Source organism: Thermosynechococcus sp. (genome assembly GCF_025999095.1).
GTDB lineage: Bacteria > Cyanobacteriota > Cyanobacteriia > Thermosynechococcales > Thermosynechococcaceae > Thermosynechococcus.
In genome coordinates, this window is sequence record NZ_AP024678.1 from 967,089 (window position 1) to 1,024,759 (window position 57,671).

At 53.4% G+C, this 57,671-nt stretch carries 45 protein-coding genes and 1 tRNA gene (2 of these 46 cut by a window edge); 24 read left to right on the forward strand and 22 right to left on the reverse strand.

The window, feature by feature from the left end; translation table 11 throughout:
- The 3 genes from psaA to Q0W94_RS04785 all read left to right on the forward strand — a co-directional run.
- A protein-coding gene (psaA, locus tag Q0W94_RS04775; RefSeq protein ID WP_399372387.1) for a photosystem I core protein PsaA crosses the window boundary here: on the forward strand, window positions 1–1,860 show its 3' portion. It extends 348 nt beyond the left edge of the window; the window shows 1,860 of its 2,208 coding nt (coding positions 349–2,208); its start codon lies beyond the left edge, outside the window; the stop codon is at window positions 1,858–1,860.
- A gap of 23 nt (window positions 1,861–1,883) precedes the next feature.
- The gene (psaB, locus tag Q0W94_RS04780) at window positions 1,884–4,109 is read left to right on the forward strand and encodes a photosystem I core protein PsaB (protein WP_297761867.1); all 2,226 of its coding nucleotides are present in this window, start codon (window positions 1,884–1,886) and stop codon (window positions 4,107–4,109) included.
- 427 nt (window positions 4,110–4,536) lie between these two features.
- A complete protein-coding gene (locus tag Q0W94_RS04785; protein ID WP_297761868.1) occupies window positions 4,537–6,198 on the forward strand; it encodes a mechanosensitive ion channel in 1,662 nt (553 codons plus the stop codon).
- A gap of 99 nt (window positions 6,199–6,297) precedes the next feature.
- Here the strand turns inward: Q0W94_RS04785 and ftsH2 are convergent, their stop codons facing one another.
- The 3 genes from ftsH2 to Q0W94_RS04800 all read right to left on the reverse strand — a co-directional run bounded on the left by ftsH2 (window position 6,298) and on the right by Q0W94_RS04800 (window position 11,533).
- On the reverse strand, window positions 6,298–8,193 hold the full coding sequence (gene ftsH2, locus Q0W94_RS04790; RefSeq protein ID WP_297761869.1) for an ATP-dependent zinc metalloprotease FtsH2: 1,896 nt from the start codon (window positions 8,191–8,193) through the stop codon (window positions 6,298–6,300).
- 61 nt (window positions 8,194–8,254) lie between these two features.
- A complete protein-coding gene (gene recG / locus Q0W94_RS04795; protein WP_297761870.1) occupies window positions 8,255–10,669 on the reverse strand; it encodes an ATP-dependent DNA helicase RecG in 2,415 nt (804 codons plus the stop codon).
- Between the two features lie 15 nt (window positions 10,670–10,684).
- A complete protein-coding gene (locus Q0W94_RS04800; protein WP_297761871.1) occupies window positions 10,685–11,533 on the reverse strand; it encodes a hypothetical protein in 849 nt (282 codons plus the stop codon).
- Between the two features lie 143 nt (window positions 11,534–11,676).
- On the opposite strand from Q0W94_RS04800, the gene Q0W94_RS04805 reads away from it, so the two are divergent.
- The 4 genes from Q0W94_RS04805 (at window position 11,677) to Q0W94_RS04820 (ending at window position 16,233) form a co-directional block, all read left to right on the forward strand.
- Window positions 11,677–12,498 (forward strand): undecaprenyl-diphosphate phosphatase, encoded by an 822-nt coding sequence (locus Q0W94_RS04805; RefSeq protein WP_297761872.1) that lies wholly within the window; start codon window positions 11,677–11,679, stop codon window positions 12,496–12,498.
- A 205-nt stretch (window positions 12,499–12,703) separates the two neighbouring features.
- A complete protein-coding gene (locus Q0W94_RS04810) occupies window positions 12,704–13,489 on the forward strand; it encodes an RNA polymerase sigma factor SigF (RefSeq protein WP_297761873.1) in 786 nt (261 codons plus the stop codon).
- Window positions 13,490–13,508: 19 nt separating this feature from the next.
- Complete coding sequence (ldpA, locus tag Q0W94_RS04815; protein ID WP_297761874.1) at window positions 13,509–14,537, forward strand: circadian clock protein LdpA; 1,029 nt, start codon at window positions 13,509–13,511, stop codon at window positions 14,535–14,537.
- Window positions 14,530–16,233 (forward strand): R3H domain-containing nucleic acid-binding protein, encoded by a 1,704-nt coding sequence (locus Q0W94_RS04820; RefSeq protein WP_297761875.1) that lies wholly within the window; start codon window positions 14,530–14,532, stop codon window positions 16,231–16,233. The genes ldpA and Q0W94_RS04820 overlap by 8 nt, the downstream gene beginning before the upstream one ends.
- On the opposite strand, the gene cheB is transcribed toward Q0W94_RS04820, so the two are convergent.
- The 7 genes from cheB to Q0W94_RS04855 all read right to left on the reverse strand — a co-directional run bounded on the left by cheB (window position 16,204) and on the right by Q0W94_RS04855 (window position 25,670).
- Entirely contained in the window at window positions 16,204–17,268 is a 1,065-nt protein-coding gene (gene cheB, locus Q0W94_RS04825) for a chemotaxis-specific protein-glutamate methyltransferase CheB (protein WP_297761876.1), read from the reverse strand. The two genes, Q0W94_RS04820 and cheB, sit on opposite strands and share 30 nt — an antisense overlap.
- A gap of 490 nt (window positions 17,269–17,758) precedes the next feature.
- Window positions 17,759–18,172, reverse strand: a complete 414-nt coding sequence (locus Q0W94_RS04830; protein ID WP_297761877.1) for a response regulator — start codon at window positions 18,170–18,172, stop codon at window positions 17,759–17,761.
- Window positions 18,159–20,444: a response regulator gene (locus Q0W94_RS04835; protein ID WP_297761878.1), complete on the reverse strand. Its 2,286-nt coding sequence runs from the start codon at window positions 20,442–20,444 to the stop codon at window positions 18,159–18,161. Before Q0W94_RS04835 ends, Q0W94_RS04830 begins: the two co-directional genes overlap by 14 nt.
- Window positions 20,445–20,459: 15 nt before the next feature.
- Entirely contained in the window at window positions 20,460–21,746 is a 1,287-nt protein-coding gene (locus Q0W94_RS04840) for a methyl-accepting chemotaxis protein (protein ID WP_297761879.1), read from the reverse strand.
- A gap of 118 nt (window positions 21,747–21,864) precedes the next feature.
- Window positions 21,865–22,890, reverse strand: coding sequence for a chemotaxis protein CheW (locus Q0W94_RS04845; protein WP_297761880.1), 1,026 nt, complete (start codon window positions 22,888–22,890; stop codon window positions 21,865–21,867).
- A 10-nt stretch (window positions 22,891–22,900) separates the two neighbouring features.
- Window positions 22,901–24,037 carry a response regulator gene (locus tag Q0W94_RS04850; protein ID WP_297761881.1) on the reverse strand — a complete coding sequence of 379 codons (1,137 nt, stop codon included), beginning with the start codon at window positions 24,035–24,037 and terminating at the stop codon, window positions 22,901–22,903.
- Window positions 24,038–24,272: 235 nt separating this feature from the next.
- Window positions 24,273–25,670 carry a CheR family methyltransferase gene (locus tag Q0W94_RS04855; protein WP_297761883.1) on the reverse strand — a complete coding sequence of 466 codons (1,398 nt, stop codon included), beginning with the start codon at window positions 25,668–25,670 and terminating at the stop codon, window positions 24,273–24,275.
- Window positions 25,671–25,834: 164 nt separating this feature from the next.
- On the opposite strand from Q0W94_RS04855, the gene hemE reads away from it, so the two are divergent.
- The 3 genes from hemE to Q0W94_RS04870 are packed head-to-tail and all read left to right on the forward strand — an operon-like array spanning window position 25,835 to window position 28,303.
- Window positions 25,835–26,866 carry a uroporphyrinogen decarboxylase gene (hemE, locus tag Q0W94_RS04860; RefSeq protein WP_297761885.1) on the forward strand — a complete coding sequence of 344 codons (1,032 nt, stop codon included), beginning with the start codon at window positions 25,835–25,837 and terminating at the stop codon, window positions 26,864–26,866.
- Window positions 26,866–27,825, forward strand: coding sequence for an NAD(P)-dependent oxidoreductase (locus tag Q0W94_RS04865; RefSeq protein ID WP_297761888.1), 960 nt, complete (start codon window positions 26,866–26,868; stop codon window positions 27,823–27,825). Before hemE ends, Q0W94_RS04865 begins: the two co-directional genes overlap by 1 nt.
- A gap of 10 nt (window positions 27,826–27,835) precedes the next feature.
- Window positions 27,836–28,303, forward strand: coding sequence for an EVE domain-containing protein (locus Q0W94_RS04870; protein WP_297761890.1), 468 nt, complete (start codon window positions 27,836–27,838; stop codon window positions 28,301–28,303).
- Here Q0W94_RS04870 and Q0W94_RS04875 read toward each other — a convergent pair.
- Genes Q0W94_RS04875 through folB form a run of 4 tightly spaced genes read right to left on the reverse strand, consistent with a single transcriptional unit; the run spans window position 28,300 to window position 32,386 of the window.
- On the reverse strand, window positions 28,300–28,842 hold the full coding sequence (locus tag Q0W94_RS04875) for a hypothetical protein (protein ID WP_297761892.1): 543 nt from the start codon (window positions 28,840–28,842) through the stop codon (window positions 28,300–28,302). The two genes, Q0W94_RS04870 and Q0W94_RS04875, sit on opposite strands and share 4 nt — an antisense overlap.
- Window positions 28,843–28,877: 35 nt before the next feature.
- Window positions 28,878–29,969, reverse strand: a complete 1,092-nt coding sequence (gcvT, locus tag Q0W94_RS04880; protein ID WP_297761894.1) for a glycine cleavage system aminomethyltransferase GcvT — start codon at window positions 29,967–29,969, stop codon at window positions 28,878–28,880.
- Window positions 29,962–32,013, reverse strand: coding sequence for a thioredoxin domain-containing protein (locus Q0W94_RS04885; protein WP_297761896.1), 2,052 nt, complete (start codon window positions 32,011–32,013; stop codon window positions 29,962–29,964). Before Q0W94_RS04885 ends, gcvT begins: the two co-directional genes overlap by 8 nt.
- Window positions 31,997–32,386, reverse strand: coding sequence for a dihydroneopterin aldolase (gene folB, locus Q0W94_RS04890; RefSeq protein ID WP_297761898.1), 390 nt, complete (start codon window positions 32,384–32,386; stop codon window positions 31,997–31,999). The genes Q0W94_RS04885 and folB overlap by 17 nt, the downstream gene beginning before the upstream one ends.
- A gap of 46 nt (window positions 32,387–32,432) precedes the next feature.
- Here folB and Q0W94_RS04895 point away from each other — a divergent pair, with 46 nt between their 5' ends.
- Window positions 32,433–32,555 (forward strand): hypothetical protein, encoded by a 123-nt coding sequence (locus Q0W94_RS04895; protein ID WP_297761900.1) that lies wholly within the window; start codon window positions 32,433–32,435, stop codon window positions 32,553–32,555.
- Between the two features lie 23 nt (window positions 32,556–32,578).
- On the opposite strand, the gene Q0W94_RS04900 is transcribed toward Q0W94_RS04895, so the two are convergent.
- Window positions 32,579–32,659: transfer RNA gene (locus tag Q0W94_RS04900), tRNA-Leu, on the reverse strand.
- A gap of 182 nt (window positions 32,660–32,841) precedes the next feature.
- Here Q0W94_RS04900 and Q0W94_RS04905 point away from each other — a divergent pair.
- A complete protein-coding gene (locus Q0W94_RS04905) occupies window positions 32,842–33,090 on the forward strand; it encodes a hypothetical protein (RefSeq protein ID WP_297761902.1) in 249 nt (82 codons plus the stop codon).
- A 44-nt stretch (window positions 33,091–33,134) separates the two neighbouring features.
- Here Q0W94_RS04905 and pxcA read toward each other — a convergent pair whose 3' ends face one another.
- Window positions 33,135–34,520, reverse strand: coding sequence for a proton extrusion protein PcxA (gene pxcA / locus Q0W94_RS04910; RefSeq protein WP_297761904.1), 1,386 nt, complete (start codon window positions 34,518–34,520; stop codon window positions 33,135–33,137).
- Between the two features lie 71 nt (window positions 34,521–34,591).
- Here pxcA and Q0W94_RS04915 point away from each other — a divergent pair, with 71 nt between their 5' ends.
- The 8 genes from Q0W94_RS04915 to Q0W94_RS04950 all read left to right on the forward strand — a co-directional run bounded on the left by Q0W94_RS04915 (window position 34,592) and on the right by Q0W94_RS04950 (window position 44,174).
- Window positions 34,592–36,619, forward strand: a complete 2,028-nt coding sequence (locus Q0W94_RS04915; RefSeq protein ID WP_297761906.1) for a hypothetical protein — start codon at window positions 34,592–34,594, stop codon at window positions 36,617–36,619.
- Between the two features lie 64 nt (window positions 36,620–36,683).
- A complete protein-coding gene (gene metG / locus Q0W94_RS04920) occupies window positions 36,684–38,273 on the forward strand; it encodes a methionine--tRNA ligase (protein ID WP_297761907.1) in 1,590 nt (529 codons plus the stop codon).
- Window positions 38,274–38,338: 65 nt separating this feature from the next.
- A complete protein-coding gene (locus Q0W94_RS04925) occupies window positions 38,339–39,034 on the forward strand; it encodes an NYN domain-containing protein (RefSeq protein ID WP_297761908.1) in 696 nt (231 codons plus the stop codon).
- Window positions 39,021–40,247, forward strand: a complete 1,227-nt coding sequence (lptC, locus tag Q0W94_RS04930) for an LPS export ABC transporter periplasmic protein LptC (RefSeq protein ID WP_297761909.1) — start codon at window positions 39,021–39,023, stop codon at window positions 40,245–40,247. The genes Q0W94_RS04925 and lptC overlap by 14 nt, the downstream gene beginning before the upstream one ends.
- A 27-nt stretch (window positions 40,248–40,274) precedes the next feature.
- Complete coding sequence (locus Q0W94_RS04935) at window positions 40,275–40,868, forward strand: 2OG-Fe(II) oxygenase (protein ID WP_297761910.1); 594 nt, start codon at window positions 40,275–40,277, stop codon at window positions 40,866–40,868.
- A 42-nt stretch (window positions 40,869–40,910) separates the two neighbouring features.
- Window positions 40,911–41,441, forward strand: coding sequence for a hypothetical protein (locus tag Q0W94_RS04940; RefSeq protein WP_297761911.1), 531 nt, complete (start codon window positions 40,911–40,913; stop codon window positions 41,439–41,441).
- Window positions 41,442–41,467: 26 nt separating this feature from the next.
- Entirely contained in the window at window positions 41,468–41,926 is a 459-nt protein-coding gene (locus Q0W94_RS04945) for a hypothetical protein (RefSeq protein ID WP_297761912.1), read from the forward strand.
- A gap of 232 nt (window positions 41,927–42,158) precedes the next feature.
- The gene (locus Q0W94_RS04950; RefSeq protein WP_297761913.1) at window positions 42,159–44,174 is read left to right on the forward strand and encodes an IMS domain-containing protein; all 2,016 of its coding nucleotides are present in this window, start codon (window positions 42,159–42,161) and stop codon (window positions 44,172–44,174) included.
- Here the strand turns inward: Q0W94_RS04950 and Q0W94_RS04955 are convergent.
- The 5 genes from Q0W94_RS04955 to glgA all read right to left on the reverse strand — a co-directional run bounded on the left by Q0W94_RS04955 (window position 44,167) and on the right by glgA (window position 50,407).
- Complete coding sequence (locus Q0W94_RS04955; RefSeq protein WP_297761915.1) at window positions 44,167–45,045, reverse strand: carbohydrate ABC transporter permease; 879 nt, start codon at window positions 45,043–45,045, stop codon at window positions 44,167–44,169. The genes Q0W94_RS04950 and Q0W94_RS04955 overlap by 8 nt on opposite strands.
- Entirely contained in the window at window positions 45,042–46,190 is a 1,149-nt protein-coding gene (carA, locus tag Q0W94_RS04960) for a glutamine-hydrolyzing carbamoyl-phosphate synthase small subunit (protein ID WP_297761917.1), read from the reverse strand. The genes Q0W94_RS04955 and carA overlap by 4 nt, the downstream gene beginning before the upstream one ends.
- Before the next feature lie 267 nt (window positions 46,191–46,457).
- On the reverse strand, window positions 46,458–47,516 hold the full coding sequence (gene hrcA / locus Q0W94_RS04965; RefSeq protein WP_297761918.1) for a heat-inducible transcriptional repressor HrcA: 1,059 nt from the start codon (window positions 47,514–47,516) through the stop codon (window positions 46,458–46,460).
- A gap of 136 nt (window positions 47,517–47,652) precedes the next feature.
- Window positions 47,653–48,945 (reverse strand): recombinase family protein, encoded by a 1,293-nt coding sequence (locus tag Q0W94_RS04970; protein WP_297761919.1) that lies wholly within the window; start codon window positions 48,943–48,945, stop codon window positions 47,653–47,655.
- Between the two features lie 37 nt (window positions 48,946–48,982).
- Window positions 48,983–50,407, reverse strand: a complete 1,425-nt coding sequence (gene glgA, locus Q0W94_RS04975) for a glycogen synthase GlgA (protein WP_297761920.1) — start codon at window positions 50,405–50,407, stop codon at window positions 48,983–48,985.
- A 134-nt stretch (window positions 50,408–50,541) separates the two neighbouring features.
- Here glgA and Q0W94_RS04980 point away from each other — a divergent pair, with 134 nt between their 5' ends.
- The 4 genes from Q0W94_RS04980 to cbiD all read left to right on the forward strand — a co-directional run bounded on the left by Q0W94_RS04980 (window position 50,542) and on the right by cbiD (window position 56,515).
- Complete coding sequence (locus tag Q0W94_RS04980; protein WP_297761922.1) at window positions 50,542–51,837, forward strand: glutamate-5-semialdehyde dehydrogenase; 1,296 nt, start codon at window positions 50,542–50,544, stop codon at window positions 51,835–51,837.
- Between the two features lie 349 nt (window positions 51,838–52,186).
- Window positions 52,187–54,625 (forward strand): phosphoenolpyruvate synthase, encoded by a 2,439-nt coding sequence (ppsA, locus tag Q0W94_RS04985; RefSeq protein ID WP_297761924.1) that lies wholly within the window; start codon window positions 52,187–52,189, stop codon window positions 54,623–54,625.
- 103 nt (window positions 54,626–54,728) lie between these two features.
- Window positions 54,729–55,409, forward strand: a complete 681-nt coding sequence (locus tag Q0W94_RS04990; protein ID WP_297761926.1) for a HEAT repeat domain-containing protein — start codon at window positions 54,729–54,731, stop codon at window positions 55,407–55,409.
- 5 nt (window positions 55,410–55,414) lie between these two features.
- Window positions 55,415–56,515, forward strand: coding sequence for a cobalt-precorrin-5B (C(1))-methyltransferase CbiD (cbiD, locus tag Q0W94_RS04995; protein WP_297761928.1), 1,101 nt, complete (start codon window positions 55,415–55,417; stop codon window positions 56,513–56,515).
- Between the two features lie 675 nt (window positions 56,516–57,190).
- On the opposite strand, the gene Q0W94_RS05000 is transcribed toward cbiD, so the two are convergent.
- On the reverse strand, window positions 57,191–57,671 hold the 3' portion of the coding sequence (locus Q0W94_RS05000; RefSeq protein ID WP_297761929.1) for a CTP synthase. Its footprint extends 1,151 nt past the window's final position; only the last 481 of its 1,632 coding nucleotides appear in the window; the start codon falls outside the window, past its right edge — the gene reads right to left on this strand; the stop codon is at window positions 57,191–57,193.

Consider the following 57,671-nt stretch of genomic DNA (forward strand, 5'->3'; position numbering starts at 1 on the left):
ATCCAAATCACTTCGGGGCTATTCCAACTGTGGCGTGCCTCTGGGATCACCAATGAGTTCCAGCTTTACTGCACCGCAATCGGTGGCTTGGTCATGGCTGGCTTAATGCTCTTTGCAGGCTGGTTCCACTATCACAAGCGCGCTCCTAAGCTGGAGTGGTTCCAAAACGTGGAATCCATGCTCAACCACCACCTTGCCGGGTTACTGGGCTTGGGCTCTTTGGCTTGGGCAGGTCACCAGATCCACGTCTCACTACCCATCAACAAACTCTTGGATGCAGGGGTCGCTGCTAAGGATATTCCCTTGCCCCATGAGTTTATCCTCAACCCCAGCTTGATGGCCGAGCTGTATCCCAAAGTGGATTGGGGCTTCTTTAGTGGTGTTATTCCCTTTTTCACCTTTAATTGGGCTGCCTATTCGGATTTCCTTACCTTTAACGGTGGCTTGAACCCCGTTACCGGTGGCCTGTGGCTGTCGGATACGGCTCACCATCATCTGGCGATCGCCGTTCTCTTCATCATTGCCGGTCACATGTACCGCACAAACTGGGGAATCGGCCACAGCCTGAAGGAGATCCTCGAAGCCCACAAAGGCCCCTTCACAGGTGCTGGGCACAAAGGCCTATACGAAGTGCTGACCACCTCTTGGCATGCCCAACTGGCCATCAACCTTGCCATGATGGGCTCCCTGAGCATCATTGTGGCGCAGCACATGTATGCAATGCCCCCCTATCCCTACTTAGCCACCGACTATCCCACTCAACTGTCTCTGTTTACCCACCACATGTGGATTGGCGGCTTTCTGATTGTTGGGGGTGCTGCCCACGGGGCTATCTTTATGGTGCGTGACTACGATCCAGCCATGAATCAAAACAATGTTTTGGATCGAGTCCTGCGCCATCGCGATGCCATCATTTCCCACCTGAACTGGGTGTGCATCTTCTTGGGCTTCCACAGCTTCGGCCTGTATGTCCACAACGACACGATGCGCGCCTTTGGTCGTCCCCAGGACATGTTCTCCGATACGGGAATTCAATTGCAGCCAGTATTCGCCCAATGGGTGCAAAATTTACATACCCTAGCCCCCGGCGGTACGGCTCCCAATGCAGCAGCCACGGCTAGTGTCGCCTTTGGTGGTGATCTGGTTGCTGTCGGTGGCAAAGTGGCCATGATGCCCATTGTCTTGGGAACTGCCGACTTCATGGTGCATCATATTCACGCTTTCACCATTCATGTGACAGTGCTGATTCTGCTGAAGGGCCTACTCTTTGCCCGCAGCTCTCGCCTGATTCCCGATAAAGCCAACTTGGGCTTCCGCTTCCCCTGCGATGGTCCCGGTCGTGGCGGCACCTGCCAAGTTTCCGGTTGGGATCACGTCTTCTTGGGTCTGTTCTGGATGTACAACTGCATCTCCGTTGTGATTTTCCACTTTAGTTGGAAGATGCAGTCAGATGTCTGGGGTACTGTTGCCCCCGATGGTACGGTATCTCACATCACGGGCGGTAACTTTGCCCAAAGTGCCATCACCATCAATGGCTGGCTACGGGATTTCCTGTGGGCACAAGCTTCTCAGGTGATTGGCTCCTATGGTTCAGCCCTATCCGCCTATGGTTTGTTGTTCTTGGGTGCTCACTTCATTTGGGCCTTCAGTCTCATGTTCCTCTTCAGTGGCCGCGGCTACTGGCAAGAGCTGATTGAGTCCATTGTTTGGGCCCACAACAAACTGAAAGTTGCACCGGCCATTCAGCCCCGTGCCCTGAGCATCATTCAAGGCCGTGCCGTCGGTGTAGCCCATTACCTCCTAGGGGGGATTGCCACCACTTGGGCATTCTTCCTAGCTCGAATTATTTCTGTAGGATAGGGGCGAGGAGGAGATAACCAACTATGGCAACTAAATTTCCGAAGTTTAGCCAAGACCTCGCACAGGATCCGACCACACGCCGGATTTGGTATGCCATCGCCACGGCTCACGACTTTGAAAGCCACGATGGCATGACGGAGGAGAATCTTTACCAAAAGATTTTTGCCTCCCACTTTGGACATCTGGCCATCATCTTCCTGTGGGTGTCTGGTAGCTTATTCCACGTTGCATGGCAGGGGAACTTTGAGCAATGGGTTCAAGACCCTGTTAACACCCGTCCCATCGCCCATGCGATTTGGGATCCCCAATTTGGTAAAGCCGCAGTGGACGCTTTCACCCAAGCTGGGGCTTCTAACCCTGTGGACATTGCCTACTCTGGTGTCTACCACTGGTGGTACACCATCGGTATGCGCACCAACGGCGACCTGTATCAAGGAGCCATCTTCCTGCTGATTCTGGCTTCGCTGGCTCTCTTTGCTGGCTGGCTGCACTTGCAACCCAAATTCCGTCCTAGCCTCTCTTGGTTCAAAAATGCTGAATCGCGGTTGAACCATCACTTGGCAGGTCTATTTGGGGTTAGCTCCCTAGCTTGGGCAGGCCACCTGATTCACGTAGCCATTCCTGAGTCCCGTGGTCAGCACGTGGGCTGGGATAACTTCCTGAGCACCATGCCCCACCCCGCTGGTCTAGCCCCCTTCTTTACGGGGAACTGGGGCGTCTATGCCCAAAACCCTGACACAGCTGGCCACGTCTTTGGCACGGCACAGGGTGCTGGAACCGCGATTCTCACCTTTTTAGGTGGCTTCCACCCCCAAACCGAGTCCCTTTGGCTCACGGATATCGCACACCACCACCTTGCCATTGCGGTGCTCTTTATTGTGGCGGGTCACATGTACCGCACCCAATTTGGGATTGGCCACAGTATTAAAGAAATGATGGATGCCAAAGACTTCTTTGGCACTAAGGTGGAAGGTCCCTTCAATATGCCTCACCAAGGCATCTATGAAACCTACAACAACTCGCTGCACTTCCAGTTGGGTTGGCACTTAGCCTGCTTGGGCGTGATCACCTCCTTAGTGGCACAACACATGTACTCACTGCCACCCTATGCCTTCATTGCCCAAGATCACACAACAATGGCTGCCCTTTACACCCATCACCAGTACATTGCTGGCTTCTTGATGGTGGGTGCCTTTGCCCATGGTGCTATCTTCTTGGTGCGTGACTACGATCCAGCCCAAAACAAAGGCAATGTGTTGGATCGGGTGCTGCAACACAAAGAGGCGATTATTTCCCACCTGAGCTGGGTGTCCCTCTTCTTGGGCTTCCACACCTTGGGTCTCTATGTCCACAACGATGTGGTAGTGGCCTTTGGTACCCCTGAGAAGCAGATCTTGATTGAGCCGGTGTTTGCCCAGTTCATTCAAGCAGCTCATGGAAAACTACTCTATGGGTTTGATACCTTGCTGTCGAATCCCGATAGCATTGCCAGCACTGCTTGGCCGAACTATGGTAACGTCTGGCTACCTGGCTGGCTCGAGGCCATCAACAGTGGTACCAACTCTTTGTTCCTCACCATTGGCCCTGGGGACTTCTTGGTGCACCACGCCATTGCCCTCGGTCTGCACACCACCACTTTGATCTTGGTCAAGGGTGCATTGGATGCCCGTGGCTCCAAACTAATGCCAGATAAAAAAGACTTTGGCTATGCCTTTCCCTGCGATGGCCCAGGTCGTGGCGGTACCTGCGATATTTCTGCGTGGGATGCCTTCTATCTGGCGATGTTCTGGATGCTGAACACTATTGGCTGGGTGACTTTCTACTGGCACTGGAAACACCTTGGTGTTTGGGAAGGTAACGTGGCCCAGTTCAATGAAAACTCTACCTACCTCATGGGTTGGTTGCGGGACTACCTGTGGTTGAACTCGTCCCAGCTCATCAATGGCTACAATCCCTTCGGCACCAATAACCTGTCGGTGTGGGCGTGGATGTTCCTGTTTGGCCACTTGGTGTGGGCCACTGGCTTCATGTTCCTGATTAGCTGGCGTGGTTATTGGCAAGAGCTCATTGAGACCTTGGTGTGGGCCCATGAGCGCACTCCCTTGGCCAATCTTGTGCGTTGGAAAGATAAGCCCGTGGCGCTGTCGATTGTTCAAGCCCGTTTGGTGGGTCTGGCACACTTCAGCGTTGGCTATGTCTTGACCTATGCTGCCTTCTTGATTGCCTCAACCGCAGCCAAGTTCGGCTAATCCACTGGAGTTAACTTCTGTTTAGTCCCCCGCCCCTGTGGTGGGGGATTTTTTTGTCTGCTATGGAGAATGTAACCGAGTGACTGGGGGTCTAGATCTCTGTGGAGCTTTAAGCCAGGGGTAAAAGACACGGTTTAATCAGTTATCAAAGGCCCAATATCAAAGGCCCAAGGCAACTGTTTGGGAGCAATTCAATAGGCCGCCACGTTGGAAATATCAACACGGTTGACTGTAGCTGAGTTTTAGTTTTATATCTTTTTGTATCTCCTTTTATAAAAAACAGCCTCACTGCGACAAAGATTAGTAATTTGTAATGGGCTTCCGGCTTCTAAAAACTGAGAGCCTATTTTCAATACTTCTGCGTCATTGCTATCATGGAACTGAATTTTTCAGTTGGTTTTTGCTGCTCTGGCTGGAGATAGGAGTAATGCAGGGTAGATTCACATTCTCTATTGTTTCTACATTTCCGTACAAAGACTATGTTGAACGGTTATTGGCACAGGTAAATATCGAAGAACCTTCCCAAATTGTGGGCGAAAATTCAGCTAGCCTTACCTTGGGCCTCGATAATTTGGCGGCGCTTTTAGTGCAGATAATCATTGCACTTGCGTTGTTATTCATTGGCTGGATCGTTGCAACGATTCTGGCAAGGGTAACACGATCGATTTTGAAACGGCTGCGCCTTGATGAATGGTTGAGCCAGTTTTTGGGTGGAAATGAAGCACTACGAAGCCTATCACCGACAGCAATTTTGTCAGGAGTTGTTTTTTGGATCATCTTTTTGCTGGGAGTGGTGGCCTTCCTGGATGCTCTGCGACTCACAACAGTTTCCCAGCCCCTCAATGCTTTTCTGAATCAAATTTTTAGTTTCCTGCCAAAATTAGGGGTCGCTATTCTGCTTTTGGATCTGGCCTGGGTTGTGGCGACTATATCGAAAATGCTCGTGACTCAGTCTGCCCGTTCTCTCAACTGGGATCGCTCACTGCCGCTAGAGTCGGGAAAAGAGGGCACCCAAGAGGAGACTCCCACGATGTCTGTAGCTGAGATGCTGGGAAATACCCTCTACTGGTTTGTGTTTCTCTTCTTTCTGCCCTTGATTTTAGGGGTGCTTAACTTAGAGGGCTCTCTGCAGCCTGTGCAGAATCTTTTGAACGATATTTTAGGGACACTGCCCTTTATATTTAAGGCGGTAATCATTGCTATTGTTGGCTGGTTTATTGCGCGAATTGTGCGCAGCTTGGTCATTAACTTAATGACAGCTATGGGGATTCAACGCATTGGCCAGCGTTTGGGCCTAGGGCAGGCTAGTCTGGGTGAATCCCTGGCAACGGTCATCGGTACAATCATCTATGTCCTAATTTTGATCCCGACGGCGATCGCCAGCCTGGAGGCGCTGCAAATTCAAGCCATTACAGCACCGGCAACGGCGATGCTAAATGAAGTGCTGACGGCCTTGCCAAGAATTTTTACAGCCACAATTATTCTCATTTTGGCCTATGTTATCGGTCGTTTTGTGGCTGAGATTGTGCAAAACTTCCTGCAAACGATTGGGTTTGATCAGGTTCTTGTCTGGTTGGGCATTGAATCTCTGCCTGCAACGGCTGTAGAACCCGTGGAGCGTCCTGCTCATTGGCGCCGGCCCTCTGAAGTGGTTGGCATTGTTACTTTAGTGGGAACAATCCTTTTTGGGGCGATCGCGGCTGTGGAGGTGCTGGATATCCCTGCCCTGACTGCCTTTGTGAGTGCTTTGATGGTTATCCTCGGTCGGGTACTGGTGGGTATCCTGATCTTGGCCGTGGGCCTATACTTCGCCAATTTGGCGTTTCGGATGCTCACCGCTTCGGGAACCTCCCAGGCCCGTTTTCTAGGCCAAGCAGCTCGGATTGCCATCATGACGTTTGTGGGGGCCATGGCACTCCAACACATGGGCGTTGCTACCAGTATTGTGAACCTTGCCTTTGGTCTCCTCTTTGGTTCAATTGCGGTAGCAATTGCCCTGGCCTTTGGGTTGGGATGTCGCGGGATTGCCGCAGCCCAAGTGGAAGAGTGGATTGCCTTACTCAAGGGTAGAAATTCAGATCTAGAGTGAGACTGGTCCGTGGGTGCTTCCCTGAGGTTAGGTTCAGCCGCCACAGTCAATAAAAAATCCCCCAGGGTAAACTGGGGGAGCAGAGACAGGGACAATGTCCTACAGTTGGGGCACAAATTGCTCTTTGTCGGGAACTACGGTGTACTCAGCAACGATCTGACGGAACTCTTCACCATCAATGGTTTCTTTTTCCACCAGTAGATCCACCAAGCGGTCAATGACAACGCGGTTTTCGCGAATGATCTTAATGGCCAGTTCGTAGCTGTGCTGCACCAATTCCCGCACTTGGGCATCAATGCGAGCAGCAATTTCCTCGGAGTATTCTGTGCGAGACACCAAATCGCGCCCCAGAAATACTTCGCCGTTTTGGGTTTCCAAAGAGAGTGGCCCTAGATCTGACATGCCAAAGCGGGTCACCATTTGCCGCGCCATTGCCGTTACCTGCTGCAGGTCATTGCCGGCGCCGGTGGTAACCTCGGCATCCCCAAAAACCACGTATTCAGCGGCGCGACCGCCCAGGGCGCCAGCCATCCGCGCCATGAGTTGCGATCGCGAAATCAGCCCTGAATCCTCTGAGGGCATGAACCAAGTAAGACCACGGGCTTGACCGCGGGGCACCAGGGTTACTTTTTGCACTGGATCGTGATCCTTGAGCAGGGTACCGACAATGGCATGGCCCACTTCATGGTAGGCAATGAGGCGTTTGCTCTTGCCATCAATCAGTGGTGTGCCCTCCATACCAGCAACAACCCGATCCACGGCATCGTCAATTTCCAGCATCGTGATCGCCGGCTTGCGACGACGGGCTGTGAGAATTGCTGCTTCATTGAGCAGATTGGCCAAATCGGCCCCGGTAAAGCCGGGCGTACGGCGAGCAATGGCTTCTAAGGACACTTCGGGCGCTAGTTTTTTGTTGCGGGCGTGTACCTTTAGAATTGCCAAGCGGCCCTTGATATCTGGCGCATCCACAACTACTTGGCGGTCAAAGCGCCCCGGCCGCAGCAGCGCTGCATCAAGGACATCAGGACGGTTTGTGGCGGCAATAACAATAATGCCCGTGTTGCCCTCAAAGCCATCCATTTCTGTGAGGAGTTGGTTGAGGGTTTGCTCCCGCTCATCGTTGCCACCGCCAATCCCCGCACCCCGCTGGCGACCCACGGCATCAATTTCATCAATAAAGATCAAGCAGGGGGCATTTTCTTTCGCTTTGCGGAAGAGATCCCGGACGCGGGAAGCACCGACGCCAACAAACATCTCGACAAATTCTGAACCCGAGATGGAGAAGAAGGGAACACCGGCTTCACCCGCGATCGCCTTGGCCAGCATCGTTTTGCCAGTGCCCGGAGGCCCCACCAGCAGGACCCCTTTGGGAATGCGGGCCCCGACTGCTGTAAATTTCTCCGGCTTCTTCAGGAAGGTGACTACCTCTTGCAGTTCTTCCTTGGCTTCATCGACGCCAGCGACATCATCAAACATCACGCCGGTTTTGGCCTCCATTTGGAAGCGGGCGCGAGACTTGCCGAAGTTCATCGCTTGGCCCGGTCCTCCTGGCACATTGCTGGAGCGGCGGAAGAGGAAAAAGAGTCCCCCCAAAAGTAAGATGGGGAAGAGTAAATTACCCAACAGACCCCACAGGGCACTATCATTGCGAGCTGGATGCACATCAATTTCTACGTGCTGCTCGCGCAGTTTACTAATGACTTCGGGCGCTGTTCCTGGCATATCTACCCGTACCCGCAGGGGGCGACCGTTAATCAATTCCGGATCAGAGACATCCACAATGGCGGTGCGGCCATTGTCGAAAATGTCGACTTTACTAATGCGACCCGCATCTAAATAGCTGAGGAATCGCCCATAGCTCATGCGCGTACTGGCAGTATTCAGGGGAGGCTGACTTTGATTGAGCATAAGGTTGCTCACCCCTTGCCATAGGAGAATCCCAATGAGCAGTAGGGGTATTGACCAAAGGAGAACAGTTTTCCAAGAGACTTTCATTGGCGGCGCTTTTTATCAGGTTCTTAACTAAATTTAACATATCCCTCCTGAAGGCGGGAGTTTAGTTCATCATAGTCTCGAGGAGGCGATCGCGCCGTTGCTGGAGAATTGCTTGCAGCAGGGGATAGTTCCGTAACTCAGGATCCTGTGCGATCAGTTCAGTCGCCGCCGATCGTGCCGCTTCTAGGCAATCTTGATCCTCAACAAGGCTAGCTAGAGCAAAGTCCGGTAATCCCGATTGCCGCGTCCCTAACACCTCCCCTGGACCGCGCAGCCGCAGATCCATCTCCGCAATAAAGAATCCATCCTGAGACTGAGCCAGCACATTCAGCCGTTGCTTGGCAGCATCATTGCGAGCACTATTGAGCAGCAGAAGACAGTAGGACTGTTGGGCACCCCGCCCCACCCGCCCCCGCAGTTGATGGAGTTGTGATAGGCCAAAGCGTTCAGCATGTTCAATGAGCATCACTGTAGCATTGGGGACATCCACCCCCACCTCAACCACCGTGGTAGCCACAAGAATATCCAGTTTCCCCTGGGCAAAGGCTTGAATCGTTGCATCCTTCTCACTAGATGCCATGCGACCGTGGAGGAGTCCCACCCGAAAATTGGGAAAAATCTCCGTTTGTAATCGCTTGTGCTCGGCAATGGCGGATTTCAAATCCAGTTTTTCCGATTCCTCAACCAAAGGCAGGACAATGTAGGCCTGACGCCCTTGGGCGACTTCACGGCGGATTAAATCGTAGGCACAGGGGCGATCGCCCCGTCCCAAGATGGTTGTTTGAATTGGCTGCCGACCGGGGGGCAATTCATCAATTTGACTAACATCTAAATCTCCATGGAGAGTCAACGCCAGAGTGCGGGGAATCGGTGTTGCCGTCATGGTCAGCACATGGGGCAGGACTCCCTTGGCTTGTAGCTTTGCCCGTTGCGCTACCCCAAAGCGGTGCTGTTCATCAATCACCACTAGACCGAGCCGCTGAAACCTCACCCCCTCTTGGATAAGAGCATGGGTACCCACCAGCACCGGCAATTCCCCCGTTGCCAATTGATCGAGAATCTGGCGTCGCTTGGTCGTGCGTACGGAGCCCGTGAGCAGTTCCACCGGCACATGGAGGGGGGTGAGCCACTCAAAGAGCTTGCGATAGTGCTGCTCTGCCAGAACTTCCGTGGGCGCCATCAGTGCCCCTTGGTAGCCGGACTGCACTGCCGCCAATAGGGCAATCACGGCAACAACGGTTTTCCCTGACCCCACATCCCCTTGGAGAAGGCGATTCATGGGAATCGGCCGCTCTAAATCCGCCAAAATTTCCGCCACCACCCGCTGCTGTGCCCCTGTGAGTTGAAAGGGCAACCGTTGGTAAAACTGCTCAATGAGTTCCCCTTGGGGCTTGAGGGGGGCACTGGCCTGCTGTTGTTGCTGTCGCCGCCGTTGGAGTAACCCCAATTGCAGGTAAAAGAATTCATCAAAAATCAGCCGCCGCCGGGCCAGACTCAGTTGGGTTTGATCTGGCGGAAAGTGAATGTGACGCAGCGCCGTGTCTAGGGGAATGAGTTGGTGACGTTGGCGTAGCCCCTGCGGTAGGGGATCAGGATAGTCTTGCACCAAGGGCAGAACACGAGCGACCGCACGGCGAATCACCTCGGAAGATACCCCCGCCGTCAGTGGATAGATGGGCACAATCCGGCCAATGGTGAGGGAGTCTATTTCTGCCCTCGCCTGATCCAGCACTTCCAACTCTGGATCCTCAAGGGTGAGGCCGTACTTCGTCCGCTTCACGAGGCCAGAGGCGGCCACAAGGGTCTGGGGGGCATAGAGGCGCTTTTGCTGCTCTTGCCATCCCCGTTGGGCATAGCGGGCACCGGCATAGAAACGACTCAGGCGAATTTGCCCGGTGCGATCTTGAAGCATAATTTCTAGGATGGTCAGCTTGGCATTGCGCGGACTGGTAAAGCAGTTGCAGTGGCGGACTTTACCCACAAGGGTGACGGTCTCCCCAGCTTGGAGTTGCCGAATCGGGACTTGGCGGGCATAGTCGATGTGATCGCGGGGGAAGTAGTAAATGAGATCCGCAACCGTATAAAGCCCGAGTTTTGCCAATTGTGCCGCAGCGCGATCGCCGACGACGCAGCGGAGCTGTTCGCCAATCCCATGCCCTGTTTTGAGCGGTTGATCGAGGGGACGGGGTCTCGGGGGTGAACTGGCCAGTTGTTTGTGGACATCGTGGAGCAGTTGGCGGGTTTTCACCACGAGGTGTTGTCGTTGGCTGGGGGACAGATCGTTGTAGTGGGCATAGGCTGCCGCTGTTTCCTGCCAGCGATCGCGCACCTGAGGAGGCAGTTGTTGCAGAGGGGCTTGCGTTAACGCTTCGTGTAGATACTCATTGAACCGATAGGTATTGCCCTGAAGGTTACAAAAACCCCGCGCCGTTTCAATGGCAAGGGCGCGTTGTAGGCGTGGCCAGTCAAGGGACACAGGAGGCCTCCTTACCTAAGGTTCACCATCCATGGCATTGGGAACACGCGCGGTCGCATCTGCGGCGTCATTGGCTTTCCACGTTTGCCACCATGCGCGACTGGCCTTGAGAACCAAATATTGCCGCTGTTTTTTATGGAGTTGTTTTTGCAGGGTGGCCAGACGCGCTTCCAGTTGGCGAATTTGACTGCGCTGATTGGCGAGGGGGGGGTGCTGAAACTCCAGTTCCTCAAGTTGCAGGTAAATAGCTGCTATGGGGTGATGGTTCGAGGATTCCCTGGGGGACTCACTTGCCTCTTGCTTCGCTTCACCCTCCTCTTGCGGCTTCTGCTCATCCAGCATCATGGTCAACAGATGGGGAATCCGCCCTAGGGGACGATTTTCTGCCTGACTGGCAATCTCTAAAATCACCGCGATTGGGGCAGGCGGTAAGATGGCTGCCCGCTGCAGCAGATGGTTAATCTTGAGCGAACTTTGATAAAGGACTTGGCTCAATTGCTGCGGTAGGGAGGTAGGGTCCTGTGAGCTTGTTGAGTCTTCCTCCCCATTCGTCGCCTCTTGGGCTGGAGTTTGGTCTTCTTGGCCGCGGGGCTGTAGGCCTAAAATAGTACTCTCCAAGGCGATCGCCAGTTCAGCAATCTGACGCTGCAGTTCCTGCCGCTCGGCATCCTCAAGGCTCAAAAATTGCTCTGGAAAGACTTGGGTGCACACCTGATAACTCACGGTGATCAACTGCTGACGGGCAATGGGGGCGAGCATCTCCAAATAAACATCATAAAGCTGACGCATTTCCGCCAACGCGGTCAATAGCATCCCCTGCAACCCTAAAATTTCCTGCTCAACGGCTTCTAAGTTACCGGACATACAGGCCTAAACTGGCATAACGGCAAAACAGTGCTGCTGCGTTTAAGAAGACTGTTTCTACAATCTATTACAAAATCTTGGCGACCATAGCCTATTCACCGACTCATGGCAAGATAGTGGGGTTGCAAAGGTGAGGCAGAAACGTGGATATTATTCTTTGTCTACAAGCAGTTATCCTCGGCTTGGTGCAAGGCATTACAGAGTTTTTACCCATTAGCAGTACCGCTCACCTGATTCTCTTTAGTGATCTGTTGGGGTGGAAAAGTGTCTGGCACAAAACGGCCCTAGATGCGATGCAGTTTGGAAGTGTGATCGCTGTTTTTCGGTACTTTTGGCAGGATATTCGTCAAATTGTCCAAGGGGCTTGGCAGGCATGGCAGCGGCGGGATTGGCAGCGAGAGGAATGGAAATTATTGGTTGGTATTGCGGTAGGCACTATCCCTGCATTAGCGGCAGGACTGCTTCTGAAATTGGCCAAAGTGGAGTTGGATAGGCCTCAGATCATTGCCACGATGGCGATCGCCATGGCGATTCTTTTAGGACTTGCAGAAAAATGGGGTTCCCGTAAACGCACGTATCAGGACATTGGCATTTTGGATGGCTTTCTGGTAGGGGGCGGCCAGATGATTGCCCTGTTACCGGGGGCTTCACGTTCAGGCTCCACGTTAACTGCAGCTTTAGCCTTGGGACTAGAGCGGCAGATAGCGGCGCGCTTTTCCTTTCTGTTGGGCATTCCCACTCTGACGATCGCCACACTGGTGCAAGCCAAAGATGTTTTTGATCAAGGCACCCTCTTCATTCCCCTTGTGATTGCTATGCTATCGAGTATGGTGTTTTCCTATCTGGCGATCGCTTGGCTGCTACGGTTCCTGCAACGCCATTCCACTTGGATCTTTATCTGGTATCGGATTGGCTTGGGAGCTGCGTTGTGGGGCGCGATCGCCCTCGGTAGTCTGCCAGCCTAAGGAACAAATTTAGCAAAATTTAACTTTATCTGTGGTTGAGATCACAGGGAAATGAGGGATATCTGAGCATACTAGATGTGGGATAGTGAAATCAAGGAAGCTGTACAGGGGCGCGATTGCTATCCAACCCAATCAAGCCAGGAAGGCACACCTGGATCTGCTTATTTTGTTTTGACCACAGTAGGGAAACCCAAGCGCGTGTTCTATGTTCAGCACGACAGGCAACACGGACCTAAAGCATTCCACCCTTTCGCTGTTGCAGGCCTACCAAGATAACCCTGCACCGGAATTGCGGAATCGCCTTGTTGAGTTGAACATAGGATTGGTGCGCAAGGAAGCCCATCGCTGGGTACAGTGCACCCAAGAAAGCTTTGACGATCTCATGCAAGTGGGCACCCTTGGTCTTATTCACGCCATTGAACGCTTTGACCCAACTAAGGGGGTGGCCTTTAGTTCCTTCGCGATTCCCTATATTCGCGGTGAAATTCAACACTACCTGCGGGACAAAAGTCCCCAAATTCGCGTACCCCGACGTTGGCAAACATTGCAAAGCCAAGGAAAGCGAGTCATGCGGGAATTACGCCAACAGCTGGAGCGCCCCCCCACCGATAGCGAAATTGCCCAGGCCCTCGATGTCCCCCTTGAGGAATGGCAAGCGGCAAAATTTGCCAGCTACTACACCACCCCTGTTAGCCTCGATGCCCCTACCTTTGAGGGTGAGGAAGAGGCCGTTGCCCTCGGTGACGTCGTGCCCGATCAACGGTACCAAAGTTTTCAACTGGCCGAGGAAGATCGCATTCGTTTGCAGCAGTGTCTGCGCAAACTGGAAGCCCGTACCTGTCAAATTCTGGAATTTGTCTTTTTGCATGATTTGAGTCAAAAAGAAACCGCTGAACTTTTGGGCCTCAGTGCGGTCACAGTCTCTCGGCAGATTAAAAAAGGCCTCCAAGCCCTACAACAGATGATGCGTCACGACGACGCTGAATCTTGAAAAGGCATAAAATATATTCATGGTTGATTTTGCTGCCCCCCTAGCGGCTTTAGCGGCGCATCGTTGGTTCAAACTCATTAACGGTGCCAGTTTCCAAGATGTTGCCCAAATTTATAACCTGACGTTGGCCTATGCACTTGCAGGGGCTGATTGTATTGATGTGGCCGCCGACCCTGCCGTGATTTACGCAGCCAATGAGGCCTTGGCCGTTGCCGCCAGCCTTGGTGCAACCCGCCCCCTACTGATGGTGAGTATTAACGATGGGACTGACCCCCATTTTCGAAAGGCCACATTTGATCCAAGTCGCTGTCCGCCAGGGTGCGATCGCCCCTGTGAACGCATTTGTCCTGCCGAGGCGATTCGTTTTAATGAACAGGTGCAAGGGGTGGTGCGCGATCGCTGCTATGGATGTGGTCGCTGTTTACCCCTGTGCCCGTTGGGCCTAATTACCACCGATGAGCAGCCCGCAGTCTTTGAGGACATCACGTCCCTGATTAGGGCTGGCACAATCCAAGCCCTCGAAATCCACACCCAACCCCAACGTTACAGTGCCTTTAGCGAGCTTTGGCAGCAAGTGCGCCCATGGGTACGGTATGTGCAGGTGCTGGCCATCAGTTGTCCCCAAGGGGAGGGGATAATTGACTATTTGCGTTGGATCAATAGGCAGATTCAACCTTTGGAGTGTGCTCTCATTTGGCAAGCAGATGGCCGCCCTATGAGTGGCGATATTGGCGATGGCGCAACGCGAGCCACCATTCAATTGGGTCAGGCGATTTTAGGGGCAAATTTACCCGGATTTGTGCAGTTGGCGGGCGGCACAAATGGCCATACGGTTGCTAAACTCAGGGCAATGGGACTATTAGCCCCAGGGGGAATTGCTGGTGTGGCCTATGGTAGTTATGCCCGCAAACGCCTAGCCCCTTTCCACGCGATCGCCGACCAACCCTGGCAAACGGTTCCTGACGTCCTTGCAGCGGCTGTTGCTGAAGCAGCCACCCTTGTCTCTCCGTTGAAATCTGTCCCGTCACCCTCTGTACCCTATGGTTGAATTGACTGCTGGACAACGCCAAGTCACTGACGATCTCGATCAATTATTAGCCATCCTACCGCCGCCCCTTGGACAGTCCCTCACCCATCATCCGCAGCGGGAAGAACTCTTAGAAATTGTTCTAGATTTGGGGCGATTGCCAGAAGCGCGGTTTATCCACAGCACCCAATACCTTGCCGAGACCCCCGTCAGCCGTGAGATGTTGCAATATGCCGTGGATCGGGTGGGCGAATTTAGTGGTGACAATCGCGCTGGGATTGAGCGCACACTGCACCGTATTAGTGCCCTGCGCAATCGCCAAGGAACAATTATTGGCTTGACCTGCCGGGTGGGGCGAGCCGTCTTTGGCACGATTGGCATGATTCGCGACTTGGTTGAAAGTGGCCAGTCCATTTTGCTGCTGGGGCGTCCAGGGGTTGGTAAAACCACGGCACTGCGGGAAATTGCTCGCGTCTTGGCGGATGAGTTGCACAAGCGGGTGGTGATTATTGACACCTCCAATGAAATTGCTGGCGACGGCGATATTCCCCATCCGGCCATTGGCAAGGCACGGCGGATGCAGGTGGCACGCCCAGAACTGCAGCATCAGGTGATGATTGAGGCGGTGGAAAACCACATGCCAGAAGTAATCGTCATTGATGAGATTGGCACAGAATTAGAGGCCCTGGCCGCCCGCACGATCGCCGAGCGGGGAGTCCAACTCATTGGTACAGCCCATGGCAACCAAATTGAGAACCTGATGAAAAACCCCACCCTTGCTGATTTGGTGGGGGGGATTCAATCGGTCACCCTAGGGGATGAGGAAGCCCGCCGGCGGGGCACCCAAAAAAGTGTCCTTGAACGTAAAGCCCCGCCCACCTTTCAAATGGCCGTGGAAATGCTAGAGCGCGATCGCTGGGCCATTCATCTCGATGTGGCTGCCAGTGTGGATCTCCTGTTGCGGGGTCGCCAACCAGTTCCCGAAATTCGCAGCGTTGCTGCCGATGGCTCAGTGGTGATTAGTCGCCCTGAACCTGCCCCTCAGCGATCGGAGGTCAAATCTGCGCCCCGGCGCCCCTCCTGGCGAGATAGTGGCCAGATGCTACCCGTCGTTGATGCCAACAAAGAACCCCTGCGGGCGAATTTTGCCCAACTGCTTGAAGCGACACTGGATGCCCCCACCGTTGGTCCAAATGGTGAAGAGCTCCCCCTCCACGTTTTTCCCTACGCCGTCAGCCGCCACCATTTAGAGCAGGCAATTCACACCCTAAACCTGCCCATTGTGGTCACGAAGGACATTGATCAGGCGGATGTCATTTTGACGCTGCGCTCCCACCTCAAGGGCGAAAGCAAGCTGCGGCACTTGGCCCATATCCATCATCTGCCGGTGCATGCGATTAAAACCAATAGTATGGCACAGATTGTGCGGGGTCTGCGGCATCTGCTTGGCATTGAGGACCCCACCCCTGCGGAGTCAACCGATCTCTCCCTCTTTAGTCCCACTGGGAGCGATGATGAGCTAGAGGCTCTGGAGGAGGCGCGCTTAGCTGTTGAGCAAATTGTGATTCCCAAAGGCCAGGTGGTTGAATTATTGCCGCGATCAGCGAATATTCGGCGGATGCAGCATGAGCTGGTTGAGCACTACCAGTTGACTTCCTGTAGCTTTGGTGAGGAGCCAAACCGACGACTACGGATTTATCCTAACCTCTTGCGCTAATTTGGGATTGACCAGCGCTTGTAAAAAGGTGCCTATGCGGTCAATGGGCAAAACATGCTGCACACTCCCAAGGGCAATAGCCTCCTTGGGCATGCCAAAAATCACACTGGTGGCTTCATCTTGGGCAATGGTGATTCCGCCAACCTTGGCGATCGCTTGCATCCCTGCTGCGCCATCATCTCCCATTCCCGTGAGCAATACCCCCACGACGGCATTGCCATAGTAGGCTGCTAGGGAGCGAAACATCGCATTGACCGAGGGACAATATCGTTCATGGGCAGCGGCGGGTATCAGACAAAACTTACCTCGGCGATCAATTTCTAGATTTAAATGATCTGGTGCAAAATAGACGGCTCCAGGTTGGGGCGTCTCACCCGCGGTTGCCACAGTAACCCGCAGTTTGGTTTCTTGGGATAGCCAACCTATCAGACCGCCGAGAAAGCCGGAACTAATATGCTGGGTACAGACAATGGGTAAAGGGAAGGTTGCAGGCAACGACTGCAAGACTTTGGCAATAGCTTGAGGGCCACCGGTGGAAGCGCCAATGCCAACAATAGCTAGGTTTGATGAGGAGTGTTTCTTTGGGAGGTGTGGCGCTGCAACACTTGTGGAACTAGGGGCAGGACGTAGGGGACGGGTAAACACTTTCACCCCCGCGAGCACTCGAATCTTACTAAGCAGTTGGGCGCGATCGTAATCGGCTAGCAGACCGCTACTCGGCTTGGGAAACACATCAATTGCACCTGCTTGCAGCAGCTCAAAGGCTGTTTGGCCTTCTGCCGCAGCGACACTGATCACTAGAACAGGACATGGGTAACGCGCCATAAGTTGACGGGTTAGCTCCAACCCATCTATTTCCTTCATGTACAGATCCGTACAGACAACATCCGGTTGGCAGGATGGAATTGCAATGAGGGCCTCTTTGCCGTTGGTCGCTACCCCAACAACCTGAATGTCCGATGCAGATTGCAATAGTTGCTTGAGGATGTTCAGGGCAATTGGCGAGTCTTCAACTAGAAACACCCGAATAGTCATTGAGGTAGACTTTACACATTACTCATGGGATCAAAATCTTGGGAGCTTTGCTGCCGGTGAGCATCTGAGTCTCTCCAGTCTAGGAAGAAATCCAGAACAGTTGGAGAACTGCTAACACCGATCGTAAGAATTGGGTGGGAAAACCACTATTGGATTATTGGATGGCCTCAATTTAAAGCCCTGTCTTCCTGTCATTCCTAAATCCACAAAAGTGATATTGGGTTGACTTCGCCCAATTTGAAGACAATAGGAGAGTTCTCACTAGGAAGAACAGTGGCTCTAGCCATTCCACGGTACCCTACTTTTGAGCGAGTCATCCTCACCCTTCTGGCGGTAATCAAGAAATAATGGGAAGGCAAGGCTATGCAGTAGGTCTTTTAATCTGGTTTGCGTGTCTATTGTTAGCTCCACTACTTCTGAACAACTAAGTCAGACTTAATTTTAACACAGTTTAATAGCTAGCATGGCTACTCTTAAAACTCCTCTTGGATTAGCCTACTTTTTTGCTGGCGAGAACCCGAATCTTGGTAATTAAAGTACTCTTGAGGCGCTCATAATCTGCTGCTGAACCAGCAGTGGGCTTGGGAAAGAAATCAAGGGCACCGGCCTGCATCAGGTTATAGATATTATCCACATCCGTGGGTTGTACGGCGTTACTAATCACTAGTACGGGACGGGGAAATCGCTTCATGACTTCCTTGGTAAATTCTAAGCCGTCCATGCCCGGCATTTGCAGATCAGTACAGATGACATCGGGCTGGGTACGCTGGATAACTTGGAGGCCTGAAGCGCCATCCATCGCAGTTCCCACGACCTCCACTTCCTCCGAGGAGTTAATGAGTCGTTGCAAAATCTCGAGGGCAACTGCCGAGTCTTCAATCAGAACTACTTTAATTTTGCTCATGAATCAGCTCCTTAAGGGTATCAAGTAGTAGAGTTTGGTCAAAGTTACCTTTGGTCAGGTAAGCATTGGCACCAGCGGCAAGGGCGCGCTGACGATCGCTCGCTCCTGCTAAGGTGGTAACAAGGATAATCGGCAGGGTTTTATACTCAGGGAGTTGGCGAATTCGCCGGGTCATTTCAATACCGTTTTGCTGCGGCATTTCCACATCTGAGACCACTGCCTGAAAGTGACCTGTGCGCAATTGTTGGAAACCATCGGCACCATCAACAGCGGTGGTGACCTCATAGCCCGCCCGCTCCAAAATGCGCCGCAGTTGGGTACGAATGGGCAAGGAGTCTTCAACCAAGAGGATGCGAGGCTTGGCAACCGGCTGGAAAACCCGACTCATCTGGGCATCATCGAGGGTGCGCATCAAGGCACTGGGGCGCAATAGGTGACACGGTTCACCGTTATCAAGAAGGGTGACGCCCAAGAGGTAGGGGAGCTGTTGCAGCAGAGGATGGGGGGGTTTAAGCTGCACATTTTGAAAATCCACAATTTCGTCAACAATGAGGCCACGATAGCGATTGCCCTGCCGCAAAATCACACAGGGATAGGGGGGAGGTTGGGGTGGTGTCTGTTGTCCCAAGAGAACTGCTAACCAAGCAATGGGCACAGGATGGTTGTTCCACAGCAGGGTAGGCTCACTGACCTCTAAGAGGAACTCCTCCTGTCGTAAGAGTAAGCTGGTGGCGATCGCGTCAATAGGCAAGCCATAGAAATACTCCTGCAACCGCACCACCAGGATGGCCATTGTCCCCCGATTGGCTTGCAGTGTTATTTGGAAACGGCAACCTTGTCCCGGTGTCGATTGAACTTGAAGACTCCCATTGAGTTCCTCCACATTGGTGCGCACTACATCTAAACCGACCCCACGTCCCGACAGAGTGCTAACCTGCTGGCGGGTGGAAAAGCCCGGAGTAAAAATCAGTGCCTCAATCTCACTGGGGCCCATAGCTGCCAATTCTGCTTCCGTATAAAGTCCCCGTTTTAGCACTGCCTCCCGAATAGCCGATCGATCAAGGCCACGACCATCATCAATAACTTCAATGACCACTTCATTGCCCTGGCTACGGCCACGAACTGTTAGGGTTCCTTCGGCAGGCTTCCCCTGTTGCTGCCGTTCGGCGGGAGACTCAATTCCGTGATCAAGAGCATTGCGCACCAAGTGGATCAAGGGGTCTTTCACCCCCTCAAGAATCCGCCGATCTACCGTGACTTCGGCACCCTCAATAATTAACCGCACCTGCTTGTTTTGTTCCTTGGCAATATCCCGCACAGCACGGGGCAGTAGGTTAAAAATTGTGGCCAAGGGCAAAAATTGGAGGTTTTGAATCTCATGTTTGAGGCCACCCACCACAGCAGTGAGGTAAGCCTCATCAACGCTAGCACGGGCCTGCAATTGTTGCAGAGATCTGCCTAGGGTATCTAGTTGTTGCCGCAAGTGATCGTAATGCTGCCGCAAGGCAAAGAGCTCGGGATAGGGCTGCAGCAGGCGTTGACTGGCAAGGGTATGTGCTTGAAGCTGCTCCCAGTAATTGAGGGTTTCAGTAATGAGTTCCTGTTGGCGAGCAAGCCGCTGCTGGGTGAGACTCAAGTCGCCAATAGTCGTCATTAGGGCATCTAGCTTGTGACTGGCTACCCGCACGCTTTCAATCTGATAGCGATCGTCAGGGGTAGCAAGAGTTTTGGGGTCAACAGCTTCTTCCTCGAAAGTAGGAGGAGCTGGAATCTCCTGGAACGTTTCATGGGGGGCAATCAGGGAATCGAGACCGAGATCAAGATCGTCGTCAGTTGCCGAGGGGGTTACTGAGGAAGCACTGGGATTTGGGGGCACCTGGGTAGTGCCACTATGTAAAACTTGTATTAGCTCAGCCGCAATATGAAAAGTACTGATGTTGGCTGGTTCTCCAGTTACTGCTTCATGGACAATTTTTTTGACTGCATCCAGACCACGGTAGAGAACTTCAAACAGATCTGGGCTAGGTTCTAAATTGCCCTGCCGCCACTGGCTAAAAATCTCCTCTAGGTGGTGAACCAGAGTTTCGGCGTCGGTTACCCCTAGCATCCGTGAGTCACCCTTGAGGGAGTGGGCTTCCCGCATGAGGGTTTCAAGGGGAGAGCGATCGTAGGGATGGGTTTCAAGGGCAAGAAGTCCAGATTCAATGGCTTGCAGATGCTCGGCACTAGCGATCTGGTAGAGCGATCGCAACTCACCATCTTCAATGTACATGGATGCACACAACCCCTAGACCGAGTTTTGCAAAGTTTCTGCAGCTTCCAACAGTTGCTGGGTTGCTGTCCTAATTTGGGAAATGCTTGCAGAGGTTTCCTGGGCACTTAGATTGATGGCGTTCATCGCTGAAATCACCTGTTGCACTCCCACAGCCTGCTGTTTGGAACTGAGGGCAATTTGTTGAGTGTTCAAGTGCACTGCCTCAACGGCACTGGTAATTGTCGTGAAGGTTTCCGAAGTGCTCTGTGCCAATTTAGCACACTCATTACTGGCTTTCATGCCTTCATCAGTGACCATGACCGTACCGTTCATGGCTGCTTGCACCTCACGAATCAGGTTGGTAATTTTCTCGGCTGATTTTTTACTTTGATCCGCCAGTTTGCGAACTTCCTGAGCTACCACAGAAAACCCCTTGCCCTGTTCACCCGCTCGTGCTGCTTCCACTGCTGCATTCAAAGCCAGAATATTAGTCTGGTTGGCAAGGTCGCCAACCAATTCAGAAATGGCAGTGACTTGAGTCATCTGCTCGCTCAATTGCATGATCTTCTCGGCGATCATCATGACATTATCCCTAAGAGTATTGATCCCATTGACTGTTTGTTGAACCGTTTCTTTACCATAGTTAGCCAGCTCCATTGCCTGCTTGGCGCCTGCTGCTGAGGCCTGAGCTTGCTCTGCCGATTGACGGGAGGAAGCGCCCAACTCTTCCATCGTGGTGGTAGTCTGATTCACCGAGGCAGCCTGTTGGGCAATTACCTTTTCCTGTTCTTCAACTGCCGTAGCAGTCTCATTGGCAGAGGTCGCGATTTGGGTGGATATCCGTGAAAGCAGAGCAAGGGTACCCTTGACAGTGAAAATAACAATAACAACCAACAGAATTTGCACAATAAAAAAAATGATTTCAACAACTTGAACGAAATCACTTGATCTTTTAGCGGCAATTTCAGCAGCCTTAACAGTGTCATCGCTCAGCTTAAAGAAATCCTCACTGTCTTGAACTAAGCGAGCAACATTCACTTTGGACTGCTGGAGCTGCTCTTTGAGCTTTTGCCACTGCGATTGCAATTGTAGCATTAAGGTGCGGAATTCTTGATCCTTGGCAGGGGGAATTCCCATTTCCACATCACCATTGATCAGAGCATTAATTCGGCGATTGTTGGAAGCAATAAGTTCGTCGATATTACCCCCTCCAAGGCGCAGTTTCACAATTCGCTGAGTACCACCACGTACGCGACCTACCTCGTTAATAACCAAGAAATCATCCTTAGCCTGGTTAAAGGTAGAGACATAGAGGCCCAAGGAGGATAAGCTCAACAGGGAAATGCCACCAATCAGAAAATAGAACCGATAGCGAATACGCATGATTAATCCTCACAAAAACTAGGAAAGAAATATAACTGTAGGCTCATTTTACCTCCTAAGCAGCCCTAGTTGGGACAATTAATTTGTTTACTAACTGATTGATGTTGAGCAATTTGATAACTCGCCCTTCTTCAATGATAGAACCAACATAACCGCTGTCATGAACTGCCAAAAAAGAGCTTAACTTCAGCTTGTCAGAGCGATAGGTGATGATTCCCCGTACATCATTAATTAAAATCCCTAGTAACATGGAATCCACTTTGAGAACCACTGCCTTCTTGAGGGGGGCGGGTGATTGGGGTAGGTGCAGTACTTCTCGTAGATCGAGTAGGGAGATAACTTCGTTCTGGAGAGAGGCATGGCCGGCAATGAGACTTGGTGCTTTTGGGGCCGGAACAAGACGGTTAACTTGAATAAATTGCTGAATTTCCCTCAGTGGAATGGCAAACTCTTCTCCCTCTAGGTCAAAGGCTACCGCTGTGAGTGTTCCCTCTAAAGGGTCTTGGGTTGCTGTCTGGTGACATAGAGCTTGTTGCCGTTCCCGCAGGAGTGCTCGCTGAGCTAAGGTTGCCGTTGGCCAATAGCGGTCGTAGAAGTCGTAGCTGGGATAGTGCTCTAGTTCTGCTGAAATTCCTTCGGATGTGAGTCTTGCTACCTCCGCTGGTGCGCGAATGAGGGTGTCAACATTGATTAAAATCAGCATCTCCTGAGCCACTTGAGCGAGGCCTGCCACAAACGCAGTATTGAGGGGACTAGGATGACCGTACTCGGGCTCTTTGCGCAGTTCAACAGTGCTCCCCAGAATTACATCTTCCACTTGATTGACGACCACCCCCACGCGCAAGCCCGTTGCTTTCAGCACAATTACAACGTCAGTCTCTCGACACTGAGGCGGCGTGATCCCTAGGCGACAGCTTAGATGCATGATGGGAATGAGATTCCCCCGCAGGTTGAGGACTCCAAGAATATCGTTAGGTGCCTCTGGGAGAACTGTAAGTTCTGGGAGACTAAAAATCTCCTCAACTGTGGATAAGGGGAGCAGGCACTTTAACCCAGCAGTTGTCAGTTGCAAATAGTCCATGGCATGGTAGCTAGATAAGTTTCTCAATTGTATTGAGGAGCAACTCGCGATCTACAGGCTTCGTGAGATAGGCATTGGTACCGGCCATGTGCCCCCTGGCGCGGTCAACAAGCCCATCTTTAGCTGTAAGCATGACTACTGGAATGTTCTTAAACTTCTCAATTTTGCGAATCGTGCGGCAAAAATCAAAGCCATCCATTTCTGGCATGGTCACATCTAAGATAATCAGGGAAACATTGCAATCATTTAACAAAGCCAGAGCATCTATCGCGCTTGTTGCACTGACAACCTCATAGCGATCGCCAAGGGCACGGCGAATCATGGCCTGTACAATCGGACTGTCATCCACTGTCAAAACAACGGGCAACTTGACGCAAGTGGCCGTCGTGGTCATAAATCCTAGCAGACCATCCTTAGCCCATTGCCCATAGAGGGATGCCAAAGCTAAAGAGTCTTTGTAGGTTCCCTCGGCAATGTCAGCAATGGTTCTGTCGCCGGTGACCCAAGTTTTGAGATGGTGCAGGGTAACTTCGTCGCGGATTGTCTGTAGGGCGCCTGCATGGAGGCGAGGAATAGCTTCCAGGGAGGGGACAGTTGGATAAAACCGCTGCCAAAGAGATTTACGGTTCTTAATCCGCTGTAGAATGACCTCTGGGTCAATCCCATGACCATCGTCGCCGTAGCATAGATCACAACTGGCGTCCGCCTGCAATTTGACAAAACAACTGTAGGGAAACAGGCGTTCTAAAAGCACCGTTGAGCGTTCAATCATGACTTTTTTAATAGTCTCCCAACTCAGTGCTCGTATGCTGACGACTGCTTCTAAATGAGAGCGATGGGAGGTATCCTTTGCGTGACTACGCGCATACTCAATTAGCGTATCTATGAAGCCCACCTTGAGCATTTTCCCCAACAGGTGCAGGAGGTCGTCAGGGCTAGGAAGATGAGCCTCCACAAAGGTCAATCCGCCTTGATAGCAGCCGAGATAATAGACTAATTGACGTTGTATTTCTGGGATCGTTGCTCCTACCTTCAAAATACCAGTAAATTCCTGGAATTTAATTTTTTCCAGCAGCTTTGGTAACGGTAGGACGGCCTCTAAAGACTCACTAGGCCGGTAGATAGTCATATTTTCAAAAGCCTGCATCGCCCCTCCTTGTGAGGACAATAGATAGTTGTCAGAAGTAAAAATTTACCCCCCTGCTCAGAATAGCTAATTAGCAGGTTGACTGAGCTAGGTTAATCTTAAGGGAAGTATTCGTTAGGTCAGTGTATTGAAAGTTACATTCATCATCACTCTGTACTTCTTTTCTTTACTGAATTTTTCTGACCTCCACTTTTGAGATTAAAACTAGGTTAATGCGAGGAATTTTACCCCACTCCTAGACTCCTGGGATAGATAGGGCGGCAACTTGCCTCAGGTAATGACGCAGCAGTGCTACCGTAGCCCCTTGGCGAAAAGGAACGATCTGATCCTCTGGCTGCTTCTGAAGCAGCATTTCTGCTGTTGCTAGGAGAGGGGCAACAAGATCAAACTCTTGCTCAGCAAGGTGGAGTTCAATGAGTTCAACATAGGCCTCTACTGTATTGGGGCTCAGAAAGATAATCCGCCGTAGATACTCTTTGGCGGCTGTTTTATCCTGTTGCTCCTGGGCAATGTGGGCAAGGAGAAAGAGAGCAGCAATGTTTTGGGGGTTGAGGCAGAGGAGCTGTTGCCCAAGGGCGATCGCCTTGGTGTAACGGCCTTGATCGGCGTGGATTTGCGCCATCAATAACAGACACTCTTCATTGTTGGGCTGAGACTGCTGCCACTGTTGTGCCAAAATCAGAGCACGGTTGTAGTCGCCTTCCCTGAGGGCAATCTTTGTTTGCTCCTCAAGGGATAGGACGGGAATAGGGGGTGGCATGGATGGAGTGTTAGGGTGACCCAGTGGATGCTGACTTAATTGATGGCGACTTAACTGATAAACGACTGACTCTGGAAAACTCAGGACTTGCAGCGGGCCGATGTCCTGTCCTTGCAGTTCCGTGTGTCCGGTGAGCAAATAGCCACCAGCGCGCAATAGTGAGACAAAAGCCCCTAGGGTCTGCTGAATGGCAGCACTGTCAAAGTAGATAAAGACATTACGGCAGACAATCAGATCCACGCTGGCAGGGGGTAGCTCATACTCTGCAACATTCAGCAGATTAAGGCAGCGAAAGCGTACCCATTGACGTAGGGAGGGTATCACTTCCCACCCTCGACCAGTCTCCCGAAAGTACCGAGCTTGTAGGCTCGGATCTATTCCCCGAAAAGACCAATGACCATAGATGCCTGCCTGCGCTTTGGAGATTGCCGCTTGACTGAGGTCATATCCGACAATGCTTAATTGCCAGTCAGTGGGATTTGGCAGCAGCTCCTTAAGCAAAATAGCTAAGGAATAAACCTCCTCCCCTGTGGAACAGCCAGCACTGACAAGCCGCAATGTCCGATCCTGCCGATGACGGGCAATTAGATCGGGCAGTAAACGTTCCCGCAAGAGTTTGATCTGACCTTGATCTCGAAAAAAATAGCTCTCACCGGTGGTAATGAGATCTGCTAATTGTTTCCATTCCTGTTGACTATGGGTGAACTGGGGCTTGGCTAAGAGGGCGAGATACTCGCTGGGATGCTGATAATTGAGAGCACGACAGCGATTCAGGAGCTTGCGGCTTAGGTAGGGTTTGTCTTGAGGGCGAATACTGATGCCAGTTTGGCAACGAATCAGCTCTACAAACTGTTCAAGTAATTGATCGTTCATAGGGTCAATTTAACACCAAGGGGCTAACACTGGTGTGCGATCGCCCCCTAGGGTATGATTGTAGGGTTGAACTCTGTAAATCGCAGGCAACACCTGAGTGCAATGGAACTTGCTAGCGGCTCTTGCAGAGTCATGGAAAATCATTGGAATTACACATTTCTAGGATGACCACCCCTTTACTTCTACGTGCTGCCCGTGGTGAAAGCGTTGAGCGTCCCCCCATTTGGTTGATGCGGCAAGCTGGGCGCTACATGAAGGTCTATCGTGACCTGCGCGATCGCTATCCCTCGTTTCGCGAGCGATCGGAAATTCCGGAGCTCGCCGTTGAGATATCGCTCCAGCCTTTCCGCGCCTTTGCCCCTGATGGGGTGATCCTCTTTTCCGACATTCTCACGCCCTTACCCGGCATCGGCATTCCCTTTGACATTGTTGAAAGTAAAGGGCCAATCATTGATCCGCCCATCCGCACCCTAGAGCAGGTGCAACAACTCTATCCCTTGGAGCCGGAGGTGGCCTGTCCTTTTATTCGGCCAATTCTAGCCACACTGCGCCAAGAAGTCGGCGATCGCGCCGCAGTACTGGGGTTTGCTGGTGCCCCCTGGACCCTTGCGGCCTATGCCATTGAGGGCAAAAGCTCCAAGGACTACATCCAAATTAAAGCCATGGCCTACCACGAGCCAGACCTGCTCCACAAATTCCTGAACCATTTGGCCACGGCCATTGCGGACTACCTCTGCTATCAAATTGACTGCGGCGCCCAAGTGGTGCAACTTTTTGATTCCTGGGCAGGTCAACTCAGCCGTCAGGACTACGACACCTTTGCGTTTCCCTACCAAAAGCAGGTGATCCAGCAGGTCAAAGCGGTCTATCCCGATGTGCCCATCATCCTCTACATCAATGGCAGTGCCGCAATTGTGGATCGCATGGCAGCAACGGGAGTAGACATTGTCAGCCTCGACTGGACTGTTGATATTGGCACCATTCGTCAGCAGTTCCCCGCCGCTGTTGGCCTGCAGGGAAATTTAGACCCAGTGATCCTCTTTGCTCCGCCGCCAGTACTTAAAGAGCGGTCTTTGGCCATTATTGAGGCGGGTCGCAAGGGGAAATATATCTTTAACCTTGGTCACGGTGTTCTTCAAGGTACCCCTGAGGAAAATGTGGCCTTTCTCTTTGACTTGGTGAAGTCCCTTGCCTAATGCGAATTCTAATCACAGGTGCCAATGGCTGCATTGGTCAATACATTTCTGAGGCCCTGATCCAAGAGACAGATCATGAATTGTTTTTGCTGGTGCGGGATCCTTCACGCCTACATCTTGATCCTTACCAGCGATCGGGGGTGAATGTGGTTCAGGCAGATCTGATGGATCTAACGCCATTGGAACCGCTGCTACCCACCTTTGATGTGGCCATCCTGACGGCAACCGCCTGGGGGGGAAGCAATGTCTTTGCCATTAACTACGAGCAAACCTGCCAGCTCCTCAGGCAACTGGATCCACAGCGCTGCCAGCGGGTATTTTATTTTTCAACAGCCAGTATTCTCAATCAGCAGATGCAACCGCTGCCGGAGGCAGGTACCCTAGGAACGGATTATATTCGCTCAAAGTATGAGTGTCTCCACGCCATTGAGCAGTTACCGGTGGCCGATCGCCTGATTGAACTTTTTCCAACGATGGTTTTTGGCGGTGGCCCCGATGGCAAGCGTCCTTCCTTTATCACCGCAGGCATGGGGGAAGTCCTCAAGTGGTTGTGGTTGGCCCGCTTCTTCCGCGCCGAGGCCAGTTTTCACTTTATCCATGCCCGCGATATTGCTCAGGTGGTGCTCTACCTGTTGCAGCACCCAGAGTATCCGGTACCGCGCCGCGTGGCTTTGGGTAACCCGCCAATGACCGTCAACGAGATGTTGGCACAATTGTGTGCTGCTGCCAAGCTGCACATCTACGGCCAGATTCCCTTGACCTTGCCGCTGGTCAATTTCCTTGTGCGAGTATTTCGGGTGCAGATGTCCCCTTGGGATTATTTTTGCCTACAGTATCGCAACTTTACCTACGAGACGGTGCTCAACCCCCAAGCCTTGGGGCTAACCCCCTACTGTGGGACGGTGGCGGATTTGCTACGCTGTAGTTTGGGCACCGCAGACCCCTCAACCAACAGTTAGAGACGCTTTGATGGCAGGGATTTGGTTACTGAAGTCGGAAGCAAGCGTTTTTTCTTGGCAGGATTTGAAGGCCGCTCCCCAGCAAACCACTTGTTGGGAAGGGGTACGCAACTACCAAGCCCGCAATTTGATGCGCGATCGTATGCAAGTGGGCGATCGCGTGCTTTTCTACCACAGTAATGCCAACCCACCGGCAATCATGGGCATTGCTGAAGTTGTCAGGCCCGCCTATCCGGATCACTTTGCTTGGAACCCTGAGAGTCGCTACTTTGACCCCAAAAGCACCCCTGACAATCCCCGCTGGGTTATGGTGGATATCCAGTATCGCCGTGACTTTTTGCCCCCAATTACGCTGCCGGAACTGCGGCAAACCCGTGGCCTGGAGGGGATGCTGCTGCTGCAAAAGGGTTGCCGTCTTTCGGTCCAACCGGTAACTGAATCGGAGTGGCAGATCATTCTTAGCTTGCGATCGCCCTAGGGTTGACGAGACAGAGGGCGTAGATAGGGTAAATTTTTGACGTGGCGATCGCTAGCGTACTCAAAACCAAAATCGGCGTATTCTGCCGTATTCACCAGGCGCCGAAAGGCCGATAAACCAATCCGGCGTTTGCCATCAAGGGTGCTGACCTTTGAATAGGGATTCTCAGGATCTCCCCCCAACAGTTGAAAGGCTTCTTCGGGAGTCAGCCACTCGTGGCTGGGGTCAGCGGTGGGAATTTTCTCCTCTAGGTGTTTGAGCTTTGCTGCCAACTGCTCCCAGATATTGCGGCGGTGCGGGTTGACCCGTAGATGGGACTTCAGCGATCGCCACAATAGCTGCAGTTGCACCCCCAAATACTGGAAAAAACGCTTGATCAACCGCCCAATCTGATTCAACAGCAGCGGTAATCCCGTTGGCGGTGGTGGCGACGATCGCTCAAGAACAACCATACTCCAGCCGCAGGCACTACACACTTGGCGGCCAGAGGACAAGGGTTTCCCTAAGCGGGCGCCACAGCGTGGGCAAGTTTCGAGCATGATTCCAGTATGAATGACGTTTCATCAGGGATAGATCAAATTTTAGCTGTTGACCGCGGCCGGCGATAAAAGGGGCGAGGCACCACCACCGCTGGCACCCAGCGATCGCGCACCTGCACCGCCAGTTCACGACCTATATGGGCAAACTCTGGAAAGACATAGCCAAGGGCGATCGCCTTCCCCAATGTGGGAGATAGGGTGCCACTGGTAATTTCCCCCACAGCCTGGGCTCCGGCATAGATTGGGTAGCCGTGGCGAGCAATGCCTTTGCCCCGTAGTTCTAACCCCACCAATTGCCGCTCAATGCCCTGCTGCTTTTGCGCTAAAAGGGCAGCACGACCCACAAAATCGGGCTTTTGCCAATCAATTAAGCCATTGAGCCCCGCCTCTAGGGGGGTGGTTTGCTCATCCATATCCTGGCCGTAGAGGAGCATGGCTGCCTCCAGCCGCAGCGTATCCCGTGCCCCCAACCCACAGGGAGTAACACCTGCCGCCAACAGGGTTTGCCACAACTGTTGCCCCACTTCGGCGGGGACAAGAATTTCCCAACCATCTTCGCCCGTGTAGCCGGTGCGTGCTATCCAAGCGGGCTGTCCCAGTAGGTTGACTTGAGTATGGCGATAGGCTTTGATCACCCCTAGGGGGAGATCGCACAGGGGAGACAGCGTTGCCGTCGCCGCCGGCCCTTGAAGAGCAATCAGCACCTGGGTCGCTGACTCATCGATGCGCTCAATACTGGCCGGTAAATGCGTTTGAAACCAATCCCAATCCTTAGAGGTTGTGGCGGCATTGACAATACAGCGCACTTGGCCCTCGTCAATGTAGAGAATGAGATCATCCACAATCCCCCCGGCGGCATTGAGAAGAACCGTATACTTGGCTTGACCGGGCTGGAGCTGGCTCAGATTTGTGGGCACCAAGTTTTGCAGCGCAGCTACCACCCCATCGCCCCGCAACACAAACTTGCCCATGTGGGAAATATCAAACATCCCCACCTGCTGCCGTACAGCTTGGTGTTCCTGCAAAATACTACTGTACTGCAGGGGCATTTCCCAGTTGCCAAAGGTGGTAAACCGTGCGCCCTGATGCAGGGGATAGAGCGGGGTGTGTCGTAAGGATTCACTCATCAGTGACCACCGGAAATAGACTCTCTAGTTGTTGTTCGAGTTGAGCAGCAGTCAGGGCCGGTTCACGGCAGCGCCGGCCTTCACAGACCAAGGCCAGAGGCTCTAGATCATCGCGGACCTTGAGCACAGCGGTTGGTAGGTAGCGATCCAAGAGGGAGGCTGCCTGATCAGGACGAAGTTGGACACAGACAGGGTGAAGATACCACTGCAATGCTGCCAATAAGCTGGGACAGCTTTGGGGGGCCTCGCGGATGAAGTGGCTAAAAAAGCGCAGTCCCTTTTCTGCCTGTGCGAGGTAGGTGGGATGTTCTGTGAGCAAAAAGAGTTGAACCAAGTTGGCGATCGCCACCCCATTGGCAGCAGGAGTGGCATTATCTAGACCTTCCCGCTGGCGCAGGATCAAGTCGGGTCGCTCTGGGGCATTGTAGTAGCCGCCATCCTTTGCCCCCAATTCCTGATCAAACAGGGTTTGATATTGGGTCGCCAACGCCAACCACGGCTGCGCCGCCTCCCCCACGGCTAAACTGGCTTGATGCAGGGCAAGGAGAGCTTGGATCCAGTAGGCATAATCCTCGGCCTGAGCGACCTCCGCCACGGTGCCCCCATAATTGAGGCGGTAGAGTTTGCCCTGCTGATATTGGTGCTCATGGAGCCACTGAGCCGCTTTAGCGGCTCGCTGCCAGTAGGTGTGCTCTCTCCAGACTTGGGCTGCCGTTGCCAAACCGGTGATCATTAGGCTATTCCAAGCCAAAATCATTTTTGTATCGGTGACCGGCGGAATCCGGCCTGGCCAAGCCCGCCCTTTGGCAGTTGCACTATCGGTGGCCACGGCAAAGGGCTGATCCATGGGCGTATCGGCACCATAGCGGCGGGCAAAGAGCTTGCGCAGAATCGGCACCAGCGCCTGAGGATCCTCTGGAGGGCGCACCTGCTTGAGGACAATTTTGCCTTCAAAATTGCCACTGGCAGAGATGTCAAAGTGGGCTTGCAGTTGTGTCAATTCCGTTGGGGTGAGGGTCTGCTCTAGCTCCGCGTACCGCCAGCAATAAAAGGCACCCTCCTCGGGTTCGGGGTCATTGGCACTGACAAAGCTATCGGCATCCTGAGCCGCATAGAAGTACCCCTCAGGGGCGGTCATTTCGCGATCGAGCCATTGAATTGTTTGGGCAATTGCAGCGGGAATCTGGGGAGAGCGATCGCCCTGCTGCCACAGCCGCGCTAAATAGGTCACAATCTGGCCATTGTCGTAGAGCATTTTTTCAAAGTGGGGTACTGTCCACCGGGAATCCACGGTGTAGCGATGCCAGCCGCCCCCGACATGGTCATAGATGCCCCCCCGCAAGAGGTTGTCTCCCCGCCGCCGACACAGGTGCAGCAGTTCTGCAGGATTGGGACTGAAAGCCAGCCCCTGCAGGAGCATTTGGGCATAGGGCATCATAGGGAAGCAGCTGCCCTGGGGGCGATCGCCCAAAATCGGTGTCACTTGGCGAATTCCTGCCCTTAGGAGTTCTTCCGTCAGGGGGAGGGTCTCCCCCCTCTCAACGGGGGGTGCCAGATATTGCCAGAGGGTGGCCTGCTGGGCAGTGAGCTTCTCTTTTTCTTGGTCATAGAAGCGACGCACCGCCTGTAACACCTGCAAAAACCCCGGCCGGCCATAGCGCGGCTGCACTGGAAAGTAGGTTCCCCCATAAAAGGGACGGCGATCCTGAGGGGTAAGAAAGATATTCAGCGGCCAGCCCCCTTCACCGGTCATCAGTTGCAACGCCTGCATATAGATGCTGTCAATATCGGGTCGCTCTTCGCGATCCACCTTAATCGGCAGGAAATAGGCATTGAGATAGGCGGCAATCTCCAGATCCGAGAAGGCTTCCCCCTCCATCACGGTGCACCAGTGGCAACTGGAATAGCCAATCGAGAGAAAAATCACCCGATCCTCTGCCGCGGCTTTGGCCAGGGCTTCATCACACCACGGCCACCAGTCAATGGGGTTTTCGGCGTGCTTGCGCAGATAGAGGCTTTGGCACTGGCTAAGGCGATTCGGCATGGGGGCGTACCATTTCGACACTAATTTGACCTGTAAAGTTGGGCACAGGCGGCGCGAGTTTTGTTACACGCACAGCAGCCCGCTGCACTTGGGGCGGTGTAAGGCAAAGGTTGATAATGGCCGCCGCTAGGGTCTCGATTAACTGAAAGCGCTGCTGCTGCATTAACTGCTCAATGGCTTGTAAAAGAGGGCGATAGTCAAGGGTGTCCGCCAAGCGATCGCTGGCGGCAGCGGGTGTCATATCAAACCAGAGTCTAATATCAATCTCAAACCACTGGCCAAGAACTTGTTCCTCTGGGAGAGCACCCGTATAGCCGTAGTAACGCATTCCCGAGAGGTGCAGACAGTCAGTTGTGGACTCGCTCAAGGACATGCATCCATAACCAGGCAGGAAAACGTCTTCTGGGTGGATTGATTTTTTGGCCCTTACCCTTTTTCACTGTATCGCCAAAATGCTGCTGATGGCGAGTTTTCCCCTCAGGGACCTTGCCCCCACTGTGGCTTGGATTGGCAAGGCCACGGGGGCGATCGCTCCCTCCTAAATGCTCTTCTGGCGAAAACCCAATGCGGATGGCGAGACTCGAACTCGCAAGGCAAAGCCACACGCCCCTCAAACGTGCGCGTATACCAATTCCGCCACATCCGCGTAGCTTTGTCATTATAGCGCAGATTCCTAAATTTCTGAAAGTAGTCTCTGGTCTCTCGAGCGCAGAAATATTGAGGGGAGAAGCTCCTCCTCTCTAAAGTCTCTGACTCGCTGATTTTGGCAGCACTGCCATGAATACAGCAGCAGCCTCCCCGTCCAGAGGATTTGCTCCTATAAGGAGTATGAGCTGTTGCCGTGGGCCGAACCCGTGGCGACTATCGTCTCTTTGCTCGCCGGAGCTTTATCAAACTGCCCAGTCCCTTGGTCTTACTCTGAGGGAGATCAAAGCCGTTGAAGTATACGATCGCGGTGAGATTCCCTGTGATCCCCTCAAGGAAAAGTTAGAGGAGAAATCGGCTACCAGTTACAGATTCTTCAACAGGAATTACAAGGCCTCCTATCCGACTGGCGATCGCCCCCCCAACCCCTAAAGGGCACGATCTATCCCCTTCCCCAGCCACTGATGCGCTCCTAACTACTCGTTCATATTCTTGTAGGTGGCCACTGCCGAAGGGGAAATCTGGTTGAGATAACGGAAAATCCAATACTTAAACACTGTATCCAGCATCACTGGAAAGGTGGCGATGAACATATTGATAAAGTCCTCATTGCGAGGAAAGCCAAAGTGCTCGAGGGTATTATTCACCAGCACCTCCCAGCCGTGGGGGGAGTGGAAGCCAACAAAGACATCCGTAAATAGAATAATCATAAAGGCCTTGGCACTGTCACTGAGACCATAGACCACCTCATCTAAAAAGGCCTTGACAATGGCCAGTTGCCGTTGACCCGTAAACACCAGCCCCAAAAAGACCGCAAAACCCAAGGCATCGGAGAGGATGTTTTTTAGGGGTTCAATCAGTTCCTTTTGGTATTCTGTGGAGAGCTCGATCGCCTTTTCGCGGATGCGGTTTTGGATCTCCTCAGGGGAAAGCGGCACATTACTCACAAGGCTTTCAAAGCGAATTTTGTTCTCAAAGCGGGCCAGTTCATCAAGGATGTTGTCCTCTAGTTGGGAGTTAATGATCCGCTCAATTTGCCCCACCGCCTTAAAGTGGTTAACAAGGGGGCTGACGATGAGCGCCTTGGAAATCTGCTGAGTCAACAGGGGCAAAATCACTAGCAACAGCATAAAACGAACCGCCAGGCGGGTACGCAGCTTTGAGGTGCGAAAATCACGAACGACCTCAGCTTCAGTGGCTTCATCGGAATTGAGTTCACGGCGAAAGCGATCGGCGGTGCGCAAAATCGAGCGGGGAATAAAGCTGCTGCTATCCAGCTTGGAATCACTGGTGAGATCATCACTGATATATTCCGAGAGATAAAGAGAATCCTCCTCAATTTTGTCGAGGGCGGCGGCCTGCTGGCGTTGTTGGGGGTCTTGGCGACTGAGGCTGGGACGGGCTAGGGCATTGAGCTCCTTTTCCCGCTGCCGTTTATAGCGATTGAGGGTGGCGTCAATAACCCGCAGCTTTTCATAAATGCTGGGTTCCGCCGTCGTGCCACTGATGGTAGCCGTCACCGTATAGGTTTCCGTTGCACCATTGACGCTATCGTTGACAGGTGAGGGGGGGCTTTGGGGGGGAGCAAGGGGCAAAATTTGACGGCTCGCCCGAAACTCTGTCATCCGCATACGAATGGTTTTCAGCAGTTGTTTGAGCTCTGTCTCGAAATAGCTAGAGACTTCTCCGACGGGCAGATTGAGGGGACTAATGGGTTGACCGTCAAAGTGTTCCAGTTCAATGGCGCGAATTTTCAGAGCGGCTTCATAGGCTTCCTGTAGGGCGCGGTTAGGAGTTGTGAGGTACCACTGTTGTGCCTGCTTGATCCAGTTTCTAAAGCGACTAAAGGGATTGCTGGACATTCCTGTTCTTCTCAATGGCCACCGCGAAAGCAGTAAATCGATAGGATAGATAAAATCGTAGCAAATTAACTTTGCAGGCTTTGTTGACAGTGTTGCAGTGGATCAGTGGCGGTAGTCGCAGCGGCAAAACCTATGCCCTGGTGAGGGAATTTGCCCAGTGGGTTCAACAGGACAGCTCAGTGATTCCCCGCGAGCGATCGCTCCTCTTTTTGACAGATACAATGGAAGGCCGCCAAGCCATCCAAAGGGAAATTCAGTCGCAGTTGGGCAGTGGCTATAGGCCCTATATCGCCACGCCAATGGGCTTCATGCAGCAGGAGGTGGAACTTTTTTGGCCGCTGCTGGTCGAGGCCAATGCCGTTGCTCCGCCGCTCCCGTTACATCTCAAACCAGAAACAGAGCTGATGTGGGCACAGCGGCTGTGGCAGCCTTGGCTGGCGAAGGACACCTTTGCTGTCCTGAGCGACAATCGTGAACAGCGCCGCTGCGCCGATCGCGCCACTCGCCACCTTCTTGATATTTTTCAACTGTGTGCCTTTGCCCGCCTCAGCCTGGATGATCTGCCCCAACTCATTTGGGATCATCAGCTTGAGATTCCTGCGGAAACCGGGGGGGCGATCGTCACCGCCCTAAAAGAGTGGCAAAGGTGGTGTACTGCCCACAGCCTGCTCACCTATGGCATTACCACCGATTTATTTGGCCGCGTTCTCCTTGACCACCCCGACTACCAAGCCTCCTTGGGGCAGCGGTTTCAGTGTCTCCTTGCCGACAACACCCATAACTATCCCGCGGTGATGGCAGATTTGATCACCCTCTTAAACCAACAGGGGATCAAGATTGTCCTTAGCCACCAACCCATTAGCGCTGTCCGTCTTGGTCTTGGCGCCGATCCTGATGCCTTGCTGCCGCTGCAAAACCAAGCCACGGTGACGGAGTTAAGCCACCGTCCAGAAACGATTTTCGGTAAAACTGATTTACGAGTCGCCATTCAAGAACGCCTGAGCACTCCCCAATTCACGCTGCCGGAAAACATTACTGCGATTCAAACCATCTCGCGGATGCAATTGTTACAGGAAGTTGTGGAGACGATTGCCACTGCCGTGCAGCAGGGGGCAGTGCAGCCAACAGAGATTGCCATTCTTGCCCCCGGCTTAGATAGTATTGCCCGCTATGTTCTCAGTAGTGAACTGGAAAAACGGCGGGTGCCCCTTGTCATCCTGAATGAGCAACGCCCCTTGATTCAATCCCCCCACGTGCGTGCCCTGTTGACGCTGTTGTTGTTCGTTTATCCACGAACAGGAATAATCCCAGAGGCAACGGCGGTGGCGGAGATGCTAACGGTTTTGCTGCCGCGAGAGATTGACGCCGTGCGGGCAGGCCTGCTCTCTTGCTATTGTTTGCAGCCGGGGCTGGAGCAAGCTGAACTGCTGCCGTACACCCACTATAGCCGCTGGGATCGCTTTGGCTATCGTGCCACGGAAGCCTATGAGCAGTTGCGGCATTGGCTGAGTACCCTAGATTCTAGCCAGCTGCCGGTGTATCTCCTAGAGGCGGCAATTCAACGCTATCTCTCGCCGCAAAACCTAACAGCCAGTGAATTGGCCCCCCTGCGATCGCTCCTTGAGGGTACAGCTGCCTACTGGCAAATTTATGATCATCTCCCAGAGCAGCGAGCTACACCAACAGCTGAGCGGCTGCGGGAATGGATTTACCTGCTGCGGCGGGGAACTCTGACCGCAGATCCTGTCCCTCCCCTGCGGCAGCCCCAAGGGGTCTTACTGGCAACGACGTTTCAATATCGCAGCGCTCAACTTGCCCATCGCTGGCATTTTTGGTTAGACGCTGGTAGTCCACGTTGGCAGGATGGCGGCTTGCAATGTCTCTGGCAGGCACCAATGTTTCTGCGGCAGGGGGCGGCGAGTCCCAGTGCGCGGGTGTGGCAATTGGAGTCAGAACGTTTGGAGCATTTACTGGTGGATTTGTGTGCGCGGGTGAGCGATCGCCTTTTCCTTTGCCACAGTGACTTGACAGCCAATGGCAGGGAGCAGGAGGGCCCCCTGAGTCCCTGGGTGGATCTGGCGGTGGGCGATCGCCCGTAAGCTGTTACTAATGGCACTATGATAAATAACGCAATTTGCTCGACTGCCTAGGGAGAAACACTGCTTGTCACCGCACTTTTCACTGACTACCCCCCTGTACTACGTCAATGCCCTTCCCCACATTGGCAGTGCCTACACAACTATTGCTGCCGATGTTCTCGCTCGCTTTTATCGTTTGCAGGGCTATCGGGTGCGGTTCATTACCGGTACCGATGAGCATGGCCAGAAAATTGAGCGCACAGCACACCAGCGGGGTCTGAGTCCCCAAGCCCACTGCGATGAGATTGCCGCTGGCTTTCAAGCCCTCTGGCAACAACTGAATATCCACTACGATCGCTTTAGCCGCACCACCAGTCCTCGCCACCATGCCATTGTCAAAGAGTTTTTTCAGCGGGTTTGGGACAACGGCGACATTTATCTCGGTCAGCAGCAGGGTTGGTACTGTGTCGAGTGTGAAGAATTCAAGGAAGAACGCGAATTGCTTGAGGGTCGGCGCTGCCCGATCCATGTGAATCGGACGGTGGAATGGCGAGATGAGCGCAACTATTTTTTCCGCCTCTCGAAATATCAGCAGGCGCTGCTGGACTATTATGCCGACCATCCCGACTTTGTGCAGCCCCCCAGCCGTCGCAATGAGGTGCTGAGTTTTATTGAGCGGGGGCTGCAGGACTTTTCCATTTCGCGGGTGAACCTGGCTTGGGGGTTTCCCGTGCCTACGGATCCAGAGCAGACCCTCTACGTCTGGTTTGATGCCCTCTTGGGCTATGTCACCGCCCTCTTGGAACCAGAAGATGAGCCGACCTTGGCCAATGCCCTCAAAACCTGGTGGCCAATTAACCTGCACATTATTGGTAAGGATATTCTCCGCTTCCATGCCATCTCTTGGCCAGCAATGTTGATGTCGGCGGGCTTGCCACTACCAGAGCAAATTTTTGTCCATGGCTTCCTGACCAAAGATGGTCAAAAAATGGGCAAAAGTCTGGGGAATACCCTGGATCCCTTTGCCTTGGTGGCGCAATACGGGGCCGATGCCGTGCGCTACTACTTCATGAAAGAAGTGGAGTTTGGCCGTGATGGTGACTTTAGTGAAACCCGCTTTGTGAATATCCTCAATGCGGATCTGGCCAATGATCTGGGGAATTTGCTCAATCGCACGCTAAAAATGGCTTGGAAATATACCGATGGGAAGGTGCCCAATGTCCAAGGAGCAGCAATTCCGCGGGAGCATCCCCTGCGGCAACTGGCAGAGGACCTCAGCCAAACCTATGGCCAAGGGTATCGGCAATTAGCCTTCCATGAGGTTTGCCAACAGGCCCTGATCCTCGCACGAGCGGGGAATAAGTTCCTTGATGAAGAGGCACCGTGGAAACGCTATCGGGCAGGAGAAACGGCAGCGGTGGCGGAGATTCTGTACTGTGTATTGGAGTCAGTGCGCCTTGTGGCCTATGTGCTTGCCCCGATTATCCCCCAACTGAGTGAGGCCATCTACGGGCAGTTGGGCTATAGTATTAAATTTAATGGATCAGTTGCCCCAGACCTTTTGGGCGATCGCCAAGCCCAGTGGGGTGTTTTACCTGCATCACAACCTCTGGCCAATCCAGAGCCAATTTTCCAAAAACTGTTGCTGCCGGCAACTGTCGCCGATTCCCCCTGATGCGCGATACCCTAGAGGTATGACTTCATATTTCGATAACACACTTTTTTTGAGATGATTTCTGCATGGTTACATCTTCGTCTTCAGTTATTTACACGCCAGAACAGGTGTTACAAAACCGTGGGCGCGTTGCCATCTTTATTGATGGCTCCAACCTATTCTATGCAGCGCTGCAACTGGGCATCGAAATTGATTATTCAAAACTCCTCTGCCACTTGACCCAAGGCTCCCGTCTCTTTCGCTCCTTCTTCTACACGGGGGTTGACCCCACCAATGAAAAGCAGCAGGGGTTTCTGCTGTGGATGCGCCGCAATGGCTATCGTGTCGTCTCCAAGGAACTCGTCCAACTGCCGGACGGCTCTAAAAAGGCAAACCTTGACGTCGAAATTGCCGTGGATATGATGGCACTGGTGGGTTGCTATGACACTGCCATCTTGGTCAGCGGTGATGGCGATTTGGCCTATGCCGTGGATGCGGTGAGTTACCGAGGGGCAAGGGTCGAGGTGGTGAGCCTGCGATCGATGACCAGCGATAGCCTAATTAACGTTGCCGATCGCTACATTGATCTTGAAAGCATTCGCGAAGAAATCCAAAAGGCGCCCCGGCAAAGTTACACCTACCGTCCTATAACTGGTAACCTGACGCACCCCCCCATTGTTAACCCCCATTGGGAGCAAGATACCGCCGCAGGGAAAGATAAAGCTGCTGGCAATGAGTCATCCGAGACCCTAGAGAACTTAGACAACAATGCTTCTGCCTAGACCGCTGCTGCTGTGCCTTGTCCTCGCCTTGACAGGCTGTGGCTGGGTGGATCAATGGGTGGGCGAGGAGCCATCCCCAGAACCAGAAATCACGGGTGATGTCAAGCTGCAAAATCTGACCCTGCGGCAAACCAACGCCAAAGGTGAACTCCTCTGGGTATTGCAGGCGGCGCGCGCGCGCTACCGCGATGACGATCGCCAGCAATTGGAGATTCAAAATCTAACGGGGGAATTAAAGGCAGAGGGTAAAACCACTTACAAGGTGCAGGCCAAGGCAGTCAATGTGCGGCAGCGGGATGGTCAACTTTGGGTTGAAGGTCGCACCACACTCACCGATCTCCAACAAAAGGGGACGATTATTGCCGATCAATTGGTTTGGCAGGGCGATCGCGGGGTACTCATTGCCCAGAAAAATCTGCAGGCCCGCTATCCTCAAGTGACAGTGACGGCTAAGCACCTCGAAGCCGATAGCCAACGCCAACAACTGCGTGCCCTCAATGCCGTTCAGGTGACCTCGGTCGCCAAGGACGCCAAGGATGTACGGCTCAATACGGAGAGTCTAGTGTGGCAGCAGGAGCCCAATCAGCTGTTGGCAGGGGTCATCGGTCAAGGGGGGGTCACAGTCGTCGGTGTGGCGGGCGATCGCCAAGGGCAGCGGCTGCAAGCCCAGAGGGCAATCTGGTCAATTAGCGATCAACGGGTTACCCTTGAGGGGGATGTCCGAGTGCAGCTTCCCAACCCTGCTCTCCGCGTTGAAGGAGAAACGGTGCGCTGGTTAATTCCCCAACAGCAATTGGTGAGCGATCGCCCCCTGCGGGTCAGCTATCCCAGCCAAGGCATTGAAGGGCAGGCCAATCGCGGTGTCTTCCTGATTGCTGAAAACCGCGCCATCTTTGAGAACGTCCAAATTAGTAGCCAACCTCAACAGGTGCAACTGCGTGCCCAGCGCCTCAATTGGTGGATTTCCCAAGGGCGGCTAGAAGCTAGCGCTCAGGTGGAAATCCAGCGCCCCAGGGCCCAACTACGCACAGCTCAACTAATTTGGCGGATTCCCCAGCAGGAAGTTGAAGCCCAAGGGGGAATCTTTTACCGCCAGAGCAATCCCCGCATTCAAGTTCAGGGCCAGCGGGCCAAAGGGTGGCTCGATCGCCAAGAGGTGATTGTCAGCGGCAATGTTCAGAGCCAAGTGCCGTTGCTAGTGCGCCTTCCCTAGACTGAATCATAGAAACAATCAGTCCCGATGAGTACCGCACCACTACAAATTCTTGACTTGGGGGGTGAAATTCTCCTTTTCCAGCGTTTGATTCCGGTTCACCAGTGTCAGCAGGTGATTGCTACAGCTGAAAAGGTGGGGTTTGAGGATGCGCAAATTCTCATGGGGACAGTCGATCGCTCCGTGCGCGGCGGCAGTTTGCTCCGCTTTGATCCCCAAGACCCGCAACAGGCGATGATGCGGCAGATTCTTCTCCAGGCCACGCAAACAATTCAAATCGTCCTCTACCAGCACTATGGGATTCGCTTCCCTGAAATTGAAAATTTCTCAATCCTGCGCTATCGGGTGGGCGAGGGCTATCGCCGCCATGTAGACAACCTATTGCTGGCCAGTCGGCAAATGGAACTGGCGCAAGGTATCCCGACGCGGGATGTCAGTCTAGTGGGCTATCTCAATGAGGACTTTCAGGGGGGAGAAACCTATTTCGATCGCCAAGGGGTAAAGGTTACCCCACGGACGGGAGATATTGTCGTCTTTCCCGCCTACTACACCCATCCCCATGCCGCCTTGCCCGTGGTCCAGGGCACTAAATATGCCTTTGCCACTTGGTTATTCTATTGATGAATGATGATTGAATGATGATGAACCCCTGAGGCAATGCCAATGACTGAACCCCTGCGCTTCCAAACCTCGCCCCTGGTTTCTGGAACACTCCTTGCCCTCTACGGCGCACTCACACTGCCCCTCCCCTTTTTGGCGGTACAGACGGCGGCTCCCATTTCGCCCCTGCTCCTTTGGGGGGCGATCGCCCTCGGGGGTGTGTTCCTCTGGGGGGCGCTGAGTCAACGGGTAGAATTGGATGCTGTGGGCATCCGCCTCACCTATCCCCATTGGGTTCCCCCCTTCCTGCGGCAGCAGTGGCAACTGATTTGGTCGGATATTCAGGGGCTTCAGCCCCGTAGTACCAGCCAAGGGGGCGTGGTCTATTATCTGGTGACTACCACAGGTCAAGGGTATCTTCTGCCGATGCGAGTGGCAGGTTTTGCCCAAATGATGCGTGCCATTGAAGCCCAGACGGGATTGGCCACAGACGTGATTAAGCCCCTCGCTCAACCTTGGATGTACGGTATTTTGGCTCTCTTTACACTGCTATTGGGAGCTGTTGATCTGTGGATTTTGACCACTGTGGGATAATGGGGACGTAATTTGGGTGCTGAGCGATGACCATGGGTGCAAATCGGTTTTGGGGATATCTGCGTCGCGGAGTGGTGTGCCTGCTCCTGAGTGTCCTGTGTTGGTCAAGTATCGCCCCGCTGCCGGCGATCGCTGCTATTCCAGTGCGGCTCTTTGACCTAAATTACCGCGAATGTCCGCCAGAAATAGGGGAAGGTTCAGTCACGCCGGGGGGGACGACACTGAAAGCCAATTGCTACCTGATTACTGGCAAAGCAGAGAATAAATCCGGCAAAACGGTGGTAGATGCCGATGTCTTTGGCCGCATCTACGACGCCAATGGTAATCCAGTGTTGCAAAACCGCACCCGGGTCGGTGCAATTGATGTGATTCCACCCGGCATCAGCGAGTTTGAAATTCGCATTAGCGTGCCCTACAACCAACCAGCGCCTTTGCAGTTAGAGCAATTTAAGGCCTCTGGCTTTACAGCAAAAGTGCGCGGTTAAGCCACCACACCTCTGCGCGGACTTGCCCTCAGGGACAAAAACTGTATAGCTAATGTATAGCTAAATTGTGATACCTTAAAACGCTTGATGCTCCCTTTTTGGGGGAACACTATACTGTGTCATGTCTAAACGTTGAGCAACTACCAGCCAAGTCTCTGTGCTGCTGTTGAGTGCACATGAGTGTGCTGTCATTGTTGATAGACGGGTTCATCCTGTAGAGGTTTGGGTTTAGGTGCGCATTCCCCTCGACTATTACCAAGTATTGGGTGTGCCTATTCAGGCAACACCGGAACAAATTGAGCAGGCCTTTCAGGATCGCCTGTTGCAACTGCCTACCTATCAGCACTCCCCCACCACCGTTGCCACCCGTCGTGAACTGATTGAGCAGGCCTATGCAGTTTTGCGAGAACCGGAGCAGCGCCATGCCTACGATCGCCACTGCCGTGCGGTTGATCCCGATGATTTGATTGCCCAGTTGAATCCCGATGCCACCGCTCCCCACATTGAAATTAGTGATGAGCAATTCTCGGGGGCACTCCTACTGCTCTATGAACTGGGAAATTATGCCCAAGTTGTCAAGCTGGGAAAAGCATTTCTCAAAAAGGATGTTCTTGATCTCAATCGCCCCTACGCTTCCTCTGCCGTTGTTGCCGACATTACCCTCACTGTGGCTTTGGCCTATCTGGAATTGGGACGCGAGGAATGGCAGCGGCAGTCCTACCAAGCAGCCGCCTCTCAGCTAGAAGCCGGTCTAGAGGTACTTCAGCGGGCAAACTTGTTTCCCGAACTCCAGGAGCAGTTTCAGACGGAACTGCATCGGCTGCGTCCCTACCTCATTCTGGAGTTACTGGCACTGCCTTTGTCCGATAGTGTGAATCGGCAGCGGGGTATTTTATTGCTGCGGCAAATGCTGAGTGAGCGCGGGGGCATTGAGGGCCGCTGTGACGATCGCTCGGGACTTGCAGTTGAGGATTTTCTGAAATTTATTTTGCAACTGCGCAGCCATCTTACCGTGGCAGAGCAACAGGAACTCTTTGAACGGGAATCGCGGCGTCCCTCAGCGGTGGCCACCTACCTTGCGGTACATGCCTTGGTAGCACGGGGAGTGCATGAACTTCAGCCGAGCGCTATTCGTCGGGCCAAGGATTTATTGGAGCAGCTGCTCCCCAATCAAGACGTCTATCTTGAACTCGCCAGTTGCTTGCTGCTTTTGGGACAGCCCACTGAGGCATTGGCAGCTCTTGACAACAGCCAAGATCAACCGACTCTGGACTTTATCCGCCGCCATGCCGGTGAGGCTGGCGATCTACTGCCGGGGCTTTATTACTACACCACACAATGGCTCAGAGAAGAAATTTATCCTGCATTTCGGGACTTAGGGGAAACCCCCGTGGCCTTGGATGCCTACTTTGCTGATCCCAATGTCCAAACCTACCTAGAGGCTCTCAGTGACGACTCCATTACCTCTGAACCGCCGGCGACCACTGCCTCTGCGCTCCCTGAAGTGATTAGGCCAACGGTGGCCGCGCCCCCGCCGGTCTCCTGCACCGCGGAAACGTTACCTTTGCAGGATCAGACTGGGCTGGGCCAGGGCTTTTCGGCATCGGCTTCTACCACTTCTTCAACTGCAACGGGGACAGCCACGCCCCAACCATCCACTCGCAAGCGGCGCAGCCGTCGAAACAGTTGCTCCCAAAAACGTCAAACTTGGTTTTGGATGGGTGCAGGAGTTGTGCTTGTGGGTTTAGGAGCTTTGGCAAAGGTCTATTGGCCAGCCAAAACGGTTGAAGCCCCGATCCCGCCAGGAACACCGACCCCTGTGGCAACGCCGACCCCGCCGCCACAACCGACGACCTTAGCCATCCCTTTAACGCCAGAGATGGCGCGCGATCGCCTCCACAGTTGGCAGCGAATTAAAGCCCAAGCCCTTGGGCCAGCATTTGAGATGGACAAACTAGCAACGATTTTGGCGGAGCCAGAACTGAGCCGCTGGCGATCGCGGGCGCAGAGCTTAAAGTCCGAGGGCAGCCATTGGGTTTATACCCTAAAGAAGTTGGAGGTGAAGGAAGTCCGTCCCCAAAGGCGCGATCGCGTGGATGTGTTGGCGGAAGTCAATGAGGAGGCCCGCTTTTATGAACGGGGAACCCTGCGCAATGATATTTCCTATGACGATCCCTACCGCGTTCTCTACACCTTGATCCGTCGTGGCGATCGCTGGTTGATTCAAGGCATGCAGGTGCTTAGTTAAGGGGCATTTCCACCTGGCGGCCCAACTTGAGATTTAAGAGGGACAAAGACAGGATAAACAGGAATAAAATCAGTCCCATCGTACAGGCGTAGTTAATCTCTAAGCGCTGAAAGGCATTCTCGTAGATGTAGTAAACAATGGTCTTGGAGCTATTGAGGGGACCCCCTTGGGTCATGATATAGACTTCTTCAAAGACCTTGGTGGCAGAAATTGCTGAGATAATGCTTACCAAAAGAATATAGGGGCGCATCAGTGGCAACGTAATATCCCAATGCTGTTGCCAGCCGTCACTGCCATCGATCGCCGCCGCTTCATACAGTTCACCGCTAATCCCCTGAAGTCCCGCCAGATAGATCACCATGTAGTAGCCCAAGCCTTTCCAGATGGTAACGGCCATGACACTAAAGAGGGCGAGTTGGGGACTGGTCAGCCAAGGAATGGGAGTGTCGCGCAGATGCAGACCCTGTAGCAGTTGATTTAAGAGGCCATTGGGGGCATAGAGCCAGCGCCAAGCAATCCCCGCCACCACCATGGAGATAATCACGGGACTGTAGTAGGCAGCACGAAACCAGTGGATGCCCCGCAGGGGTTGGTTGACGAGAATCGCCAGCAGCAGGGGCGCGATCGCCAGAATTGGCACCACCACCACCAAGTACAAGAAAGTATTGCCCAAGGTTTTCCAGAAGACGCCATCGCCCCACAACTGTGCAAAGTTGGCCCACCCTACCCAAACAGGGGGGCTCAGGAGATCGGTTTCATAGCGGGTGAAGCTGAGGAAAAAGGCCTGTAGGGCTGGCCAAAAAACCGTCAGTGTTAGCAACCCTAAGGCAGGGGCAAGAAAGAGGTAGGGGGTGAGGGATTGCCCTTTCATTGGCGGCGGGGATGTTGTTGACGATAGGCACGCATTTGCGCTACAAACTCGCCAAAGAGATAATCGGCATCGTGGGGGCCAGGGCTGGCCTCCGGGTGGTACTGCACTGAGAAAATTGGCAATGTTTGGTGCTTCAAACCCGCAACGGTTTTGTCATTGAGGTTAAAGTGAGTAATCTCTACGGGAGTTTGGGCAAGGGATTCCTCGGTGATCGCAAAGCCGTGGTTTTGGCTGGTAATTTCCACTTCCTGTGTCAGGCCAGCGGGCTGGTTCAACCCCCGGTGACCGAACTTCAGCTTGAAGGTTTCTGCCCCCAAGGAGAGGCCCAACAACTGATGTCCCAGACAAATGCCAAACATGGGACGCTGCGCCCCTAGTAATTTGCGCGTGGTTTCAATGCCTTCCTGAACCGCCGCCGGGTCACCCGGGCCATTAGAGAGGAAAATGCCATCGGGGTCATAGCTGAGAATCGTTTCCGCTGGCGTATCCGCCGGCACGACAATCACACGGCAGCCATAACTGGCCAAGCGGCGGAGAATATTGCGCTTCACGCCAAAATCAATGGCCACAACCGTCAAGGGTGGTTCTGCGGTAGCGGTTTGGGGACGAAATTCCCAAGCGGGGGGCGTTGGCTCTGTCCATTCATAGGGGGTGCGGGTGGTCACCACTTTGGCTAGATTTTGTCCCTGCATCCTGGGAGCGGCAAGAACTTTTTGCAGCAGTTCAACGGGGTCCAGGATTTCTGTGGAGATGCCGCCGTTCATGGCACCGACGGTCCGAATTTTGCGGGTGAGGGCGCGGGTGTCAATCCCATAAATCGCCGGAATTCGATGGGCTTTGAGGTAATCGGGCAAGGATTGGTGCGATCGCCAGCTACTGGGAATGTCACAGATATGGCGAGCGACAGCACCGCGCACTTGGGGGCGATCGGATTCCTCATCTTCGGGAGTGGTTCCCGTATTGCCCAACTCAGGGTAGGTGAATGTCACGATTTGACCATAATAACTAGGGTCGGTGAGCACCTCTTGATAACCCGTCATGCCTGTATTAAAGACCACCTCCCCAATGGCTGTCCCTGGTGCCCCAAAGGAAAAACCGCGAAACACTGAACCATCGGCAAGAACCAGCAAGGCGGGTGTAGGCATTTCAATTTCTCCAAGTGTCCCTAGGAAAAGCCAATAACCTAATTGTGCCCGATCAAGCCAATGGTTGACCCCACAGGGTTTGCCCTTGTGGAATGTCCATCCTTTTTAGGGCATGGGATGGCAGCGGCGGGCTTCCCTCCGCGGTTGAGGAATTTGGCTTTAACTAGTATAGGGCTACCTGTTTTTTTGCGACTGGGCTGGCGTCTTTAGCCTATCTCATCCCCCAAAGCCCATCCCCTTGAGGGGCTCAGGAGCACTTACCTATAGTTACCTATAGCGACTGACTTGCTCTGTCAAATAATCTGCCGCTGTGGCCACTAAGGGAATAATCCGGGCATAGGGCATCCGCGTCGGCCCTAGAATGCCAATACTGCCTACGGGCGAGTTGCCATAGCAATAGCAGGCATAGACCAATGTACAGGACTGCATCGGCGCGAGGGTATTTTCGCTGCCAATGCGGATTTGCACTTGGGAGGAGGCTTGGGTATTGACACTGATCAGGGGAGCCAGTTGATCCTGTTGATCCTCAAGAAGATGCAGCAGCATTTGGACCTGCTCCACCTGGGAAAACTCTGGCTGCTGCAGCACATCGGCAAGGCCACTGATGATAAAGGAGGCCCCTTGGTGGCTGTAGCGATCGCTCAATTGCTGAAGTAGGATCTGCAGCTGCTGGCTGTAGGTTTGAAACTCGCGGTCAAGCTTTTGCCAGTCAATGGCATTGAGTTCCGCCAGCGATCGCCCCTGCAATTGATGATTGAGAAAATTTGTGAGCACCTGTAGCGTGCGCTGCTGCAGTTCAGGATCGGCCTCCCCTTGATCAAACTCAATGAGGGCGGATTGGGTCTCATAGGTATCTAGAACAAGGATGACCATGACGTGGCGCGGCTCCAATGAGACCAGTTGAATGACGCGAATTTGCCGCTCCAAGCGGTTGGGCAAGCTAATTAGTGTAATGTAGCCACTGAGATCCGAAAGCAACTGTGCTGCTTGGCGTAGGATGACCTCCAAACGCTCCTGCCCCCAGACAAAGCGCTCACTCAAAAGGCTCTCGGCTTTACGGGCCACATCGGGGATGGGCTCAATTAGTTCATCCACATAGACCCGATAGCCAGAATCGGAGGGCACCCGCCCTGCGGAGGTGTGGGGCTGGTAAAGCAGGCCGCTTTTCTCGAGGAGCAGCATCGTATTGCGCACGGTGGCTGGGCTGACGTTGAGGTTGTATTCGGTGGCGATCGCCTTTGAGCCGACAGGTTCGGCCGTAGCAATGTAATGGTTAATCGTAGCGCCCAGAATTTGCTTTTGGCGATCGCTGAGTTCAATCGTCATAACCCCTTACACCTGCGATTTCTTATTGATGTTTTTTATTTATCTATAAACCAGCCTTCCCATTTCAGCAATGATCACCGGCAACAACGGTGGGGGGCGATCCAACCTTTGTCACACCAAAAGGCCTGAGCAATGGCTAAGGCGGGGATTCCCAAATAAATTGTAGGTGAATAGACCAAGGCTGGCGGGGGCGACTGCGGACCTGTATGGCCTGTAAAAACTCCCGTAGATAAAAGCGTTGCTCTGCGGCTGAGAGTTGGTACCAAAATTGAGGCTGACCCAGGGTAACCGCTAGTTGCAAGAGATTGCTAGGGGGCAGTTGTGCCTGCTGTGCCTCGATTCGTGCCCGCTCCCCGGCCAGTTTATAACGGCGCAGTTGAGCTGTTTCCGCATCTAAGAGACCTTGGCTTTCTAGTTCAGTGAGTTGTTGCAGTTGCTTGTCAATGACTTCGACTTCAATTGCGGCGGTGAGGGTTGACGACGGTAGGCAAAGTTGAGCGATCGCCGGCGGCAGACGTTCGGCAGTTTGAGCAATTACAGCGGCCAGGGCAGCGTTGTAGGGAATGCTGCGACACTTCGGCGCAAGCGGACAGTGGAGGGGACGCAAATAGGCATATTGACCGGGGTGGCGATAGGGCTGCACCTGAGTTCGGCCAAAGCGTTGCTGACATTCGCGGCAAATCACCAATCCTGCCAGAGGATGGGGAGCACTGGCACTGCGACGGGGTAGAGAGCGTTGGCGCCGCAACAGCCGATCCACCTGAGCCGCTTCATCGGGCGCAATCAGGGGGGTATGGGTCTGGGGAATCACGGTTTTTCCTTGGTAGTAAAGATGGCCGCGATAGACGGGGTGGGTCAGCCAGCGCCGACCTGTGGCTATGCTAATTCGCTTGTGGTGAGTGTGGGCAATAAAGCGCACCGCTGCACTGAGGGAGCCATAGAGGAGAAAATGCTCAACAAAATCCTTGACGACAACGGCTGCCGCTCGATCAATCACATAGTGCTCTTTGCCGCGGCGATAGCCATAGGGGGCACGACCCGGCGGAGGACGGTGCTTGAGACGATTACGAGCGTGGTTGTGGCAGAGGGTTTGCTGGTGGAGTTGCTGCTTAACCTGATCCCAGAGGGACAAGAGTTGATCGCCACTGGCGGGGCGATCGCTCACGTAGCCTTCAGCGAGGGCAATCACGGTAATCCCTGCTGTCTCCAGTTGCCGCAGGCGATCGCTCACTTCCATCACCGTTTGGCCAAGGGCACTTAATTGCTGCAAGAGCCAATACCCAGGCACTAGCCGCTGCAACCAGTACCGCAACTGCGGCCGGGCAGCCTCCACATCCAGTACCCAGTGGTCAATCTCCTGTCCCCACCCTTGGGGATTGGGTAGGGGCTGCCAGAGGGGGTCAATGTACTCGTAGGCAATAATGACCACAGGTTACATAGCCACGATATAGCCACCCTGATAATGACTAGGTCATTGCCGGTACCAGCGTTGGACTGGGATTGGGCATGGTCTCCGGGGGCAATCCATAAATGGAATTATAGAGAGCATTGTAGGCGAGTGCCGATTTTGTCCAGCTGAAGTCCTCGCCCATACCCCGCTGCTGGAGGGCGTGCCACGCCCCTTTGTAGCGATACCCTTCCCATGCCCGCACTAGACAGGTGTAAAAGTCAAGGGGTTCATAGCGGTCAAAGCAGTAGCCCGTTCCGGTTTGCTGCTCAGGGTTGTGATGGGAGACGGTATCCACAAGGCCACCGGTGCGGCGGACAATTGGCACACAGCCATAGCGCAGCGCAATCATCTGGGAAATACCGCAGGGTTCAAAGCGACTCGGCATAATGAAGGCATCGGCACCGCCATAGATGCGCCGCGACAGGACATCACTGTAGAGTAACTGCACACTACAGCGCCCCGGGAACCGTGAGGCAATTTGCCACATCTGGGTTTCGTAGTAGCGATCGCCCGTCCCTAAGAGCACAAACTGGCTATCGGTATAGGCAAGAAAGCGATCTAAAATTTGAATCAATAGATCCAGCCCCTTTTGCTCCACCAGCCGGCTAACCATCCCCACCAAGAAAGCACCGGAGTTCACCTCTAGTCCTAGTTCCTCCTGGAGGGCAATTTTGTTAGCCTTACGCCGCTCTAGGGTATCTGCGGTGTAGTTTTGGGCAAGGGCGCGATCGGTACTGGGATCAAAAAGCTCAGTATCAATACCATTGAGAATACCAGAGAGCTTGCCGCTAATAAACGATAGCAACCCCTCCAATTTTTCGCCATATTCGGGGGTTTTAATTTGCTCGGCGTAGGTGGGGGAAACGGTATTGACGCGATCGGCATACTGCAGTGCTGCTGCCATCGTGTTGTGCCCCTGCATGTACCACGGACACCACGTAATTTGCTCTAGCCGCCACCGCCAAGGTCCTTGATAGGCCAAGTTATGGATCGTAAACACCGTGGTAATGTCGGGATCCTGATGCATCCAGACGGGGATCATGCCCGTGTGCCAATCGTGGCAATGGATAATCTGGGGCTTCCAGTAGTTCCAAGCAAATTCTGCTGCCCCATTAGCAAAGAAGGTGAACCGCCAGTCCTCATCCTCACCGTAGTAGATGCGGCGCGGATTAAAGCAGGGATGGCCAAAAAGGTAAACGGGCACATCCGACCCCGGCAACACGGTTTCATAGACATGGAACGTCTGGAACATGGCATGGCCAATCCAGATGGGATCCTTGGGAATCTCCACCTTATCGGGCAAGAAGCCATAGTAGGGCATAAAAATGCGCACATCATGTCCCATGCGGCGTAACACCTTGGGCAGAGAGCCAACCACATCTCCCATGCCCCCCACTTTCGCCAGCGGTGCTGCCTCAGCAGCCACAAATAGAATTCGCATGATCCTCCTGAACCTGTTTTTTGGCCAATTCTCGGGCAACGCAATTGCCGTTAACCTACCACAAGTGCGGGACAATTTGGCGTACGATCGCCCTTATCTCTCTACCTAATGTGTCTTTGGAATTGACAACTCCTATGACTGATTCTCCCCTGGTGCAACGGGTCAAAGCAGTTCATGAGCAGGCGCGCCGGTTGGCCACGCTGGATGCCGCTGCCCGCAATGATGCCCTTGAACAGGTGGCCTGTGCCCTTGAGGCGGCGCGGGAGGAGATTCTGGCGGCCAATGCTGCCGATTGTGAGCAGGCCAAGGCCAATCAGCTCAATTCCTCTCTCTACGCTCGCTTGGAACTGAGTCCCAGTAAACTAGCGGCGGCGATCGCCGGCGTGCGTCAGGTCGCCGCCCTGGGCGATCCCCTGGGTCAGCGCCAACTCCATCGGGAATTGGATACTGGGCTAGTGCTGAGTCGCGTCACCTGCCCCATAGGGGTGTTGGGGGTGATTTTTGAGGCGCGTCCTGATGCAGTAGTGCAGATAGCTGCCTTGGCGATTAAATCGGGGAATGGTGCCATTCTCAAGGGCGGACAGGAGGCCAGTCGTTCTTGCCAAACGATTATGCAGGCTATTCATAGGGGGCTAGAGAAGTCGGCAGTGCCCGCGGGGGCGATCGCCCTTCTTACCCAGCGGTCAGAAATCAGCGAACTGCTGCAACTGGAGCAATGGGTTGATCTCATCATTCCGCGAGGTTCCAATGAATTTGTGCGCTATATCCAGAACAACACGCGCATTCCCGTGCTGGGTCACGCCGATGGTCTCTGTCACCTCTATGTGGATCGCGCAGCGGATCTTGAGAAGGCGATCGCCATTACCCTCGATGCTAAAACCCAGTATCCTGCTGCCTGTAACGCCATTGAGACGCTCCTTGTTCACTGCGATATTGCCGAGGCCTTTTTACCGCAAGTGGCTGCGGCCCTTGAGAAAGCAGGGGTAGAATTGCGGGGGGATGCGATCGCCTGCAACCTCGTGCCCATGACCCCTGCCACCGAAGCCGACTGGGCCACAGAATACTGCGATTTGATCCTCTCCATCAAAGTCGTGCCCGATCTCGATGCCGCCCTGGATCACATTGCCACCTACGGCTCAGGGCACACCGAAGCCATTGTGACTGAGGATGCTGCCACCGCCGCCCGTTTTCTCCAAGAAGTGGATGCTGCTGGTGTCTTTCACAATTGTTCCACCCGCTTTGCCGATGGCTTCCGCTACGGCTTTGGTGCCGAAGTCGGTATCAGTACCCACAAATTGCCGCCGCGAGGACCTGTGGGGCTAGAGGGATTAGTGACCTACAAATATCAACTAGTGGGGAATGGCCACATTGTGGCCACCTATAGCGGCGCCAATGCCAAGCCCTTTACCCATCGCGATTTGGACTCCTAACGAATTTAAGGCATTGTTAAGCCACAGACAAAGCCAATTTTTCTGTTTCAGAATAGAGGTATAGGGCAATAGTGATTTAACTACCGTGTAGATGACAACCTCTGCAAATGTTGTCTATCAAGTCACTGTTAGCTATGTATTGCCTACTTTACTGAGTGTCTGAGCAGTCTCTCTTTGTCAAGGGATGATTAGAACTTGGGAATGGCGTACCGTTAGGTAATTGACAGATTCACGATAGCAAAGGGAGCCAAAAAACCTCAAAACTTTAATGGCTCAAGCACTGCCGTTGCATCGCCAGAGGCACAGCAAACGGCAAAATCAATAAAACTTAATCTTTAGGAGCGTAACAATGACTCAATCTATTCCTAGACCAACCAGTGAAATAACAAATCGGGAAACAGCATTTGTTTTAGAACTGAATTCCTTGAGCTGCAAAGACCTGCCACTGGTGGGGGGCAAAAACTCTTCCTTGGGGGAAATGCTCCAACAACTCACCCCCAAGGGGATTAATGTCCCCGATGGTTTTGCCACAACCGCCTATGCCTATCGTTACTTTATTCAAGCAGGAAATCTTGAGACGCAACTGCGGCGGCTCCTCGAAGGTCTGGATGTCGAGGATGTCACAGAACTCCACCGCGTGGGTCAGGCGATCCGCGCGCTGATTTTGCATACCCCATTTCCCCCAGAATTGACGGATGCGATTGCTGCTGCCTACCAAAAAATGTGCGATCGCTATGGTCCCAACACGGACGTAGCGGTTCGCTCCAGTGCCACTGCTGAAGATTTGCCCGATGCCAGCTTTGCCGGCCAGCAGGAAACCTATCTCAACGTCCATGGTCTCAAGGGCGTGCTCGATGCTTGTCATCGCTGCTTTGCGTCACTCTTTACCGATCGGGCGATTTCCTACCGCCAGATCAAAGGCTTTGACCACTTCAATGTGGCCTTGTCGGTGGGAGTGCAAAAAATGGTGCGCTCCGATTTGGCCTGCTCTGGGGTAATGTTCTCCATTGATACGGAAACCGGCTTCAAGGACACAGCCCTAATCACGGCCGCCTATGGCCTGGGTGAAAATGTTGTTCAGGGGGCCGTCAACCCCGATGAATACCTTGTCTTTAAGCCAACGTTGAAGGCGGGCTATAAACCCATCTTGAAAAAAGCCCTCGGCAGCAAAGAAATCCGCATGGTCTATGACCTTGGGGGCACGAAGCTGACCCGCAATGAACCGGTGCCTGAGACATTGCGCAAACAATTTGCCCTAACCGATGAGGAAATCCTCACCCTAGGTCGCTGGGCCTGCCTCATTGAGGAGCACTACTCTGCCCTGCGGGGTACTTATACACCCATGGACATTGAGTGGGCAAAAGATGGCATTACGGGTGAACTCTTTATTGTCCAAGCCCGCCCCGAAACCGTCCAATCCCAAAAAGCCAGAAACATCCTGCGCACCTATCATCTCGAACAAAAAGGGACGCTCCTCGCCACAGGTCGGGCGATTGGTGAAATGATTGGCCAAGGTCGGGCCCGCGTCATTTTGAACGTCAGGAATATCGATCAGTTCCAGGCGGGGGAAGTGCTGGTGACCCACCGCACGGATCCTGACTGGGAGCCAATTATGAAAAAAGCCAGTGCCATTGTCACCGATCAGGGGGGACGCACTTGCCATGCGGCAATCATTGCCCGCGAGCTGGGGATTCCTGCCATTGTTGGTTGTGGTGATGCCACAGAAACAATCCCCAATGGTGCAGAAGTGACGGTCTCCTGTGCAGAAGGGGAAGAGGGGCATGTCTATCAGGGATTGCTGCCCTTCCACGTGCAGGAAGTGGCTCTCGAAAATCTGCCGCGTACCCGCACCCAAATCCTGATGAACGTGGGCAATCCTGAGGAGGCCTTTAGTTTGGCGGCGATTCCCAATGATGGCGTTGGCCTGGCACGCATGGAGTTTATTATTGCCAACCACATTCAGGCCCATCCTTTGGCGCTGCTGCACTACGATGAACTGCAGGATGAGGCAGTAAAGCGGCAAATTGCTGAGCTAACCCAAAACTACAGCGATAAGGCGGAATACTTCGTTGATAAGTTAGCCCAGGGCATTGGGGCGATTGCCGCCGCCTTTTACCCCAAGCCCGTCGTGGTGCGCATGTCCGACTTCAAGAGTAATGAGTATGCCAACCTCTTGGGGGGTCGCCAGTTTGAACCCCATGAAGAAAACCCAATGATTGGTTGGCGGGGGGCTTCCCGTTACTACGACCCCAACTATGCCGAAGGCTTTGCCCTGGAATGCCGCGCCATGAAGAAAGTCCGCGCTGAAATGGGTCTGACGAACGTCATCCTGATGATTCCCTTCTGTCGCACCCCAGATGAAGGGCGGCGGGTGCTGGCAGAGATGGCTAAGCATGGGCTGAAGCAGGGGGAAAATGGTCTGCAAGTCTATGTGATGTGTGAACTCCCCAGTAACGTGGTGTTGGCAGATGCCTTTGCTGAGGTCTTTGATGGCTTCTCCATTGGCTCAAATGACCTCACTCAACTCACCCTTGGCTTGGATCGCGATTCGGCCTTGGTGGCGCACTTGTTTGATGAACGCAATGAGGCGGTCAAACGCATGGTGGCGCAAGCCATTCAAACTGCGAAGGCCAAGGGACGCAAAATTGGCATCTGCGGTCAAGCCCCCAGTGACTATCCTGAGTTCGCCCGATTCTTGGTGGCGCAAGGGATTGACTCCATTAGCCTCAACCCTGACTCCGTCCTGAAGACCATGTTGCAAATTGCGGAGGCTGAAAAGGAAGCCTAGAACGCACAACCCAGTAGCAACTCCTTAGTTGAGGGCAGGGAATCGCAGCCGCGATCGCTCTGCCCTTTTCTGCGGGTAAGCGAGTAGGATAATAAGGAATTGGGTGGAGAATCTCGGCGTGGACACAGGGGCAATTCACGAACTCATTACCTCAGCGGATGTGGGCGATCGCCTGCGGGGCATCAATCAACTGCGCAGCCTTGATCCCCATGATGCCTTTAGGCTGATTCAACCCCTCAGCCAAGATGAAAATTCCCGTGTCCGTTATGCTGCGGTCAGTCAACTTGCCAGCCTCGGGCACGTCAACCTCAATCAAGCCCATGACCTGTTGCGCGATCGCCTGCTCCATGACAGCGAAACCGATGTCCGTGCTGCCGCCGCAGATGCCATGGCCGCCTTGCAAGTTCCCTTTGCCCTCGAAGATTTAGAAACGGCCTACCACAGTACCCAGGATTGGCTGTTGCAGTTTAGTATCATTGCTGCCTTGGGTGCCCTAGGGAACCCTGCCGCCGTTGGGCTGCTCACGGAAGCCCTCAATAATCCTCAAGAATTGGTGAAATTGGCAGCGATTGGTTCGTTGGGGGAACTCAGACAACCAGAAAGCATTGAGCACTTGCGGCCATTTGTGGCGTATCCCGACTGGCAGGTCCGCCATCGGCTGGCGATCGCCCTGGGCCAGATTGGCACTCTAGCGGCTCGCCCCCTTCTTGAACAACTGGCCACTGACTCTGCGGCAGCGGTTGCCGAGGCGGCGCGCACCAGTTTGGCTCAGTTAGCTCCTTAGCACCAATGGGTTATACGCTACCGGTTTTTGCGGCGGCGGCGGCTGTTGCTGCATTGCGTTGTCTGACGGAAGGCACCTGTCCTCAGGAAGTCACCCTTGCCCTGCTACGCCCTAATCGCTGTGAAACGCTACCCATTGCCCAAGGGGCACCCTTAGATAACCAGCAGGCCCTAGCAATAACCTACAGTCAACCCGCCGATGCCCTCGATCTCACGCGCCATACTCCCATCTGGGCTTGGGTGCGCTGGCAAGACCCTGCCACTTCTCCCAAAATTCAGATTGGGGGGGGCTTTGGGGTTGGGCGCGATCGCGCCACAGGCGAGGCAGCAATCTATCGTTATGCCCGTCTGTTGTTGACTACGAATTTGTTACTCTACTGTCCAAAAGAGCGGGCGATCGCTGTCACTATTATCCTACCCCAAGGACGGGACTTGGCAGAGCGCACCTCGAATGCTGCTTTTGGAATTGTTGAGGGCCTTTCCCTCCTAGGGACAACTGCCTTGGCGCAACCCCTCACCGCCCCGGAGCAACTGGAGCGCTATCGCGAGGACTTAGCCGAGAAAGCCGCTCAATCGTCCACCCTTGTTTTTTGCATTGGTGAGAATGGCCTGCAAGTGGCGCAACACCTCCAGATTCCCCCTTCCCTTTGCGTAAAAACTGCCAATTGGCTCGGTCCAATGCTGGTGGCAGCGGCGCAGCACGAGGTTCAACAGTTGCTGCTCTTGGGTTACCACGGCAAATTAATTAAACTGGCGGCGGGTATTTTCCATACCCACCATCACTTGGCGGACGCTCGCCAAGAAATTCTCACTGCTTTTTGTGCCCTTGCAGGCCTCGATCCCGAGATTCTGCATCAGGTGTGGCAAGCGCCAACGGTGGAGGCCGCCCTTAAATTTTTGGCCAGAACGTCTCCCCAAGTCTTGCCTGAGATTCTGAGCCACATTGCCCACCGCATTGATCAACGTGCCATTGCCTATATTCATGCCCATTGTGCCGCTCCCCTCGGACGGTCACTGCAAGTAGGCTGTGTCCTGTTTGGGCGCGATCGCCAGATTGTCGCCACCAGTGAGACAGGAAACATCATTTTGAGGGGAATCAGCATCTAGATAGAGCCAGTAGGTTCTTTAGATTAGAGGCAAAGGAGAATACTTTTCTATGCAATAGGATTGCCAATACCACCTCTTACATTAAGCAATATTAAGCAATAGGAAATTAGGTCTTAAACGAGGGGATTGGCTATCCTAAAGCTAAAGTCATCTCAGCAGGCGACCTTCATGGCTTGCCCACTCCTCCTCACAATTACAGAAAGCTCTAAGGAACTGCAACACTATCTACTGCCATTTTCTATTTAGGTCAATATATTTAGGTCAATGTATTGATGCGACGTGACCCTGTAGCATCGCCAAACTACTATTGTGCGCATCCTCCTTGTGAAAAGGGCTGTACAGCACAAAACCAATGTCCGACAGTAGCAACCCCTGCCGATGCTCTACTGGCTCCAGTAAGCACTTGTCTACACCCCGCCATCGCCACAAGTCCCCCATCACTTGCTAGCTGGACACCTATCGCCAAAAAGGACTCAAGCAGTGATTGGCACTCAAGACACCCCCTGGGACTGCATGAATCAGCCCTCCAGCCCCTTTGACAATACAGAAGCATTCCCTTGCAGAGCCTACCCCCCGTGAACAACTGCCGTCAGTGCCAACCCTGTGGTGGCCAGGTCACTCTTACTGCCTGTGATTCTATCTGCAGCGATCGCCCGTACTCAGTGCGGGCAACCTCTAGGGACTTGGGACTAACTGGGGATTCTCACGATTGAAATTCTTGGCTGCTGCCGCCAGCAAGCCATAAAACAGAGGATGGGGCGCATTGGGACGGGAGCGAAACTCAGGATGAAACTGCACTGCAATAAAGAAGGGGTGAGCTGAATACTCAATAATCTCTACTAAGCGGCCATCGGGAGAGGTACCCGTAACTTGATAGCCCGTTTCCAAAAAGAGGCTGCGATAGGCATTGTTAAACTCGTAGCGATGGCGGTGTCGCTCATAGATGACTGTTTCGCCGTAGAGTTCTGCCGCCAAGGAATTGGGGGCTAAGCGACAGGCATACAGCCCCAAGCGCATCGTTCCGCCCAAGTCCACAATGTCCTGCTGTTCTGGCAACAGGTGAATGACAGGATGGGGGGTATTGGGATCAAATTCGGCACTGTTGGCATTTTCTAAACCCGCAATATGGCGTGCCCACTCAATGACAGCACACTGC

Bases quoted from the DNA above. Each gene is read 5' to 3' on its own strand.
- Q0W94_RS04845 (WP_297761880.1), bottom strand. From the start codon at position 22,890: ATGGACTATTTGCAACTGACAACTGCTGGGTTAAAGTGCCTGCTCCCC.
- Q0W94_RS04945 (WP_297761912.1), top strand. From the start codon at position 41,468: ATGACCATGGGTGCAAATCGGTTTTGGGGATATCTGCGTCGCGGAGTG.
- Q0W94_RS04820 (WP_297761875.1), top strand. From the start codon at position 14,530: ATGGTTGAATTGACTGCTGGACAACGCCAAGTCACTGACGATCTCGAT.
- pxcA (WP_297761904.1), bottom strand. From the start codon at position 34,520: ATGTCCAGCAATCCCTTTAGTCGCTTTAGAAACTGGATCAAGCAGGCA.
- Q0W94_RS04785 (WP_297761868.1), top strand. From the start codon at position 4,537: ATGCAGGGTAGATTCACATTCTCTATTGTTTCTACATTTCCGTACAAA.
- Q0W94_RS04935 (WP_297761910.1), top strand. From the start codon at position 40,275: ATGAGTACCGCACCACTACAAATTCTTGACTTGGGGGGTGAAATTCTC.
- lptC (WP_297761909.1), top strand. From the start codon at position 39,021: ATGCTTCTGCCTAGACCGCTGCTGCTGTGCCTTGTCCTCGCCTTGACA.
- carA (WP_297761917.1), bottom strand. From the start codon at position 46,190: ATGCCTACACCCGCCTTGCTGGTTCTTGCCGATGGTTCAGTGTTTCGC.
- Q0W94_RS04940 (WP_297761911.1), top strand. From the start codon at position 40,911: ATGACTGAACCCCTGCGCTTCCAAACCTCGCCCCTGGTTTCTGGAACA.
- Q0W94_RS04870 (WP_297761890.1), top strand. From the start codon at position 27,836: ATGGCAGGGATTTGGTTACTGAAGTCGGAAGCAAGCGTTTTTTCTTGG.
- Q0W94_RS04980 (WP_297761922.1), top strand. From the start codon at position 50,542: ATGACTGATTCTCCCCTGGTGCAACGGGTCAAAGCAGTTCATGAGCAG.
- ldpA (WP_297761874.1), top strand. From the start codon at position 13,509: ATGGTTGATTTTGCTGCCCCCCTAGCGGCTTTAGCGGCGCATCGTTGG.
- cbiD (WP_297761928.1), top strand. From the start codon at position 55,415: ATGGGTTATACGCTACCGGTTTTTGCGGCGGCGGCGGCTGTTGCTGCA.
- Q0W94_RS04835 (WP_297761878.1), bottom strand. From the start codon at position 20,444: ATGTACATTGAAGATGGTGAGTTGCGATCGCTCTACCAGATCGCTAGT.
- psaB (WP_297761867.1), top strand. From the start codon at position 1,884: ATGGCAACTAAATTTCCGAAGTTTAGCCAAGACCTCGCACAGGATCCG.
- hemE (WP_297761885.1), top strand. From the start codon at position 25,835: ATGACCACCCCTTTACTTCTACGTGCTGCCCGTGGTGAAAGCGTTGAG.
- Q0W94_RS04855 (WP_297761883.1), bottom strand. From the start codon at position 25,670: ATGAACGATCAATTACTTGAACAGTTTGTAGAGCTGATTCGTTGCCAA.
- gcvT (WP_297761894.1), bottom strand. From the start codon at position 29,969: ATGAGTGAATCCTTACGACACACCCCGCTCTATCCCCTGCATCAGGGC.
- Q0W94_RS04955 (WP_297761915.1), bottom strand. From the start codon at position 45,045: ATGAAAGGGCAATCCCTCACCCCCTACCTCTTTCTTGCCCCTGCCTTA.
- Q0W94_RS04810 (WP_297761873.1), top strand. From the start codon at position 12,704: ATGTTCAGCACGACAGGCAACACGGACCTAAAGCATTCCACCCTTTCG.
- Q0W94_RS04925 (WP_297761908.1), top strand. From the start codon at position 38,339: ATGGTTACATCTTCGTCTTCAGTTATTTACACGCCAGAACAGGTGTTA.
- cheB (WP_297761876.1), bottom strand. From the start codon at position 17,268: ATGACTATTCGGGTGTTTCTAGTTGAAGACTCGCCAATTGCCCTGAAC.
- Q0W94_RS04905 (WP_297761902.1), top strand. From the start codon at position 32,842: ATGAGCTGTTGCCGTGGGCCGAACCCGTGGCGACTATCGTCTCTTTGC.
- hrcA (WP_297761918.1), bottom strand. From the start codon at position 47,516: ATGACGATTGAACTCAGCGATCGCCAAAAGCAAATTCTGGGCGCTACG.
- glgA (WP_297761920.1), bottom strand. From the start codon at position 50,407: ATGCGAATTCTATTTGTGGCTGCTGAGGCAGCACCGCTGGCGAAAGTG.
- ppsA (WP_297761924.1), top strand. From the start codon at position 52,187: ATGACTCAATCTATTCCTAGACCAACCAGTGAAATAACAAATCGGGAA.
- Q0W94_RS04830 (WP_297761877.1), bottom strand. From the start codon at position 18,172: ATGAGCAAAATTAAAGTAGTTCTGATTGAAGACTCGGCAGTTGCCCTC.
- Q0W94_RS04850 (WP_297761881.1), bottom strand. From the start codon at position 24,037: ATGCAGGCTTTTGAAAATATGACTATCTACCGGCCTAGTGAGTCTTTA.
- ftsH2 (WP_297761869.1), bottom strand. From the start codon at position 8,193: ATGAAAGTCTCTTGGAAAACTGTTCTCCTTTGGTCAATACCCCTACTG.
- Q0W94_RS04885 (WP_297761896.1), bottom strand. From the start codon at position 32,013: ATGCCGAATCGCCTTAGCCAGTGCCAAAGCCTCTATCTGCGCAAGCAC.
- Q0W94_RS04800 (WP_297761871.1), bottom strand. From the start codon at position 11,533: ATGTCCGGTAACTTAGAAGCCGTTGAGCAGGAAATTTTAGGGTTGCAG.
- folB (WP_297761898.1), bottom strand. From the start codon at position 32,386: ATGTCCTTGAGCGAGTCCACAACTGACTGTCTGCACCTCTCGGGAATG.
- Q0W94_RS04865 (WP_297761888.1), top strand. From the start codon at position 26,866: ATGCGAATTCTAATCACAGGTGCCAATGGCTGCATTGGTCAATACATT.
- Q0W94_RS04875 (WP_297761892.1), bottom strand. From the start codon at position 28,842: ATGCTCGAAACTTGCCCACGCTGTGGCGCCCGCTTAGGGAAACCCTTG.